Genomic DNA, 57,671 nt, shown 5'->3' with positions numbered 1-57,671 from the left:
GCACCGGACCCGTAGGTGTCCAGCACCATGTCGAAGGTCCCGGGCTGCAGGCTGAAGGTGTCGACCAGGACGTGCAGCTCGGTCCCCTGGGGGTTCACCGAGAGCGGCCACATGAGCGGCTGGGCGCTGTCCCAGGTGCCGCTGCGGACCAGCTTCAGCTTGGTCGCCAGGGTGAGGCCGCTGCCGCGGACCACGGCCTGGACCTGCGTCCCGGCCGCACCGGTGGCGGGCGCGATCGAGCGCAGCCACAGGGCCGGGCCGGGCTGGACGGAGCAGCTGCCGCACGTCCCGCGGAGGCTGTACTCGACCGGTGTCGCCACCTTGGCCGCGCTGAACAGCAGCAGGGCCTGCCCGGCGGTGGCCGTGGCGGTCGCCTGGCAGCGGGAACCGGTCAGACCGTCGCTGCTGGGGCTGTTGTAGTTGACGTTGTAGTAGCCGGAGCAGTAGTAGTCGGCGGAGTCGGAGCCGCCCCACTTGACCGGGTCGAGCAGGCGCAGGGCCGGCTGTTCGAGGGAGGAGGTGCTGCTGGTGACGCCCTGGACGTTGAGGGCCTGCGACGGCTTCATGTCCACCACCGCGCAGAAGCCGGCGGCGGACTCCGTGAGCAGCCCGTTGCGCAGGGGGAAGCCCTCCACCGAGACGGGGTTGGCGGTGCACTCCGGCGCCCAGCCGTTCGCCGTGCCGACCTTCCAGGTGTCCAGGGCGGCGTGGATGTCCTTGCCCTGGTACCCGGACGCGATCGCGAGCACGGTGTAGGAGGTGCTGCCGGTGACGCGGCACTCGTAGGTGCAGAGGGCCTTGCCGCCCGCGTCCAGGATCTGCGTGTACACGCTGGCCTCGTACCGGTTGGCGGTCGACCGGATGCCCAGCAGGAACTTGTCGGTGGCGGCGGCGTCCACGCGGAAGCAGCGCGCGTCCAGCGAGGAGGTCAGGTCCACCGGGGTGGAGCGGCCGCCGACCGTGGTCGCGTTGGGGACGATGCAGTCCGCGCTCGACGAGATGTCCCGGCGGACCAGCTTGTAGCTGTCGCCCCAGCGGTTGTCGGTCAGCAGCGCGGTGTACGGGACACCGGCCTCCAGGCGGCAGGTGATGAACGAGTTCAGGAAGGTCTCACAGGCCACGTCGCCCTTCGGGTCGACGACCTTCAGATTGCCGTAGAACTGGTTCTGGCTGCTGCTGTAGTCGGCCATCTCGTAGGTGGAGTGCTGATCGGCCGGGAGGCTGAAGCAGGCCTGGTCGACAGCCGCGGTCAGCGTCGTCTCCGCACCCCAGCTGCCGTCGAAGCCGGTCCGCGCCCACGGGGCGCAGCCGGCCAGCGCTCCGGTCCGGTGGACCACCAGCTGGAACGCCTGGTTCGAGGTGCCGCTCACCAGGGCGCGGAACGGCGCGGTACCGGTCAGCTTGCAGACGGTGAAGGAGGATTCGCCGCCGCACTGCCTGGCTCCGGCGGCGTCGTAGACGGTGACGCCGAGGCCGTACCCGTCCGCGGGCTTCCGGTCGAGGAAGTAGAGGCCGTTGCCGGTGGCCGTCGGGAGGGTGAGGCAGCGCGCCTCGCCGGGCGCACCGAAGGTGCCGGTGACCGGACCGGACACCAGCCCGGTGTCGCCGGTCGCGGTGCAGCCGCGGCCCTCCTTGTCCGAGCGGAGCACCAGGCCGAAGGCGCCGACGGCCGGGGTACTCGCCCCGACCACCCAGGTGTAGTCACCGGGGGCCAGCACGCAGCCGGTGCCCTTCCAGCAGTCGCCGAAGAGCTGGACCGTGTCGGGGCCGAAGAGCTGGCCGCCGACGTAGGTGCCGTCGGCCTTGACCGAGAAGAAGGAGTAGGGCCCCGACTCGGTCACCCGCAGCGTGCGGCAGCGCGCGACCGGGCTCAGGTCCGGAGCGGTGTCGAACGCCTGGGGCTGCACCACCGCGCAGCCCTCCGGGCGGGAGAGCCGGGCGAGGGAGAGGTCGTACTCGGGTGCCGGCTGGTAGCCCCGTCGGACGCTGACCCGGTAGGGAGCCTGCCCGGTGAGCTTGCAGTCGGCCTCGGACGACGGGGTGCAGACCGCGGCACCGGCCGCGTCGAGGACGGTCAGGCCGACCTGGTACTTCTGGTCGTAGGCCCGCAGCACGTCTCCGGCGGCCAGGCCGACCGGCGCGTAGCAGTCGCCCACGGCGCCGGCCGGCAGCGAACCGTGCAGCGTCGCCGGGGCGGCCAGCGTGAGGTCGGCGGCGGCCACCGTCCTGCAGGTGCCCGGCGAGAGCAGCGGCTGGTAGGCGATGGAGAAGGCCTGGGCCGAGCCGCCGTTCTCCTTCGCCCGGAGCGTGTACGTGCCCGCCTGGGTGGTGTCGCAGCGGTACAGCTCGGATCCCGAGTACCCGCCCATCGGCTTGTCGCACACCTGGGCGGTGCCGTCCGGCGCGAGCAGGGTCAGGCCGACCCAGCTCGTCGTGACGGTCTGGAGGAAGAGCACGTCCCGCGGCTGCGTCAGCGTGAACGAGAACGTGGCGGTCTCACCCGAGCCGAGCGCGCACGCGGTCACGGCGTTCGCGGTCAGCGTCGCCGGGCAGGGGCCGGTCGGGTCGGCCTGCCGGAGCTCGCCGACGGCGGCCTCCGACGCGGCCTTCGGATCCGCCGCGGACGGGACCGCGGGCGCGGCCGTCGGCTCAGCGCTGGGCGCCGCGGACGGCGCGGCGGCCGTCGGCCCGGCTGCGGGCGCGGCGGACGGGTTCGTGCCCGGGTTCGTGCCCGGGTTCGTGCCCGGGTTCGTGCCCGCGCCCGGCTGCGGCGAGGCGGTCGCCGCGGGCGGCGCCTCCACGGCGGCGGCGGAGCCGGTCTGGCCGACCAGCGTGGCCAGGACGGCGAGCAACAGGACGCCCGGAGCGGCCGTACCCGCTCTTCTCCGCCCCCGTCGCGTGCGGCTGCCCGATGGCAGCGGCTTCATGGTTCCCCCTCTTCTGTGCCCGGCTCCCATGACGATCACCGGAGTTCGTGGGCAGGCGGATTCTAGCCACCAGCACCGACGGACCGTCACGCGGATGGGGGCGGGCAAACGAACAGAGCGTCACTTCGCACGTGATCCCGGCCACAGCGCGAAGCGCCGCTCCCGTCGCCCCCTGCGGAATGCCGACGCGGCGACTCCGGCAGCGGGGCTCCGGGACGGGGTCGACCGGGGCCTCCCCCACCCGGTCCAGGTGACGGTCCAGGGCTCCGGGCGCGCGTCGACAGCCGGGCGCAGGCACCGGCCGGCGATCGGCCCGGCCCGGTGGCGACGGTCCAAGGTCGGCGGTCGGCGGGTGGCGGTTCGCGGTCCCAGGAACCGGCCGGAAGCCCGGCGGGCTGTCGTGGACCTCCGGTGAAGCGGTCAGCTGTTCCCGGCGCTGCGGTCCTCCACGAACTGCTTGAAGCGGCGCAGGTCGCCCCGGACCTGCCGGTCGAGCACCCCCAGCTTGTCGGCGGCCTTCTCGGCCAGGCCGGTGGGCTCGAAGGCCATGGTCATCGTGACCCGTGTCCGGTCGGCGCCGAGCGGCTCGAAGTCGACCGCGCCGCTGTGCTTCGCGGTCTCGCCAGTGCTGCGCCAGGCGACCCGCTCGTCGGGCACCCGCTCGACGATCTCGGTGTCGAACTCCCGGAACAGCCCGGCGATCCTCACCTGCCAGTGGGCGTGGAGGTCGTCCAGCTGTCTGACCTCCTCCACGGCCTCCATGAACTGCGGGAACTCCTCGAAGGTCGCCCACTGGTCATAGACGACGCGGATCGGCACGTCCACGTCGATCGACTCCGCCACCCTGCTCATCGCCACACCTCTCCGCGCTGTCCCGAGCACGCCGCCGGACCGGGGATCCGCAGCCGGCACCACCTTCCATCTTGGCCCTCCACAGGGCAGCGGCAACCGCCCGACCCGCGGGCGGGCGGGGTGGGCTCCCGGGGCCGGGTCCGGCGCCGGGGGTCCGGCCCCGGTCAGGCGTGCGCGGCCAGGCCTGCGCGGCGGTCCCGGGCGGACCGGACCGGCGGACCGGACCCGACAGGCGCGTGCCGACGTGTTCGCGCCCCGTGGCCGCCCTCGCGCCCCCGCGATCGCCGGTCCGAGGACGGCACGGCGCCGGGGAACGCCGACGGTCAGGCTCCCGAGCCGGACCCGGGCACCGGGCACCGGGCACCGGGCACCGGGCACCGGGCACCGGGCACCGGGCACCGGGCACCGGGCACCGGGAAGCACAAGCAGCAGTGACCGACCGTGCCGCCCTTACCGCCCGAGTCGCGCGCAAGCAGCCGCAACACGACGCCGGACGGCGCTCCGGCAGCCACGGGTCGCGCGCACGAACCCCGCCCGGAAGACGGGAGCCCAGGCTCGCCCGGCGGTCGGCCGCCGGGGTTCGACAGGACCGACGCCAAGCAGCGGCTCTCAGGCCGAGGTCAGATGCCGTCTTCGCGCAGGGCAGCACGGACCAGAGCAACGTCCGTAGCGGGTACGGCGAGTTCCCGGTAGCGATCGGCGGCTCGCACGGACAGCAGACGGAACACTCCGCCGTCGACCCGTCCGCTTCCGGGGCCGGTGACCGGCCCCGCCCCGTGAACGTGGAACGGGGCAACCAGGGCGACGGCTCCACCGGATCTGCCGAGGAGACGTGCGGTGGGGCCGGGCGTGCGACGGGACCGGGCGTGCGGTGGACCGGGCGCGGTCCCCGCCGGCGGTCAGGCCAGCTCGGCTGCCAGCAGCGAAGCCGCAGCGGCGACCAGTGGTTCGTCCGGCGGTGCGGCGCTGTCGTGCTTGGTCGACAGCACGGCCATCACGATCGCTCCCCGGCCCGGAGGCCAGGCGATGCCCACGTCGTCGGTGGTGCCGTAGCCGCCCGTCCCGGTCTTGTCCGCGACGGTCCAGTCCCCGGGCAGCCCCGCTCGGAAGCGGTTCCCACCGGTCGTGTTGGCCAGCAGCCAACCGGTCAGGATCTCGCTGTCCCGTGCTTCGAGCGCGTCGCCCAGGACGAGCCCGGCGAAGGTCCGGCCGATCGCGCGGGGGCTCGACGTGTCGGTCACGCGTCCCGGCTCCGCCGAGTTCAGCCCGGGCTCCCACCGGTCGAGCCGGGTCACCTCGTCGCCGACGGAACGGCAGAAGCGGGTGACCGCGTCCGGGCCTCCGAGTTCGCGCAGGAGGAGGTTCGCCGCCCCGTTGTCGCTGTACTCGACGGCTGCCGCGCACAGGTCCGCGACGGTCATGCCGCGCGCGAGGTTCTCGGGCCGGGCCGTGATCGGCGCGTAGCCCGAGCCCGTGACCTCCTCCGCCGTGTACCGGATGCGCTCGGCGAGGAACTCACCGTCCCGGTCGAGGTCCCTCAGGACCGCGGCCACGGCGATCGTCTTGAACGTCGAGCACACCGGGAACAGTTCGTCCGCGCGGTGGCGGACGGTCCTGCCGGTGGCCGTGTCGCAGGCGAAGACTCCCAGTCGTGCGGCATGCGCCTGTTCGAGGGCACGCAGCCGTCCGGAGATCCCTCCGCCGCCGCCCGTGCCCTGTGCGAAGGCCCCGGGGCCGGCGGGGAGAACCGTGGCAACGGCCGTCCCGGCGGCCCCGGTGAGAACGCCTCGCCGACTCGGACGCGGTTCCATGGTCGTTCCTCCCTCTGCTCGTGCCGGCCGTGTTGCTCATGCGGCCGCCGGCCCGTTCGGGGCCCCGGACCTCGGGCCTCAGGGCCCCGGGATACCGAACTCTGCCACGAGGGACGGGGATCGGCGCGAAGGCCGTGCCCCCGGGTGTGTTGCGAACGGGCACGGTGGTCGTCAACTCCCGTACTCCGGGCCGGAATCGGACCGCCGCCCGGAGCTACGGCGCCGCCGGGACGGACACCGGCGAGGAACCTCCGGGTAGCAGCAGGTTCGGCGCCCCGCCGCCGTCCGCCGGAACGGTCCAGACGTCGCTGCCCTTCCCGTCCCGGCCCGGCAGCGCGTAGCCGAGGGTGCCCCCGTCGAGCCAGGCCGCCTGGTCGTCCACGCTGCGCGACTCGGCCAGCGGGTACTCGCGCATCCCGGCCAGCTCCAGGACGTGGAGCCGCCAGGGCGCGGCCGGGTCGGCCGAGACCTTCTTCTTGAAGGCGATCCGGGTGCCGTCCGGCGAGAGCGAGGGGCACTCGACGTTCTCCCGCAGCGTCCGGGCCGACCACGCCCGGAGGTCGCCCTCGACCAGGTGGGTCCGGCCGCCGGTCGAGACGGTGGCGTAGAAGCGGTTGTCGTCGGCGGCGAAGTTGACGCCCCAGTAGTTGACGTCGGCGGCGTGGTAGCGGGTGCCGCCGACGGTCAGCGGGATGGACTCGACCGACTTGACCAGGTACCCGGTGCGCAGGTCCAGGATCGACGTCCGGGTGGAGAAGCTCCCGGACGCGTACGAGTCCCCCACGGCGAAGGTGGTCCAGGAGAGCAGCTGTCCGGAGGCCGACACCCGGGCCCGGTTCGGGATGCCGGGCACCGTCACCGTCTGGATCTCGGTGAACCGCCGGTCGTACACCACCGCCTGGGTGCGGGCCGGGACGCCGGGCAGCGCCCGCAGGCACAGGGCCCGGTCGCCCGCGGCGTAGAACCGGGCGCAGGACGGCCCGTCCGGCGCCCCTTCACCGCGGGCGACCCGCCCGGTGGCGGTGTCCCGGTAGTAGATTCCGGACTCGTTCAGGGTGAACGAGCTCTCCGCCGCGACGAGTCGAGGTCCGCCGCCGCGCTGCCGGGCGTGCAGCACGTACCCGAGCGAACCGCCCAGCAGGACCAGGACGGCGATCACCAGCACCGTCGAACGCGCCTTCACGCGGCCTCCCTTCCCGGCAGGATCCGCCATGCGGCGGCGAGGGCGGCGGCCAGCGCGAGGGCGGCCACCGCGAGGGCGGGGCGCAGCCCCCACCACGTCCAGGCGGCGCCGAACCCGGCCGCGCCGACCAGCCGGGCCAGTGCCTGGCCGGTCTGGAGCACGGCGAGCCCGCCCGCCCGGCCGTCCGGCGGCAGTACCGGTCCGGCGAGCGCCATCAGCACGCCGTCCGTGGCGGCGTAGAAGACGCCCAGGAGCACCAGGGTGAGCACGGCGGTCGGCCACCCCAGCGGGGCCATCAGGACGAGGTAGGCCGTGAGCAGTGCGCCGTGCCCGCAGAGGAAGGGGGTGCGCCGGCCGGTCCGGTCCGCGAGCCGGCCGGCCGGTACGGCCAGCAGCAGGTAGCAGGCCGCCGCGCCGAGCGGCAGCAGCGGGAAGAGCAGGGGCGGCAGGTCCAGGCCGCGCTGGAGCAGGAGGTAGAGGAAGGAGTCGCCGATCGTCGCGGCTCCCAGCAGCGCGGCGGCCGTGACCACCCGCCGGAACACCGGGTCGCCGAGCGCCCCGGTCCTCCTCCTGGCCGGCTTCGGCACAGCGGCCGGCCGGGACGCGACGCCCGGCTGGGACGCGACGCCCGGTCGGGAGGCAAGGCCCGGCCGGGGCCCGGCGGTCTGCTTCGGCAGGACCGGAGGCTTCGGCAGGCCCGCCGGGGCCGCCGTCCCGGCCGGGACGAACAGCACCAGCACCAGTACCCCGAGCAGCCCGGTGGCGAAGCTGACCACGAACACCGCGTCGTACGCGTCCGCCGTCGCCCACAGCACCGCGAACGCGACCAGCGGGCCGAGCAGTGCCCCCGTGGTGTCCATCGCCCGGTGCACGCCGAACGCCCGGCCGAGCGCCTCCGGCGGTGCGCTGAGCGAGATCAGCGCGTCCCGGGGCGCGGTCCGCACGCCCTTCCCGAGCCGGTCGGCGGCCAGTGCGGCGGCGATCCCGCCGGCCGCCCCGCCGGCGAGCAGCAGCCCGAGCCGGGAGAGCGCCGAGAGCAGGTAGCCGGCCCCGGCGACCGTCCGGTGCCGGCCGCCGCCCCGGTCGGCGAGCCTGCCGCCGAGGAGTCGGACCAGTGCCGTGGCGCCGTTGAACAACCCGTCGAAGAAACCGAACTGGAGTGGTGAGAGGCCGAGCCCCAGCACCAGGTAGAGCGGCAGCACGGCGGTGACCATCTCCGAGGAGACGTCGGTGACCAGGCTGACCGCACCGAGCGCGATGACCGTGCCGGGGACGCGCCGCCCCACCCCGGCGGGGCGGAGCGGCGCGTCCGAACGGCGGCCGGTGGTGGCCAGGTACATCATCAGTGGCAGCTGTACTTCGGGGAGGCGTCCTTGACCTGGCCGTCCGTTCCGACGTAGCTCCAGCCGTACCCGGAGTCGGTGAAGTCCAGCTTCAGCACGCCGTACTCACCGCTGATCCGCTTCTGGCTGTTCGGCTGCACCTGCTCGATCGGGTAGGGCTCGGCGCCGCCCATCCCGCCGACGACCTCGACGATCCCGTCCGCGGTGGCCTTCCCGTCCGGGTCCTGCGGGGCGAACCGCTCGTAGTGGTGGTCGTGCCCGTTCAGCACCAGGTCGGCCCTGGCGCCGTAGAGGATCTTCCACACCGGCCGGGAGACCGGGTCGTTGCCGTGCCCGCCGGAGGAGTACAGCGGGTGGTGCCAGTAGGCGGCGACGCACTTCTTCGCGTTGGCCGCCAGGTCGGCCTTCAGCCAGTCGATCTGGGCGCTCTGGTCGAAGGCGTTGGAGTCCAGCGCGACGAAGTGCCAGTTGCCCTCGTCGAAGCTGTACCAGCTCTTGCCCTGCGGGTAGGCGACGGCGCCGAAGTACGACTTGTACCCGGCGAGCGACCCGGCCGGGTCGTAGGTCTCGTGGTTGCCCGGCACGGGATGGGTCTTCGCCTTGAACGCACCCCAGCTCTTGTCGTAGTAGTTCCGGAAGTCCGACAGCCGGGCGTCGTCGTACTGGTTGTCACCCATCGTCAGGTAGAACTTCGGGCCGATCTGCTGGGCCAGCGCGGCGGTCTTCGGGTGCGCGCAGCCGCTGTCCGAGGCGGTGCACTGCGCGGCGATGTCACCCGCCGCGACCACCGTGAACGCCCCGCCCGGCGACGGCCCGCCGTCCGGCACCCCGTACACCTCCATCTCGAACAGCGAGTAGCCGTACGACGTTCCGCGCGCCGTGCCGTACATCCGGACGTAGCGGCCCTTCCCGGCCAGCCCCGTCCAGTCGTCGGTCGCGCCGTTGCCGGCCTTCTCCTCCGCCAACGGCGTCCAGGTCACCCCGTCCGCCGACACCTCCAGGCGGTAGGCCTTCGCGTACGCGGCCTCCCAGCTCAGCTTCACCCGCGAGACACGGGCACTCCCTCCGAGGTCGACCCGCAGCCACTGCGGGTCCTTCCCCTCCGCACTCGCCCACCGCGAGGTGGCGCTCCCGTCGAACGCCTTCCCCGCCTCGTACGACGACCCCTCCGTGGACGAGGCCGTCGCGGCCTTCCCCTGCGAGATCAGCGGATCGGCCGCCGCTCCCGCCTGCCCGGACCAGCCGAGCAGCAAGCCGCCGAGCAACGCGAGGACGGCGACGAACACACCGACATGGACAGGCCTTACCGAGACACCCAGACGCATCACTGGACTCCCTGACCTTGAGAAACGGCGAGAGCTGGACACCGGTGCACGCCGCACGCGCGCCACCGGGCAAGCGGCGACCGCACCACCGCAGCGGCCGGGTCAGAGCTCTCACTGAGCGCGTCACGCCCCGTCCGGAGCAGGCGCCGCGCCAAGCCGCCAGCCGACAGCGTAGTAGAAAGTAAAGTTTCCTACCAATAGTCGAGCAGTGCCGAACTTCCGTCCGAATCAAGGTTCGTGGGCATCTCGGCCGCCCGGCCACACCCCGGTCACGCCCCGGCCACCCCGGCTACACCGGTCGGACGCGCGGGGCGGCGAAGACCCCGTCGGGGCCGAAGACCAGCCGGCCGAAGTTGTCCGCGATGCGGCGGTGGCCGGCGGGGTCGGGGTGGATCTCGTCGGGCAGCGGCAGCTCGTCGTAGTCGGCCAGGCCGTAGAGGGCGCGGCCGTCCAGGTGGTGCAGGTGCGGATCGTCGGCGGCGCGCTCGGCGACGATCCGTGCCAGCTCCTCGCGGATGACGGTGAGGGTCAGCCGCCCGGCCGCGCGTTCGGCGGGGTCGCCGGTGGCCCTGAACCGCAGGGTGCCGGCCGAGAAGTCCGGCGCCAGCGGGCCGGGGGTGTCCTCCTGGACCGGGCACAGGACGGCGGAGACGACCAGCAGCGGGGTGGTCGGGTGCCCCTCCCGGATCGTGTCGAGGAACCCGTGGACGGCCGGGCCGAAGGCGCGCAGGCGCATCGTGTCCGCGTTGACGATGTTGATGCCGATCTTGAGGCTGATCAGGTCGGCCGGGGTGTCGCGGATCGCGCGGGCGGTGAAGGGGTCCAGCAGGGCGCTGCCGCCGAAGCCGAGGTTGACCAGGTCGACACCCGCCTCGCGAGCCGCCAGGACGGGCCAGACCACGGTGGGGCGGCCGGCGTTCGAGCCGTGGCTGATGGAGCTGCCGTGGTGGACCCAGGTCCGGCGCCCGGTCGGCGGCGCGGGCTCGACCGGGGCGTCGGTGCGCAGGGCGATCAGCTCGGTGATCTCGTTGTGCGGCAGCCAGATCTCGACGGTCTTGTCGTGGTCCGGCAGGCCGGTGAACCGCGCCGTCCCGGGCGGGCCCTCGACCAGCTCGGCGGCACCGGTGGCCAGGTCGGTCACCCTGGTGTTGCCCCCGGCGACGGCGGTCCGCCCGGCGGGCCGGCCGTCGACGAGGAGCTCGTAGACGCCGTCGGGCACGGCCGGCATGCCGGGGTAGGCGCGCTTGGTGGGCAGCGTGTCCAGCTCGACGGTGGTCGCGCGGGTGCGGAACACCAGGTGCACGCCGGAGGGCTGGGCCTGGGCCATGGCGAGCTGCTCGTCGGGGATCTGACGGCGCGCCCGGGCGGGCAGCCGATGCGGCAGCAGTCCGCGGGCGGTCCGTTCGGCGTCGAGGTGCCCGCGGAGCAGGTCCGCGGTGACGGGGGTGGTGATCGGGGCGGCCATCGGGCTGGTGTCGGTGCTCATGGTTCCTGTGGTTCCTGTGGTTCCGGTGGTTCCTGCGGTTCCGGTTCGGTGGGTCGGGGTGGCCGGGGCATCCGGCTCGGCGGCCTGCTCGGCGACCGCCCCGGCCTTGGAGGGGCAAAGCTCAGCGGGCCGTCCAGGTCCGCAGCAGGGTGTCGAGGGAGTCGACGACCCAGTCCCAGGAGTCCTGCGGATCGACGGCGGTGTGGCTGAAGCCGCCTGCCGCCTCCAGGCTGACGTAGCCGTGGAAGACGCTGCCGAGCAGGCGGACCGCGTGCGTCTGGTCCGGCTCGGCCAGGTCGTACCCGCGCAGGATCGCCCGGGTCATCCGGGCGTGCCGGACCCCGGCGCCGGCGGCGGCCGTCGGCGGATCGAGCCTGTACCGCGCGGCGTCGTACCGCCCGGGGTGCTGCCGGGCGTAGTCCCGGTAGGCGTCGGCGAAGGCGGCCAGGGCGTCCTTGCCGGCGCGCCCGGCGATCGCGTCGGCCGCGCGGTCGGCCAGCTCCTCCAGCGCGAGGAGGGCGATCCGCGTCTTGAGGTCGTGCGAGCTGCGGACGTGCGAGTACAGGCTCGCGACCTTGACGTCGAAGCGGCGGGCGAGCTCGGAGACGGTGACCTGCTCGAAGCCGACTTCGTCGGCCAGCTCCGCGCCGGCGCGGGTCAGTCGCTCGGCGGTCAGTCCCACCCGGGCCATGGATCTCACTCCGTCCACCTGCAGCATGATGCCGTCTTCCTAAAGGCTTTAGGTTTTCACCATACATGTGCAGGCTGTGGCGCGCAGGCGGCTCAGGGCAGGCGGCACCGGCGAGGCGGTTCCGGCGAGGTGACTCAGGGCAGGTGACACAGGGCGGGCGGCTCAGGGCAGGCGGGCGGGTGCCGGGCGGCGCGCTCAGCCCTCCGGCTCGCGCTCCTCCAGCGAGGCGGCCGTCTCCAGCGACCGCCGCAGGGCGGCCCCGAACATGCCGGGGGCGGCCTCGGCGAGGGCGCGGCGGAGGGCGACGGACTCCTCGGCGGCGGCCAGGCCCTCCGCCCGCCGCCCCTCCTCCCCCAGCCGGACGGCGAGGTTGTTGAGCGCCATGGCGAGGTCCGGCAGGAACGCGTCGGGGAACTCCCCGGCGAGGCCGCGGAAGTGGGCCACGGACTCCTCGGCGGCCGCCAGCCCCTCCGCCGGCCGCGCCTCCTCCCCCAGCCGGACGGCGAAGCTGTTGAGGGCGTTGGCGAGGTAGGGGAGGTAGGCGTCGGGGTACGTCCCGGTGAGCGTGCGGTAGTGGGTCACGGCCTCCTCGACGGCCGTCAGCGCCTGGGCGGGCCGCCCCACCTCGCCCAGCAGCACGGACAGGTTGTTGAGGCCCTCGGCGAGATCGGCGAGGTGGGCCTCGGGCGCCGCCTCGGCGAGCGCGCGGCGGGTGGTGACGGACTCCTCCAGGAGGACCAGCCCCTCCTCCGGCCGCCCCACCCGTCGGAACCGGACGGCGAGGGTGTTGAGCGCCATGGCGAGGTCCGGCAGGTGGGCCTCGGGCGCCGCCCCGGCGAGGGCGCGGAAGTGGCCCACGGCCTCCTCTGCGGCCGCCAGCCCCTCCGCCTCCCGCCCCACCCCGCCCAGCAGCACGGACAGGTTGTTGAGGGCCTGCGCGAGGTCGGGCAGACGGGCGTCGGGGTCCGCCTCGGCGAGGGCCCGGCAGACGGCCACGGCCTCCTCCGCCGAGGGCACGCCCTCCGCCGCCCGTCCCGTCGCGTTCAGCAGCAGGGACACGTTGCCCAGGATCCGGGCCAGCGCGGGCGCGTAGGTGTCGGGATCCGTCCCGGCGAGGGTCCGGTAGCGCTCGACCGCGTCCCGGCCGGTTGCCAGCGCCTCCGCCCGGAGTCCCACCGCGTCCTGCCAGCCGGCGAGGTTGGCGAGGGCCTGCGCGAGGGCCGGCAGGTGGGTGTCGGGGTCCGCCTCGGCGAGGGCGCGTCGGATGGCGACGGACTCTTCGACCGCGGACAGGGCGTCCGCCGGCCGCCCCGCCTTCCCGACATCGACGGAGAGGTTGCCGAGGACCTGCGCGAGCGCGGGCAGGTGGGTGTCGGGGTCCGCCTCGACGAGGATCCGGTAGTGCGCGACGGCTTCCTGGCTCGCCACCAGGGCCTCCGCCCATCGCCCCGTGTCACCGAGCCGGACGGAGAGGTCGTTCAGGGCCGTGGCGAAGCCGGGAAGGTTCGCGACCGGGTCGGACTCCGCGAGGCCCCGGTGGCGGTCGGCGCGGACTCCGGCGAGCCTGGCGGCCGTGGCGGCGAGGCGCCTGGTGGCGGCGGGGAGCAGCGCGTATAGCTCGTCCAGCCGGAGGAGGGGGACGGCGGGGTCCGCGACGATGGTGTCGAGGGCGTCGGTGAGTGGCCGGGGGTGGTCGGTGCGGGTGGCCGTGGTGACGATGTGGGCGGCCAGCTCCCCGTGGTGGCGCAGGCAGAGGTCGGTGAGCCGGGTGTCGAGGCGGTGCCGGAAGACGGGGTGGGCGGCGGCGCGGCTGTAGACGGTGAGCAGTTGCTCCGCCTGACCCGGGTCGGCGCCCGCGAGGAGGTGGGAGGCGAGGCCGGGGTCGGCCTCCAGGGTTCGGCCGATGTGGCGTTCGGCGAGGCGGTCGGGCTGGAGGGCGCCCCAGGGAGCCCCGGGGGCCGGGGCGGGGTAGAGGGCGGCGAGCCATGCGGTGACCTGGTCGCGGCGGTCGCGGGTCTGGTCGGCGAGGGCGGGCAGGCGCCGCCACAGCCGGTCGGCCTGTTCGTCGTCGGCCGCGCCCGCCAAGTGGGCGGCGGCGAGTGCGGTCTCCAGGGTGGCGGTGTTCAGCGCGGGGCTCAGGCCGCGGGCGGTGGCGCCGTTCCGCCAGTAGCGGTGCTCGTGTCCGAGCAGCCGGTCCTCCACCGCCTGGGCCTCGTCGTGCGCGGCGCCGCTGCCGCCCGCCCCGTCGGGGTCACCGGGCTCCGGGCCGTCGGGCCCCGGGCCGTCGGACGGGGGGAGCGTGATGTCGAGGAGGTCCGCGAGGGCGGTCATGTGGAGGGTGAGGGCGTTGCCGTAGGCGCCCTGGTCCAGCCTCCTCGGCGGCAGGCCGGCCGCGGCCGCGGCCCAGTCGTGGCCGGCGAGGCCGTCGACCAGCGGAAGGGCGGCGGCCAGCGCGCGGGCGGCGTCGTGGTAGAGGCGGACCCGCAGCTCCGGATCGTCCTCCAGCGGGGCGAGGCGGTGGGTACGGGCGTGGGTGAGGTGGTCCTCGGCGAGGCGCGTCGCGATGCGGGCGTGGCGCCACCAGTCGCCGTCGGTGCGGGCCGGCAGCAGGAGTTTGAGCGGCGTGCCTCCGGGGTGCTCGGCGGCGGCCTCGACGAGCGCGGTGAGCTGGTCGGCGCGGGTTTCGGCGTAGTCGAGGACGACCAGCAACGGCCGTGCGGCGTACCGCAGTTCGCGCAGTTGCTGTGGGGCGGCGGTCGCGCGCGGCCACAGGACCGCCCAGCCCTCGGCGGCCAGCAGGGCGCCGAGCCGGTGGGCGAGTCGGGTCTTGCCCTGTCCGCCGGGCCCGTGCAGGAGCCACGCGCCGAACCCGGCCGTCCTGCACCAGGCCGCCAGGTCCGCGAGGAGGTCGGCACGGCCGTGGAAGGGGACGACCTGCCGCCCGGCCTCCAGCAGCGCCGCCGGGGTGGCGGGCGGGCGGCGGCCCGCGGCGTCGTGGGCGGGATCGGCGAGGTCCTGGAACTCCACCGCCTCCAGGCCCCCCGCCGCGGTGGCGCCGTGCTCGGCGAGAGCGCTGCGGAACGCGGGGTCGCGGTGGAGGACGTAGCCGGGCACGAGGTTGAGCCGACCGTGGCCGGAGCCGGCGCGGTCGGAGGCGACGACCCCGAGCAGCAGACGGCCGGAGTACACGGCGCCACCGGACAGGCCGCCCCACGGCGAGCCGCCGGCGGTCTCCCGAGGAGGGTGCCCGGCGAGGTCCATCACGTACTGGTTGCCGACGAACCCGGTGCCCGGGTTCACCTCCCCGCGCAGTTGCACGGCTTCGGCGGGCCTGCCGGGGCGCTGGGCCTCGTCCGGCAGGCCCCACGTCTCGCACGCGGTGCCGGGCAGGTCGGTGACCAGGCGGCCCCAGCGCACCGGTGCGGCCGGCGGCCGCCAGTGCGGGGACTCGTCGACGAGGACGAGCGCCGCGTCGTCGCGTCCGCCCGGCGTGCCGGACCACACCACCACCGCACCGGCCTGCTCGCCACCGCCGGGGTGGAAGACCTTCACCCTCGTCCCGGCGGATCCGGTGACGTGGGCGGAGGTCAGCACCAGCCGGCCTCCCACCGCGTACCCCGCCCCGGGCCCGCCCGGACCGGCCACTCCGGCAAGGCGATCCCTCTCCACTCCTGCCCCCCTGCTGCACGGTCGAGTACCACGGGTCCGGCGGCCGGGGAGACGGTCGGTGTCTCCGGCCGACTGCGCCGCCGGGCCCGGCCCGGCGGCGCACCGGGCGATGGGCCCGGCCCGGGCCGCGCGCTCCGGCCCGGAATCCGCCGACCCGCCCACCGTAGGGCCGGCTCACCGCCGCCCGCAGCCGAAGCCCGGATCCGCTGCGTCCCGCCGGGCGGGCGAGGCGGGGGTCCGCCCCGCCGGACCCTTCCGGGCGGCGGGGCGGGGCTCAGGCGGGGCGGGGGTTCAGGCCGGACGGGGCTTCAGGCCGGACGGGGCTTCAGGCCGGACGGACGGTGACGGTGTGCTGCGAGCGGACCAGTTGCAGCATCGGGCAGCGCGCGTCGGCGGCGGCCAGCAGCTCCGCCAATGCCTCCGCCGGGGCCGAACTGCTCAGCTCCACCGCCGCCGTCAGGTCGTACGGCACGGCGGGTGCCTCGGTCGGCACACCGAAGAACCGCGCGTCGTTGTTGCGGGCGCTCACCCGGACCTCGGCCCGGTCCAGCGGGACGTCCTCCAGCGCCGCGATGCACAGGATGGTGTGCGTCAGGCAGGTGCTGATCACGGCGCACAGCAGTTCCGGCGAGGACGGGCCGAGACCGAAACCGCCGATGTCGGGCCCGCCGTCGCCGACGAACGACCACTCCCCCACCCGGACCTTGCGGACCCCAGTGGCGTCGTCGGCGACGCAGACCGCGCCGATCTCCTCGTCCCAGTCCGAACTCTCGGGCCGTCGGCGGGCCGCGTCGCGCATCGCTGCGCCCTTGTCGCGCAGGTGCTCGGCCAGACCCGGCCGGCGCACCGCAGGTATGTGCGTCATGGCCGGTAGCGTACGGGCCGCGCGTGCCGATCCGGTCAAGGGTCCCCCGGCGGAGGGAAGTTGCGGCCGGTCGGGGTCCACCGGAGCCGGCCCCGCCCGCCGGTCGCGAGGTTTCCCCGGATCGCGCGCAACGTTTCGCCCCGCTCGCGGCATCTAACTGATGTCAGGTCACGGGACGGGAAGGGTGCCATACGCGGGGCCAGGGATGTGCGGGCGCGAAGCGGGTGCAGGTGCGCACCCGACGGCGGGCGGGGGTTTTCTCCGGCAGGATTCATCCGGGTCCGCCGTGGTCAGGGATTTCCCGAACGGGTTCCAGGCGGCCCGTATTTCCGCCATGTCCATTCGACCGGCGGACGGGTCGAGTTCCGACGGACGCCTTCATTCCTGTTGCACGGTTGTGACAGTCGCACACGACAAAACGTTCGATCCCCAAGGATCCGCGGCTAGCATTCCGACATGTCATCGAACCTCCCCCCGATATGGAATTCATCCGACAGCGCACCCCTCCGGCCGCCGCGCAATTCGGCGCTCCGATTCGCCCGTTACGGTGCGACCTTCCTGGGTGTGAGCGTGGTGTGCGGCGCACTGCTGGCCGGTGTGGCGCTGCCCGCCGCCGGAGCGCTCGGACTGGCCGCGAAGGACACGGCGGAGGGCTTCGACGACATCTCCGACGACTTCAAGACCCCGCCGCTGACCCAGGCCACCCAGATCTTCGACGCCAACGGCGGGCTGATCGCCAAGGTCTACGAGCGCGACCGCACCGTCATCGCCGCGGACCAGATGTCGCCGTACATGCGGCAGGCCCAGGTCGACATCGAGGACGCCCGCTTCTACGAGCACGGCGCCGTCGACCTCAAGGGCGTACTCCGCGCGATCAGCAAGAACGCCGAGAGCGGCACCGCCTCCCAGGGCGCCTCGACGCTGACCCAGCAGTACGTGAAGAACGTCAACGTCGAGAAGGCCGGCGACGATCCGGCCGCGGTCCGCGAGGCCCAGCGCAAGACCCTCGGCCGCAAGATCCAGGAGCTGAAGGTCTCCATCAAGCTGGAAGAGGACCTGACGAAGGACCAGATCCTCACCAACTACCTCAACATCACGTACTACGGGAACGGCGCCTACGGCGTGGAGGCCGCCTCCCAGCGGTACTTCGGCAAGAACAACAAGGACCTGACCATCGCCGAGGCCGCCACCCTGGCCGGGCTGGTGCAGAACCCGACGGCCTACGACCCGAAGCTGCACCCGCAGGCCGCGCAGAACCGCCGCGACGTGGTGATCGACAAGATGCTGGAGAACAAGCACATCACCGCGGACCAGGCCAAGGAGGCCAAGGCCGCACCGCTGGGCCTGAACTTCAGGGCGCCGCGGAACGGCTGCATCACCGCCCAGGCGGGCATGGGCTTCTTCTGCGACTACGTCCGGCAGGTGGTGAAGCACGACCCGGTCTTCGGCAAGAACGCCGCCGACCGGAAGAACTTCTGGGACCAGGGCGGCCTGAACATCCACACCACCCTCGACCCGGCCAAGCAGGCCGCCGCGCAGAACGCGGTGAGCACCAACGTGCGGGTCACCGACAGCGTCTCGGCCGCCGCCACCATGGTCGAGCCGGGCACCGGCAGGATCCTGGCGATGGCCCAGACCCGCCCGTACGGCGTGGAGACCGACAAGAACCAGACCGTCGTCAACCTCAACGTCGACGCGGCGATGGGCGGCGGCAACGGCTTCCAGCCCGGCTCGACGTTCAAGCCGATCGTCGCGGCCGCGGCGCTGGAGGCGGGCCTGCCGCCGACCCAGGAGTACTCGTCACCGAACAGGCTCGAGTACCCGACGATGAAGACCTGCGAGGGCACCTGGAAGAACGACGCCCGCCCCAGGACGGTGGTGCCCAACGAGTCCGCGAGCGAGAAGGGCCCCTACCAGCTGAAGCAGGCGATGGCGCTCTCGGTCAACACCTACTTCATCCAGATGGAGCAGCAGATCGGGCTCTGCGCGGTCAAGCAGATGGCCAACAAGCTCGGCATCGACAGCAAGGCCAGCGGGAAGCCGTTGGAGGAGGTCCCCGCGATGGGCCTGGGCGTCGAGGAGGTGAGCCCGCTGACCATGGCCAACGTCTACGCGACCTTCGCCGCCCAGGGCAAGCACTGCGCCCCGGTCGCGATCAGCAGGATCACCACCTTGGACGGCAAGGACGTCCCCGCCCCGGCCGGCCACTGCGAGCAGGTGTTCTCCGAGACGACGGCACAGGCCCTGAACACCATCCTGAACGGGGTCACCGAGAACAACGGCACGGGCGCGGCGCTCAGCCTGGAGGGCGACCGGCAGATCGCCGGCAAGACCGGCACCTCGGACCACAAGAAGGCCGCCTGGTTCAGCGGCTACACCCCGCAACTCGCCACCGCGGTCTGGCTCGGCGGCCCGGCCGGCGGCGTCGAGATGCGGAACATCACGATCAACGGGAAGTACCGCGCCGAGGTGTTCGGCGCCGACGGCCCCGGGCCGATCTGGCGGGACGCCATGAACCAGGCGCTGCGGGGCACGCCCAAGCGGTCCCTGCCGATGGCCGACATCCCCGACCCGGCGCCGAAGCCCGACCCGAGCCCCACCGGGTCGACCAGCGCGAGCCCTCCGGCTTCCGCACCGGCCTCCGCACCGGCCTCCGCACCGCCCGCCACCCCGCCCGCCGCTCAGCGCTGACGGCCGCGACGGACCACGAGCGAGGGGGCGGACCACGAGCAAGGGGTCGGACGGCGGGGGACGGCGCGGCGGGGTGCGCCCGGGCGGCACCGGCGAGTATCGGCCAGCCGGACCGGATCGTTGTCCAATTACCTTGCATTGACACTGACTTGACCATCATTTTAATGTCGCCATGGCGGCATCGAACCGTGCCGCCGGCTATCCCGACGTGACTCGGAGGTCAGAATGGAACAGCTCATCAAGAAGATGACCCAGGACGACAAGTGGAAGGGCTGGGTCGCCGCCAACTCCACGCAGAGCGCCAAGGACGGCTGCATCAGCGTGGCCAAGTCCGGCTGCATCAGCGTCGCGAAGTCCGGCTGTATCTCCTGACGAACCACCCGCACGGGGCGGGCCGGGCCGGGCGCGGTGCGCCCGCCCGGCCCGGCCTCCGCCGCGCGCCCGCCCGCGTGACGCCGCAGCGGGCCTCCCTTGCTCCCCACACCGACCGGGGGTGACAGTGAACGGCCAGCCGACCGCCGAAGTGGTCGACCGGATCAGGGACATCCCGATCTACCGGGCCTCGATCGAACAGGGCCACTTCCCCGTCCTGGAGAAACCCGAGATAGCCCGCGGATTCCCGGACAACTGGATGACGCCGGCCCTCGGCGCGGCACTGGAATCCGGCGAGGCGGAATTCGTCCTCTCCACCGGAACCAATCACGCCAGAATGCAGATCATCCGCCCGCCGTACTTCCTGCTGAATTCCTACTACCGGTTGTGGAGCGAGCACCCCGACATCGCCGCGACCTGGGAGCAGGGCTGCCGGCGGGTCTCCCTCACCACCGTCCTGGCCACCGAGCACGTCGCCCGGGTCAACGCCGGGAAGCGGGGCGAGGAGCCGGCCGCCGAACCGGCGCTGGGCGACCGGTGGCTCGACGACCGCACCGTCTACCTCAACCTACGCCTCGACCCCGCCCGGTGGCGGCGGACGGACGTCGAGCGGATGCTCGGCGAGATCGAGGAGGCCCGCCTCGCCCACCCGAAGGGCTGGTACCACCTCGACTGCTCCGCCTACCACCTCGCCCACCTGGTGCGGAAGGCCGTCGAGTGGGGCCTGTGGGAGGAGTTCCCGCGGCCCGCCAGCATCGTCCACGCCTACGAGTACACGCCGGTGAACGTCGCCCGGTACCTGCGCGAACACTTCGACTGCCCGATCGTGGACCTGTTCGGCAGCACCGAACTCGGCTACCTCTACTACAGCGACCGGACCGGCCGATACCGCCCGTACCTCGACGGGATGAGCGTCGAACTCATCCCGGTCGCCCCGGGCAGCGGGATCCACAGCCTCATCGTCACGAGCGTGCGGAACCCGTACATGCCGCTGGTCCGCTACCGTTCGGGGGACTGCGTCCGCACCCTGGACGGCAGCGCGGACCCGGAGCGCATCGCCCGGTTCTGCGGCCGGGAGAAGGAACTCCTCCCGACCCCGCACGGGCCGGTCGCACAGGGCGACCTCGACGACCTCGTCGGCGGCGCCACGCCCCGGGTGTTCCTCCACCGGCTGCACGTGTCGGGCGACGGGGACGAGGCCGTGCTGCGCTGCACCACCTTCGACGGCGCCCCGCTCGGCCCGGACGAGACCGGGGCCCTGGCCGACGGCGTCGGGCGGCTCACCGGGCGGCGGTGCCGGGTCGAGCACCACGAGCACCTGCCCATCGGCAAGTCGGGCAAGTACGCCTGGCTCGCGACGGACGACCGACCAGCAGCGGACGGAGAAGCATGACCACCCAGGCCAACGTCTCGGCCGACGACCTCAAGGCCCTGCTCGGCGACGTCCTCCACGCCGAGGCGGTCGCGTACGCGGCCGGCCGGACCGGTGCGTCCCCGGCCGAGGCGGAGCGGCAGGTCACCGAGTGCCTGCGCTACCTCTACCTCGTCTCCCGCTACCGCGAGGAGCTCGCCGGCCTCTTCCTCCCCGTCGAACAGGACATCGACGAGGTCTGGCACTACCTCATCCTGCAGACCCGCGAGTACCGCGCCCTGTGCGAGGAGCGCCTTCCCGGCGGGTTCTTCGTCAACCACCGCAGCATCGCCTACGAGGCGTACCAGGAGGAACCCGGCCGGGAGCGCGCCGCCGAGGAGGCGCTGCGCTGGATCCCGCTGTACTGCCGGGAGTTCGGCCCCTTCGACGAGGGCGCGCCGGCCCACTGGACCATCGTGCGCTACCTGCACGAGGAGATGGACATGACCCTGGAGGAGATCTCGGCGCTGCGCCCGCTGGCGACCGCATGACGTCCTCCGCCGCGCCCTCCCCGCCGACCGCCGCGGAGCCCCGCCGGCCGCCCGAACACCCGGCGCAGCGAAGGGTCCTGACCGTCCTGGTGGTCTCCCAGGTGGTCAGCGGCGCGGGGCTCACCGCGGGCATCGTGGTGGGCGCGCTGCTCGCCGAGGAGATGCTCGGGTCGACGGGGCTCGCCGGCATCCCGAGCGCCCTGTTCACCGGCGGTTCGATGCTCGGGGCGCTGGGCATCGGCCGCCTCTGCCAGCGCTGGGGCAGGCGGCCGGGGCTCGGCCTCGGCTACGCGGTCGGTGCCCTGGGCAGCGTCGGCGTGGTGGCGGCGGTCGCCGCCGACAGCGTGCCGCTGCTGCTCGTCTCGCTCCTGGTGTACGGCGCCGGCACCGCCACCAACCTGCTGGCCCGGTACGCGGGCGCCGACCTCGCCCCGCCCGACCGTCGCGGCCGGGCCCTGAGCCGGGTCCTGCTCGCCGCGACGCTCGGCGCGGTCGCGGGCCCCAACCTGGTGACCGTCACCGGCGACGTGGCGCAGTCCTGGGGGATCCCCCGCCTGGCCGGCCCGTTCCTGCTCGCCGCCTTCGGGTACGCGGCGGCGGCCGCCGTCCTGGGCACCCTGCTGCGGCCCGACCCGCTCCACCTGGCCCGCGCCCTGGCGGCGGGGCCGCAGCCGCCGGCCGGGACGCCGGACCCGAAGCCGGCCGGGACGCCGCCCCAGGAGCAGGGCCAGAACGGGGAACACGACGGGGAGCCGAACGGGCCCCGTCCGGCAGCCGCCGGGGACCGCACCGCGCGCGGCCCCGGGGTCGCGGTCGGTCTGTGGATCATGCTGCTCGGCCAGCTGGTCAAGGTCGCCGTCATGACGATGACCCCCGTCCACCTGGCCGCCCACGGACACGGCACCGGTGCGACCGGGCTCGTCATCTCGCTGCACATCGGCGCGATGTTCCTGCCGTCCCCGCTCAGCGGCATGCTGGTCGACCGCCTGGGCCCGCTGCCGGTCGCCGGCGCCTCCGGCGTCGCCCTCTGCGCGGCCGCCGTCCTCGCGGGCGTGGCGCCCACGGACTCGGTGGCCGTCCTGGCGGCGGCACTGGTGCTGGCCGGGGTGGCCTGGAACCTCGGGCTGGTCAGCGGCACGGCCATCGTCACCGCGGCCGTGCCGCCGGACAGGAGCGCCTCCACCCAGGGGCTGGTCGACGTCGGCCTGGCGGTCGCGGGCAGCACCGGCGGGCTCCTCTCCGGCCTGGTCATGACGGCCGGCGGCTACAGCACACTGGCCCTGGGCGGCGCCGTCGTGTCCCTCCTGGTCCTCCCCGTCGCGGCGCGGGCCGCCCGGGCCGCCCGCCCGGCCCGCGCGCCGCTGCACCCCGCCGCGCACCACCGGCGGGCCTGACCGGCGGGCCCGGAGGCCGCCGGGGCCCCGGGACCCCGGGACCCCGGCGGCCTCCGGGAGGCGTGAGCGGACGGGCGTCAGCCCCCGTGCCGGTGAGCACCGGTGCGGGGGCCGGCGAGGGGAGCGGGCGGGATCAGCAGGTCCCGGCCGGGCGGTTGCGCGCCACCAGGTCGTCGCGGCCCGGGGTGGCGTCCAGCCAGACCACCCGGGTGCCGTGGTCGGCGGCGGGGTGGAGCTGGCTGCCCCGGTTGCAGGAGACCCGAACGGGCGTGCCGCCGGTGACCGGGAGCTGGTAGAGCTTGGGGAGCGCGGCGTTCGACCAGCCGCTGCTCGGCCGGGGGCTGCGGTGCTGGAAGGTGACGACCTGGTCGGAGGCGGTGAGCTCCAGGTCCGCCGGGGTGTACGGCGCGCCGCCGGGCAGCAGCTCGTTCACGCCGGAGCCGTCCGGGGCACCGGACTCGATGGCGAACCCGCCGGTGCGGTCGGCCGGGGCCTGCAGCCAGAGCAGCCGGCCGCCGGCGAGCAGCGGGGTCGCGACGTACGGCGCCTTGTCGCCGTTCGGGGTGCTGACCGGGTACTGCGCGGTGACCCGGCCGGTGGCGACCGAGAAGACCGTCGGTGCCTGGACCGTCGCGTCCGGGGTGGTCCAGGTCTCGATCCAGCCGAGCAGGCCGTCCTTGAAGGTGAGGGAGGAGGCGGTGAACGGCGAGAGGTCGTGGCCCTCGGGCAGCGGGAGCTCCACCGGCGCGGCGCCGGCGCGGGAGAGGTTGACCCGGCTGCGGCCGGTCTCGCCGTCGGTCACCACGAAGGCGATGTCCCCGCCGGATATCTGCACGCTGACCGGGGACTGGGTCGAGGACCGGAAGACGCTGCGGACCGGACCGCCGGACAGCGTGCGGGTCAGCACCTCGGTCGCCCAGGTGCCGGTGGCGTCGGGCCCGATCGCCAGCCAGACGGCGGACTTCCCGTCGGTGGCGGACCAGCCGTGGATCCGCTCGTCCGCGGGGCTGAGCCGGGTCGGCGTGCCGGGGGCGGTGGTGGAGCCGGTGTACAGGGCGACTCCGCCCCCGCCGGTCGGGTCGTCGGCGTTGCCCATCACCCAGTGGCCCCCGCCTGCGGACGGTCCGACCGGGGTGGAGGCGCCGCGCAGCAGCGGGCGGCTGTCCGTGTCGATCCGGCTCTGCCAGCCGGCCCGGATCCCGTGGGCGTCGAACGCCGCCGCCACCGAACGGAGTTCGGCCCGGCTGAGGCCGAGCGAGCGGCCCGCGGCGAGTACCGCGTTGCGCCCGTCGACGAAGTCGTCCAGCGGGGTGAGGTACTCGGCGAGCGCCCGGTAGACGAGCCGGTCCGCGGCGAGCGGGTCGAGGGTGCGCCGGATGTCCCACAGCGCCCCGCTGAAGATGGTGGAGTTGAGGTGCACGCCGCCGTTGTCGAGGTCGAGCCCGGTGCCGAGGTAGTCGTCGACGGTGGTGCGGCGGTCGTCAAGCCTGCGGTTCGCGCACGCCTCGGGGGTGCCGGTGCGGCACAGGCTCTCACCGAGCAGGGCGGCCTTCGGGTCGGTCATCGACAGCCCGCGGGCGGTCACCTCGACGGCGTTGCCGAAGTAGTCGGCCAGCGCCTCGTTCATCGCGCCGGACTGCCCGGCGTACTCCAGGTCGGCGGTGTGCTGGATGACGCCGTGGGTCATCTCGTGGCCGGCCACGTCGAGTGCCGCGGAGAACTGGCGGTACTTGTCGTCCCCGTTGCCGTAGATCATCTTCCGCCCGTCCCAGGAGGCGTTCGGGAAGGGGGCGCCGCCGTTGCTCACGTTCACCACGGAGGTGATCGGGCTGCCCTTGCCGTCCAGTCCGTCCCGGCCGAGCCGGGTGCGGTAGAAGTCGTACACGGCCGCGGCGTTGACGTGGGCGTCGGTGGCGCCGCTGGTGCCGGTCGAGGCGGGGAAGTCCGGCCCCGGGGAGCCGACCGGGAGGAGGCCCTCGGGCAGGCTCCCGAACGCCGTGTAGCTCCGCCCCTCCCCGTCGTAGGTGGCTATGCCGCCCGCCCGGGTGAGGTCGACGAGCCGGTGGCTCCCGTCCGGTTGGCGGGCGGTGTGCACCGGCACGGTACGGCCGAGGAGGTCCGGCGCGGTGCCGGTCGCGGGCTCGGCGGCGGATCCCGCGGGCACCGCGGTCGCAGCGGGCGCAGCGGCGGCGGCGCGGGCGCCGACGGCACCGGAACCAGCACCAGCACCAGCACCGGAACCTGCGCCGTCGGCCTGGTAGGGGGACCGGGCGTCGTGGGCGAGGGCGACCACGCCCAGCCTGGCGTCCACGTAGACCTCGCGGACCAGCGGGCCGCCGGCCGCCGGGTCGGCGGCGCGCACGGTGAAGTGCCGGGCGAGCCGCCCGGCACCGCCGGGCAGGACGACCGGGCCGAGGTCCTCGACGGTGGCGCCGTCCCGGGCGCGCGGGTCCTTGACCGCGCCGAGCGCGGCGCCGCGCAGCGCCGCGACCGGAGCGACGGCGGTGGTCGGCACCGTCAGCCCGGTGAAGTACTTGCCGCCGACCGACTCCACCCGCCGGTCGGCACCCTCGCCGACGAGGCGGACCAGGTACTGCCCGCCGAGCACCGGCACACCGCCGTGGTACTGCTGGAACCTGACGGTGTGCCGCCCCTCGGCCGTGCGCTCGACGGCGAGTACGGCCAGCTGCCCCGGGTCGATCCGGTACCGGTCCGGGTGGGCCGCGAGGTGCGCCAGGGCCGCCTCCCCCGGTCCGCCGGGCACCGCCGCCTCGGACAGCCCGGTCACCAGCTGCGGGGCGGCGGTTCCCTCCCCGGCCACCAGGCCGGGGACGGGATCGGGGTCGGTGCCCGGGCCCGGCGGTGCGGCCAGGGCGGGCGACGCGGTCAGGGTGAGCGCCAGCGCCAGGCTCAGGGCGGCGCCTGCGCCCGCGCCGAGCGCCTTCACGGCGGGACGGGAACGGTGGTGCACGAGGGTCCTCCACGGGATCGACAACGGTGGAAGTGCCGCGAGAGCGGCGATGTGACGAAGAGTCAACCGATGCTCGATCGTGGACGGCCGACCCGTCCAGGTCGTCGGGCGAAAGTGCAGCGGGGAACCCGAACCCCTGCGCACGGGCACAGCCGACTCCTGCCCGAACGGGCACGAACCGGCTCCCGCCGCCGCGAACCGCTCCCCCGGTCCCGCCGAACCACCGAGTCGACGAACCGACGAACCGACGAACCGCCGTCCCGGACCCGCCGACCGGGGCCGGAACGACCGGGCGACCGCGTCGCGGCTGGGCCGGGCGGGTGGGGTCGGGGGTCTACCGGTGTGGTGCCAGGGCGTGCCGACGAGGGTCGGCGGGAGGCTGGCGCCCTGGAGTCAGGAGAGCGTGTGAGCGAGCACAGCCGTCGGGGTGTCCGTGTCCCATCGACCACGGCCGGGGAGCGCACGGCCGGTGACGCCGGTGTGCTGGGGACCGCGCTCGCCGTGGTGCTGGCGTTCTCGCTCGCACAGGGTTCCTGGCAGTGGTTCTCGACGTATCTCGGTGTGACGCTCCTGACGGTGGTCCTGTCGTTCGGGCGCGTGCCGGTGCGGGAACCGGGCCGTGGGGCCTCCTACACGTGGACGCTGGCGGCGTACTCGCTGGTCGTGGGCCTGTGCGTGGCCCTGGCGCTGGCTCCGGCCCTGCAGCGCTGGGACTGGCTGTTCCCCATGCCGGGCACGCGGCAGGAGTGCGTGCAGGCGGGCCGGTACGAGAGCCTGCGGACGCAGGCCGCCCTCGGGGACCTCGCCGGTCGTGACGCGGACGCGCTGGCGTTCGCCCAGCAGGAGCAGAGCCGCGAGGCCGTCGACGCCTGTCTGGCGGCCACGACGACGCGGTGGCTGCCGGTGTACGCGCTGGGCGCGGCTCTGCTGGTGGCGGCGGGTTCGTCGGTGCGGGGGCGGGCCTGGACCCGCGGGACGGCCGCCGGGCCGGACTGACCGGCCCGGGCGGGGTGGGTGTGGGGGTGCGGGGGTGTGGGGGTGTCGGGTCAGGGGCGCCCACCGGGCGGCGTCGGCTGCGGGGCGGTGGCGGTTCCGGCGGCGACGTCGGTGACGACGTCAGCGGCGACCTCGGCGGCGAGGCCGGTGGCCGGCTCGGCCGCAAGGTCGACGAACAGGGCGGCGGACCAGCCGAAGCCGGAGGTCGCGCGCCCGGCGCGGGCGCCGGTCAGGGGGTTCCAGTACTCGTAGAGGCCGCCGGCGTCCCGGACCATGGCCAGGGTCCGCCGGTGGAGCTCGTCGGCGGTGGCGGCGAAGCCCGAACGGCGCAGGCCTTCGACGAGCAGGTAGTTGATGTTGAGCCAGACGGGGCCGCGCCACATCGCGTCCGGGTCGAAGGCGGGGTCGTCGAACGCCACGGTCGGCACGGGGTGCCGCCCCCAGTAGGCGTCGGAGCGCAGGGTCTCCTCCAGCCGCGCGGCGATCCCGGCCGGGAGGCGGCCGGTGAACAGCGGCATCAGGTCGAGTGCGGTCCGGACGGGCACGTCCGTGCTGTCCGCGAGGGTGCGGAAGCGGGTGCCGTCCCAGCGGCGGGCGACCAGGCGGTCGGTGTGGGCGGCGGCCCGCGAGCGCCACCTGGCGGCGTCCTCGGTCAGGCCGAGGTCGTCGGCGATGTCGGCCAGGCAGTCGGCCTGGTGGATCAGGTAGGAGTTGAGGTCGGGGGGTTCGGCGCGGGGGCCGTAGTCCCAGATCGGGCTGTCGTCGAGGCCGGAGGAGTAGGGGTGGAGGTAGGCGGGCAGGCCGTCGCCGTCGGGGTCGGAGGCGGTGAACCACCACTCGTGGGCGCGGACGAGCCGGGGGTAGACGGCGGCCAGGAACGGCAGGTCCGGGTCGGTCTCGTGGATCTTCCGGACGGCCCACGCGGCCAGCGGCGGCTTGGTGACCGGCACCGGTCCCGGGGAGGGTGCGGTGCCGTTGGCCCGGCCGACGTGTTCGCTGAGGCGGGCGTGGTCGGCGCGGGGGAGGTCGGTGGTCTCGGCGAGCACGCCGTGGTCGTGGACGACGTCCGGCAGCCGGCCGTCGGGCAGCTGGTGGTCGAGGATCAACAGGATCTGGTCGCGGGCCAGCGCGGGCGAGACGTGGCGCAGGGCGACGGCGTGGAAGAGGGCGTCCCAGTTCCAGACCCCCACGTAGCCGTACTTGGACGGGACGAGCCCTTCCCGGCCGGCGATCGGCAGCAGGTTGACGGCCAGGGTCCACCAGGCCATCCGGGCGCGTTCGGCGAGGTCCGGCCGCACGGGCGGCAGGCGGGCGAACCAGTCGTCCCAGCGGGCCTCGGCCGCGGCCCGGACGGCCGGACCGGACCAGTCGCCGGGCGGGCCGGCCAGGACGTGGCAGCCGGTCAGGTCGAGGGTGCGCGCCGTGCCGTCGGCCGGCAGCCAGGAGGCCTGCGCGTCGCGTCCGGCGATCACCAGGGTGGCCGGGTCGGCGAACAGCAGGGACACCCCGCCGGCGAACTCCACCCCGGTGGGGGTCGCGGAGACGACGGGGAGGTCGTGTCCGGCCCGGTCGCGGACGGTCAGCGCGGTGAGTTCGGTGGTCCGTGCGAGCGGGGTCTCGTACTCGGCGCGGGCGACGCGCAGCCCGTCCGGGTGGGCGGTGACGAGCAGGCGCGAGCCGCGTTCGGTGAACGGCCGCTCGACGAGGTCGAGGGTGAGCATCAGCGTCCTCCCAGGCCCGAGGAGGCCATGCTGTTGAGGATCTTGCGCTGCCCGACGAGGAAGGCGATGAGCATCGGCACCACCGTCATCGCCGACAGCGCGGCGGTCAGCCCGTAGTCGACGCCGCCCCGCTGGGAGTGGAAGGAGTCGAGCAGCAGGGGGATGGTGAACAGGTCCGGGGTGTTCAGGAACACCAGCGGGAAGAAGTAGCTGTTCCAGCTGGCCAGGAAGACGATGATGCCCAGCGTCCACAGGCCCGGCCGGATGTTGGGCAGGATGATCCGCCAGAAGATCGTCCAGCGGCTCGCCCCGTCGATCCGCGCCGCGTCCTCCAGTTCGACCGGGACGGCCCGGATGAACTGGCGCAGCAGGAACACCGCGAAGGGGTTGGCGACGGCCGGCAGGATCAGGGCCAGGTGCGAGTCGATGAGCTGGAGCTTGGCGAGCATGATGTACAGCGGCACGATCGTGACCTGGGCCGGGACCATCTGGGTCGCCAGGAAGAGGCCGAACAGCGGCCCCGAGCCGCGGAACGGGATCCGGGCGAAGGCGTAGGCCGCCATGGCGCCGGTCAGCAGGGTCGCCGCGACGGTGACGGCCGCGATGTACATGCTGTTCCAGTAGGCGCGCCCGAGCGGCACCTCGGCCAGGACGTCCGGGTAGTTCTGCGGCCGCCACGGCCCCGGCAGCCAGGCGAGCGGGTCGTTGATCATCTGGGTGGCGCCCTTGAACGAGGTCAGCATCATCCAGATGAACGGGAACAGCATGAGCAGGCCGCCGGCGGTGAGGCCGGTGTGCAGCAGGAGGGTCCGTCTGCGGTTGGTCATGGCGCCCTCACGACTCGTAGTGGACGAAGCGCTTCTGCGCCTTGAACTGGACCGCCGTGACGAGGAGCGTCAGGAGCAGCAGGATCAGGGCGGCGGCGCTGGAGAGGCCGAAGTGGAACTCGCGGAAGCCCTGTTGGTAGACCTTGTAGACGATGGTCTGGGCGCCCTCGTTGTGGTCGGGGTTGACGAGGACGTAGATCAGGTCGAAGGCCTGGAAGGAGCTGATCACCGAGACCACGACGGTGAAGAAGACGGTGGGCGAGAGCATCGGGAGGGTGATCGAGCGCAGGGTCTGCCACGGGCCGGCGCCGTCGATGCGGGCGGCCTCCAGCAGGTTCGTCGGGATGGTGGCGAGGCCGGCGAGGAAGATCACGACGTTGAGGCCGAGGGAGGACCAGATCGTGACGACCGCGATGGCGGGCACCACCCAGGTCGGATCGGCGAGCCAGTCCGGGAGGGTGATCCCGAAGAGGTCCTGCACGGTGCCGTTGAGGATGCCGTCGGCGCCGCCGCCGAGGATCATCTGCCAGATCACCGACACCGCGACCGAACTGGTCACCACCGGCAGGAAGTAGACGACCCGGTAGGCGGTGCGGCCGCGGACGCCGTGCAGGGCCAGGGCGAGCAGGAGGGCCAGGACGAGGCCGCCCGGCACGGTGATCAGACCGATCTTGACGGTGTTCCACACCGCGCGCCCGAAGTACGGGTCGGTCAGCTGCGCCCGGAAGTTGTCGAGTCCGACCCAGGTGGCGTCGCCGATGCCGTCCCACTCCATGAAGGACAGCACGACCGCGAACCCGAGCGGGCCGACGAGGAACACCAGCAGGGCGAGGAGCTGGGGGGCGAGGAAGACCACGGCCCACCGGCGGTCCCGCCGGCGCCAGAGCGGCTCGCGGCCGCTCCGTGCGGGGCGGGACCGCCGGCGTGCCACGGCCTGGGAGACGGCGCTCAACCCTTCGGGCCCTTCATGCCGTCGACCAGGGTCTGGAGCTGGGTCATCCCCTCGTCGAACCCGACCTTGCCCTCCCAGATCTTCATCAGGTGGTCGTTGATCGCCTTGGTCAGGCCGGGGACGGCGACCTCGTCGGGGTAGTTGGCGAAGCCCTTGTCGCGGACGTCCAGGAAGGTCTGGGCGTGCGCCGGGTAGTTGCCCTCGGTCACCAGGCTCTCGGCGCCCTTGATCGACGGCACCGCGCTGCCGCCCTTGAGGCGCAGCTGCTGGCCCTCCTTGCTGACGAACTCGCTCAGGAAGGCGAAGGCCTCCTTCATGTGCTTGGTGTCCTTGTTGACGGTCAGGTAGGAGGCCGCGACCGCGCCCGGGATCGGCTGGCCGGACTGGGAGGGGAACGGCACGACGTCGTAGCTGGAGCGGTCGCCGCCCTTGTCGATGCCCTCGATGACCCAGCGGCCCCCGGCGTAGAAGCCGGCCTTGTGCTTGACGAACTGGGTGGCCGCGCTGTTGCCCTCGGGCAGCAGGTCGGCGGAGGCGAAGGTCTTGTCCTTGTAGCCGTCGGCGAGGGTCTTGAACGCCTGCCGGGCCTTGGGGTCGGAGGGCGCGACGAACGCGCCGTTGTCCCACACCTTGCCGCCGAAGCCGTTGACAACGCTGTAGTTCGCGCCGTACCAGTTCCAGAATATGGAGCCGTACCGGCCCGAGTCCTTGAGCTTGGCGTTCATCTCCAGGTACTTGGCCATGGTCCACTGGCCGGCCTCGTTCAGCGCGGCCGGGTCCTCGGTGATCCCGGCGGCGGCCAGGGCCTTCTTGTCGAACCAGAGGACCTCGGGGTTGGTGTCGTTCGGGACGCCGAAGGTGACACCGCCCTTCTTCGCCCCGCCGTAGATGCCCTCGAAGAAGTCCGAGGGCTTGCTCCTGCTCTGGGGCCCGGCGAGCTGCTCGTCGAGCGGGGCGAGCACGCCGTCGGCGACGAGCTTGCCGATGTAGTCGTCGCCGACGTAGAAGACGTCGGGGGCGGTCTTGGAGGTCAGCTGGGTGAGCAGCTTGGGGTGGTAGTCCTCGTAGGAGGCGACGGGCTCCAGCTTCAGCGTGATGTTCGGGTGCTTCTTGGTGAACTCGTCGGTGAACGTCTTGAAGACCGCCATGTCCTCGGCCGAGCCCCACGTCGACCAGCGCAGGGTGACCTTGCCGTCCTTCGCGTCGCCGGCGGAGCCCGCGCCGCCGCTCCCGCTGCACGCGGAGAGGGACAGCGCGACGGATGCGGCGACGGCGACCAGGACTGTTCTTCTCGTGAAAGCGGACATCGGATGCCTCCTGGGGCTTTCATGACAGGGGGGTGGGTGGAGCGGGTGGGTGGGGCGGGGTGCTGCACGCGGGTGGCGCGGGGTGGAGCGGGGTGGAGCGGGGGTCAGGCGAGGCCGCCGCCGTCGACGACGAGGGCGGAGCCGGTGATGTAGCTGCTCGCGTCGCCCGCGAGGAACAGCACGGCGCTCGCGATCTCCTCCGGCGAGCCGGCCCGGCCCATCGGCCGGTCGGCGGCGTCCTTCTCGAAGGCCGACCACTCCACCTGGAGCTGGCGCGCCTCGTCGCGGAGCATGGACGTCATGGTGTCGCCGGGGTTGACCGAGTTGACCCGGATCCCGGCCGCCGCGTGGTCGATGGCGAGGGCGCGCGTCATGTTGACGACCGCGGCCTTGGAGGCGCAGTAGGACAGCGCGTTGCCGCCGCCCTTCAGGCCCCATCCGGAGCCGGTGTTGACGATCGAGCCGCCCTGGGTCATCGCCGGGATCGCGAAGCGGCACATCAGGTACACCGACCTGACGTTGACCGCCATCACCCGGTCCCAGTCGTCCACGGAGATCTCCAGCGCCGTCTGGCGGCGGATGATCCCCGCGTTGTTGAACAGGACGTGCAGTCCGCCGAACCGCTGGACGGCGACGTTCACGACCTGCTCGCAGTCCACCTCGGACGAGACGTCGGCCCGCACCGACACGGCGCGTCCGCCGGCCGCCTCGATCTCGCGGACCACGTCGGAGGCGTCCGCCACGTCGGCGACGACCACGGCCGCCCCCTCGGCGGCGAACAGCCGCGCGGTGGCACGGCCGATGCCCGACGCGCCACCGGTGACGACGGCGACCTTGTTCTGCAACGTGTTCATAGATCCTCACTCGCTGACTGGATGCGGTACATCACTGACTCGCGGTACCCGGTGACCACCCGGGCGTGCCCGCCGAACGCCGCGTCGGCCGCGGCGTCCCCGCTGTCCACGAGCAGCGGCCGCCCGCCGAGGGCGGCGAGCTTCTGCTGGGTGGCCAGCACGACGATCCCGGCGAGCGCGTCCAGCACCCGCGGGCTGAACTGCTGGTTGCCACGGCCGATCACGAAGCCCTGCCCGCCGATGACGGACAGCACACCATGTGTGACCTGTGACATGGCAAGGGCATGAAGAGTCCGCTCGGTGACGTCGGAGGCGAGCAGGACGCCGTCCCGGACCACGTCGACCCCCAGCGGGGTCAGCTCCAGGCCCAGCGCCCGGCCCACCGCGAGCGTCGTCGCACCGGGTCCCAGCGCGTAGGCCGCGCCGGGCACCATCGACGCCACGACCTCCCGCGCGATCGACTCCGCCGACCCCGGCGCCGCGCCCGACGAGCCGCTCTTGCGGCCGCTGAGCCGCGCCCTGGCCGCCGGCACCCGCAGCGTCCCGTACAGCCGGGCCCCGACCCGCCCCGACCGGTACGCGTCCTCGTCCAGGTCGACGACCTCCGCGTCGAGCGTCGTCCCGTCGAAGGCCGAGGCCGTCGCGCCCGCCGCGGACGGGCTGACCGCGAAGCAGCCGGAGTACACCTTCACCCCGGCCGGGACTCCGAGCACCGGCCCCCGGGGCCCGGCGTCCAGCACGTCCCGCGCCGTGCCGTCCCCACCCGCGAACAGCAGCAGGTCCACGCCGGCGAGCGCCGCCACCGCCGCACGGGTGTCCGCCGCCCCGGTGGTGGCGGCCCCGGCGCCCGCGGCCGGCCGGGGCCGGTGGGCGACCTCGTACGGGACCCCCGCCGCGACGGCGCTGTCCTCGCCCATCGCCCCCGCCACGGTGCGCACCAGGACACCCGGGCGCCGCCGGCGCAGCGCCGTCAGCGCGACCGCCGCCCGCTCCCCCGCCCGCGGGACCGAACCCAGGGCGAGCGCCCTGGCCTGGACCTCCGGGCCGTCGCTGCCCTTGAGGGCCACCGGACCGCCGAGGCCCGCCACCGGGTTCACCACCAGGCCGACGATCACCGGCGGTGCTTGCGGCAGTAGGCCCGCCAGCTCGGCGACCACTGGGCCGGGTCGTCCAGCGAGGTCGCGTCGATCCGGTGGACGGTCTGGTTGTAGGGCGCGTTCCTCACGAACTCCGGGTCCTCCCGGGCCTCGGAGGCCACGTGGGCGAGGATCGCGGCGTACTCGTCCAGGTCCTCGCGGGAGTAGGACTCCGTCGGCTCCAGGGTGAAGGGCTCGGGGACGACGTAGGGGTGGTGGCTGGTCCAGTAGTGGACGCCGAAGTCGGAGGCGCGGACCCCGATCTCCTCCGAGTGCACCCCGGTCTCCTCCGCGAGGTCCTGCCAGGAGTAGCGGACCTGCTCCACCCGCCGCCGGTCCGCCCACGGGACGGAGGCGCCGGGGATCCGCAGGACCTTGTGCATCAGGTAGTTGTTGTTGAGGACGGCCGTCTCCGCGACCTCCCGCAGCCCCTCCGCGCCGAGCGCCATCACCCACGCGTAGGCGCGGACCACGTTCGGGGTGACCCCGAGGAACGGCCGGATCTTGCCCACCGACCGCTCCGGCGTGGCCAGCGTGTAGGCCGCGCCGTCCCGGTCGACGACCGGGCCGGGCAGGAACGGCACCAGCGCCTCGGAGACCCCGCACGCCCCCGCCGCCGGACCGCCGCAGGCGTGCGGCGTCGAGAAGGTCTTGTGCAGGTTGAAGTGGCACAGGTCGAACCCGGCGTCACGGGCCCGGGTGATCCCCAGGATCCCGTTGGCGTTCGCCTGGTCGTAGCAGGCCAGACCGCCCGCCCCGTGGACCAGGTCGACGAACTCGCGGATCCTCGGGTTGAAGATCCCGGTGTCCTCCGGGTTGGTGATCATCAGCGCCGCGGTCCGCGGACCGACGGCCGCCCGCAGCGCCTCGATGTCCGGGAGGCCCTCGGCGTCCGGCATCAGCGTGACGACCTCGTAGCCGGCGACCTTCGCGCACGCCGCGTTCGAGGGGTGCGAGAACATCGTGGTGATGACCTGGTCGCGCTGCCCGCCCTCCCCCCGGGAGGCGTGGTACGCGCGGATCATCGCGATGTTCGCGTAGATCGCCGCCGAGCCCGCGCCGGGCTGCAGCGAGACCCTCGCCATGCCGGAGATCTCCTTGAGGATCTGCTCCAGCCGCCAGTAGATCTCCAGCACGCCCTGCACGGAGTCCTCGGGCTGCAGCGGGTGCAGCTCGGCGATCTTCGCGTCGCGCACGAAGGTGTCGTTGACCTTCGGGCTGTACTTCATCGTGCAGGTGCCCTGGCCGACGTCGATGTTCAGGTCGGCGCCGAGCGTCTCCTGCGAGAGCCGCAGGTAGTGGCGGACCACCTGGTTCTGCGACAGCTCCGGCAGCGCGGGCGGCGTACGGCGCCCGACCCCCTCGGGCAGGACGACCGGCGGCGCGTCCGGAGCCGGCACGCCCACCCCGCGCCGCCCCGGCCGGGACAGCTCGAAGATGACCTCCTCGTCCCAGCGGGCCTGGTGGAAGCGGCGCAGGGCGGGCTTGGGAGCGACCGGCAGGGTGGCGAACGATTCTCCGTGCGAACTCACTTGGTGCCTCCGAGGGCTGACAGGGCGTCCTTGACGGCCGCCGCGAGGGTGTCGATGTCGGCGATCGAGTGCCGCTCGGTGACGCACACCAGGACCTCCCCGGGGCCCAGGCGCACCCCGCCGAAGATGCCCCGGCTCCGCAGCGCCGCGAGCAGCCCGTCGGCGTCCGGCACCTCGACGGCGAACTCGCGGAAGTGGAAGGCCTCGCGGTGCCGGACCGCGGCGCCGGCCGAGGCGAGGGCCTCCATGGCGTACCTGGTCCGGGCGAGGACCGTCTCGCCGAGCTCCCGCATCCCCTGCGGGCCCATGAGCGCGAGGTAGACGCCGGCCGTGATGCCCCACAGGGCGGCGGCCGTGCCCACCCACTCCTTGCCCTCCTCGCGCAGCGCGAAGGACGTCCGGTCGTAGTAGACGTCGCCGAAGCCGTACTCGCCCTCGACGGCGGTCGGCGCGATGCCGAACAGGCGGGAGGGGAACTCCGCGACCAGGCGCTCCTCGTCGCGGCTCGCGATGAACCCGGCCTGGCCGCCGCCGTACTGCTGGTGCATGCCCAGCGACTGGATGTCCCCGCACACCAGGTCGGCCCCGTAGGTCGCGGGCGGCGCGAGCACGCCGAGCGAGACCGGGTCCGTCCCCACCACCAGGAGGGCGCCGACGCCGTGCGCCAGGTCGGCCAGCTCGCGCCCGCGCGTCTCGATCACGCCGTAGACGTTGGGCGTCTCCAGGTAGAGCGCGGCGAAGGTGTCGTCCAGGCGGACCTCCCCCGTCTCCCCCGAGCCGGCCACCGGGGCGAGCACCACCTCGACGTCCGGGGCCAGGTAGTCGCGGATCTTGGCGAGCTTGTCGGCGGCGACCGCGCCACTGACCAGCACCCGGCCGCGCCCCGTGTAGCGCGCGGCCATCCGCAGCGCCGTCCCCGCGGCCTGGAAGCCGTCGTAGGTCGGCACGTTGACGACGTCCATCTCCAGCAGCTCGGCCATCATCGAGACGTACTCGAAGAGCGCCTGGAAGCGGCCGTGGTCCTCGTACGGCTCCCCCGCGTAGGCGGTCAGGAACTCGCTGCGCCCGTTCACCTCGTCGCACACCGCCGGGACGTGGTGCGGGTAGCAGCCGTGCCCGAGGAAGCTCAGCGCCTCGGTGGTGTCGGTGTTGCGGGCGAGCAGGCCGCGCATGTGCCGCACCAGGCCCTGCTCGTCCGCGAACGGGGCGGGCAGGTCGAGGGGGCGGTCCAGTCGGAGGTCGGCGGGGATGTCGCCGTAGAACTCGTCGACGGCGCCGGCCCCGATCTCGGCGAGCATCGCCGCCCGGGCCTCGGGCCCCGCGTTGGGGATGTAGGGATGGGTCACGGACAACACTCCTCGGGCTTCAGGACCACGGCGTCGCGGGGCGCGAGCAGCACGTGGCCGTGCAGGGGACGACCGGTCAGCAGGTCGGTACCGGCGGTGGGCAGGGGCACGGTGGCCGCGGCGGCCCCGTGGTTGAGCAGGAACAGGAAGTCGCCGCGGCGGCAGGCCTCGACGCCTTCCGGGAGGTCGGTCCCGACGACGCCGGCGGCGGCGAGCACCTCGTCCAGCAGCGGCGCCGGGTCGTCGGGCAGGCAGCCGAGGTAGGTGACGGCGCCCCGCCGGGTGACCGCGGCGCGCCCGTCCAGCGGGCCGCCCTCGTAGCGCGCCACGACCTGTGCGTCGTCGACGGCCAGCCACTCGCTCCAGGTCCGGACCGTCAGCCGGGTGCCGTCCCGCGTCACCACGTCCTGGGTCCGGCCGTCGGGGACCGGCCAGAACTCCTCGACGCGCACGCCCAGCAGCTCCCGCAGCGGCCCGGGCGCACCGCCCTCGTGGACCTGGTCGGCGGCGTCGACGACCCCGCTGAACGGGCCGACGACCAGCCGGCCCGGGAAGGCGGCGAGGTTCGCGGCCTGCTCCGCGGTGCACAGGTAGAGGTTCGGGACGACGACGACCTTGTACGAGGAGAGGTCGCGGTCCGGGGGCGCGAGGTCGACGGCGATGCCGCGGGCGTGCAGCGGCGCGTACCAGGAGAGGAGGAGCGCGTGCAGCCGGAGCCGGTTCGACGGCAGCGACTCCGGTGCCTCCAGGCCCCACCAGCTGTCCCAGTCCAGCACCAGCGCCACCTCGGCCCGCGTCGTGCTGCCCGCGACCTCGGCCAGCCGCCGCACGTCGGCTCCCAGCGCGAGGGTCTCGCGCCACTGCCGGGTGTCCGTCCCGCCGTGCGGGAGCATCGCCGAGTGGAACTTCTCCGGCCCGTAGGCGGCCTGGCGCCACTGGAAGAACATGACCCCGTCCGAGCCGTGGGCCACCGCCTGCAGACTGTGCAGGCGCATCACGCCCGGTTCCTTGGGGACGTTCACCTCCCGCCAGCTCACCGCGCTCGGCGCCGACTCCAGGAGCAGCCACGGCTGCTGCTTCAGCGACCGCATCAGGTCGTAGCTGAGCGCGGCCTTCACGTGCGCCGCCGGGTCGGCCGGGTCGGGGTAGGCGTCGTCGCTGACGACGTCCTCGGCCGCGGCCCACTTCCAGTAGTCGAGGTGGTGCAGGATGCTCATGAAGTTCGTCGTCACGGGGACGTCCGGGGTGATCTCCTTGAGCACCCGGCGCTCGGCCTCGAAGCAGGCGAGCAACGCGTCGCTGGAGAACCGCCGCCAGTCCAGGACCTGGGCCGGGTTGACCGGGCCGGGCGCCTTCCGGGGCGGTTCGACCTGGGCCCACGCCGTGTAGTGCTGGCCCCAGCAGGACGTCCCCCAGGCGGCGTTGAGCGCCTCCGGGCTCCCGTAGCGGGCGGTGAGCCAGCGGCGGAAGTCGCGCGCCGACTCCTCGCAGAAGCACTCCACGGTGTGGTCGCCGTACTCGTTGCCGACGTGCCACATCACCAGCGCCGGGTGCTGCCCGTAGCGCTCCGCCATCGCACGGGCCAGGCGCTCGGTGCCCTCCCGGTACACCGGGGAGGAGGGGCAGTAGCCCTGGCGGGAGCCGAACTCCAGCCTGGTCCCGCCCGCGTCGACGGGCTGCACCTCGGGGTGCTCCCGCACCAGCCACGGCGGCGGTGTCGCCGTGGCGGTGGCGAGGTCCACCGCGATCCCGTGGGCGTGGAGCAGGTCCAGGACCCGGTCCAGCCAGCCGAAGTCGAAGACCCCGGGCGCGGACTCCAGGCGCGACCAGGAGAACACCGCGACGGTCACGACGTTCACGCCGGCCTCGGCCATCAGCCGGACGTCCTGCTCCCACACCTCCTCGGGCCACTGCTCGGGGTTGTAGTCGCCGCCGTACAACAGCCCGGGCACCCGCGTCAGACCCATGCCGCACCTCTCGTCGCCCCTGACCGCATTTTGTATTCAGAATGCATAGTGCAGTACTCTGCACTCGGTCAAGGGCTACGATGAGATCCGGAGATTGGGGACCCCGATGGCGATCGAGCGCCGCCCGCTGCGCGAACAGATCCGCGACGAGCTGATGGAACGTCTCACCCGCGGCGAGTTCGCCCCCGGCACCGACGTCAACGAAGCCGTCCTGGCGGCCGAACTCGGCGTCAGCCGGACGCCCCTGCGCGAGGCGCTGATCACCCTGGCCGGCGAGGGGGTCCTGGAGAGCAGCCAGGGCCGGGGCTTCCGCTTCGCCCCCGTCAGCCGCACCGAGTTCCGCGAACTCGTCGCGATCGTCGCCGCGCTGGAGTCCCTCGCACTGGAGTCGTCCGACCCCGATCACCTACGGGCCATAGCTCCCCGACTCCTGGAAATGGCCCAGGAGTTCCCCGACCCCGTCGCGGAACACGCCACCGTCGACCGGCGCGACGACGAGTGGCACGGCCTCCTGCTCAGCGGCTGCCCCAACGAACGGCTGCTCGACCTCCTCACCCGCATCAAGGCCGGCATGCGCCGCTACGAGAACCTCGTCGTCGCCGAGGACCAGCCGGTCGCCCGCGAATCCGAGGAGCACTGCGAGATCGCCCGAAGACTCCTCGACGAGGACCTCCCCGGCGCCATCCAGGCCCTCCGGGCCAACTGGGTGGGCGGCATGGAGCGCATGCTCACCCACATCCCGCCGGACCGGCAGGAGAGCGCGGTGTGACGTCCCGTCATCTGATGTCCCGTCACCTGACGGTGCGTCATATGGCGCGGGACGCCGTGGAAAAGGGCGGGGGGAAGCGCACCGGCCACGGCCTCACGCTCGATGCGGCTGAACCGCGCTGACCTCCCCCGGCCTGCCCGCGCCGCCGGAGGGAGTCGAGCCGCAGGACGCGGGTCCACCGGTCAACGGCTCCAAGCGTCAACGGGTCAACGGGCGACGGGGTTCACGAGGGGGTCCACGGGCGGCAGGTTCCACGGGCAACGGTTCGGAGCCCCGGCGGGCTCTCAGGGGGCAGGAAGGGCCGGACCAGCAGGGACGGCCGCCCGGACACCTCGCGAGGCCGGCCTCGCCCCGACCGCACGGAGCCCCCCCTTTGACCAGTTCACGCCTTCGCACCGCGCTCGCCCTGTCGGCCGTCGCGCTGCTGCTGGCCCTGACCGCCGCCGTCTCGCTGTTCGTCGTGCGGATCGCCCAGGCCGCCGCGGCGTCCGCCGCACCGGCCTGCCTCACCCGGACCGTCGACGACCACGGGCCCGAACCGGTGTGACGGCCCCTCGGGCCGTTCCCGGGCCGCCCCGGTACTCGGGGAAAGGGGCGCCGGTACTCGGGGAAAGGGGCGCCGTCGACGCGCCGGCCCCGTAGCAGGGCCCGGCGCCGACGGCGCCCCTCCCTCACCAGCCGGGGTTCTCCAGGACCTCGACCACCGCGCACGCCAGCGAGATCCCGGCGCCGTTCCCCATCATCAGGACGTGGTCGCCCGGGGACACCGCCCCGGTCTCCACGAGGCGGGCGAGGGAGAGGAACTGGTCGCTCGCGCCCAGGTGGCCGTGGACGCGGCCGAGGTCGAGCATGCCGCGTTCGGTGGCGATCCCCAGCGGCTCCAGCAGGGTCTCCACGTAACGGGGGTGGCCGGAGAACACGTGGGTGACCCGGGTGACGTCCGCCGGGCCGATGCCCGCCTCCTCCAGTACCTGCCGGGCCAGTGCCGTACGTGCCCGCACGAGGTCACGGGCGACGGCCCGCCGCACGCCCCCGTCGGCGTCGTGGAGGCCGTCCCGGTCCGCGCGGTCGGCGTGGGCCGCCATCCGCCGCCCCATCGACCCCGCGGCGCCGAGGGCCACCGCGGGCGGGAACATCGGTTCCTCCCCCCGGTAGAGGTTCTCCCACTTGGAGAGGGAGGACAGCGCCAGCGAACGGATCCGCAGCGGCCCGCCCTCCGTGGTGAGCACCGCCGCGGTGCCGGCGTCGCCGAGGACCGAGCCCCGGCCAGCGGCCCACCCGTCGGCGTAGTTCCAACGGTCGGCCAGCGGGAGCCCGAAGTTGTCGGCCGCCGTCACCAGGACCGCCCCCGCGCCGGAGTCCACCGCCAGGTGGCCGTGGGCGAGGTGGAGCGCGTCCAGCATCCCCGTGCAGCCCTGGTCCAGGCCGATCGACGGCACGGCCGTGCCGACCACCTTGTCCTGCACGTGGTTCGCGGCGTACCAGCCGTCGGGCCCCTGGTGGAAGGTGCCGACGTGGAGGACCAGCGAGATCCGGTCGGCGTCGAGGCCCGAGCGCTTGAGGGCCTCGACGCCGGCCCCGGCAGCGAGTTCGGGCGCCGACACGTCCCCGGCGACCGCCACGCTCGTCCAGCCCTCGGCCCGTGCCCGCTCCGCGTCGTACCAGCCGCGCCGGACGGCCTCCGCCACCGGCACGAACCCCGGGATCCAGGAGCCCAGCCCCGCGATGAACAGGTTCTCCGTCCTCACGACGTGACCCCCATGCCGATCAGTAGGTAACAGGTGAAGGCGGCCGGCAGGTAGCCGACCACGGCGCGCAGCGGCCAGCGCGGAGCCCCGCCCCGGACGAAGCTCCAGGCCGCCCGGGCGACCACCAGCACCGGGAGGAGCACCAGCCACCCCCAGGCCCCGGATCCCGCCGTCCACGGGCGCAGCACGGCCAGCGCCACCACCGTGGACGCCGCGGCGAACCCCACCGTCAGCGCGGTGGCGGCGCGGAGCCCGAAGGCGTGGACGTAGGTGCGTTCCTGGGCGGCGGGGGCCCGGACGAGCTTGCGGGCCAGCTCGTGGTGGGTGGCCGCGAGCATCACGACGGCCAGCACCGCCACCGCGTGCCGGTCCGCGCCCAGGCCGGTGTCACCGAGGAACACCGCGTACAGGTACAGGTTGAGCAGGATCTGGACCGGCGCGCTCAGCAGCACGCTGAGCACCACCGCGTCCCCGGGCGGCCAGCCGAACCGCAGCTCCGCCCCCACCAGGACGGCGAGGTACGCGAACTGCGCGGCGAGCAGCAGTTGCGCGGGCCGGTTCCCGGTGTTGAGGAGCAGCAGGGCGACCGCGCCCGCGCCCAGGAGCACGGCCAGGTCCCGGGGCAGCACCGCGCCGCGCGCCAGCGGGCGGCCCGGGTTGTGCCGCCGGTCGTACGGCAGGTCGCGCAGGTCGTCGGCGGCCCGCAGCAGCAGCAGGTCGACGACGACGGTGACCGCCGCGAGGACGGTGCCCCACCCGGGCCGCCAGTGGTGGGCGCGGGGGTCGGCGGCGGCGTACAGCCCCGTCACACCCACCGCCCACGCGACGCCGAACACCAGGGACAGCGGCAGCGGGAAGCTGCCCCGGACGAAGAGGCCGAGACGACGGATCACGCCGGCTGCCCCGTCCGCGGCGGCCGGGCCGGGCTGAGCGACCAGCGGACGGGCAGCTCCCAGACTCCGTTGATGAACATCGTGCGGCGCCAGTCCAGCTCGCTCTCCGGGACGGCCGGTTCCAGCACCTCGAACCGGCGCAGCAGCGCGGCCATGCCGATCTGCAGTTCGGCGCGGGCGAGTTCGGCTCCCGGGCACAGGTGCCGGCCGTGGCCGAACGCCAGGTGGCCGGCGACGTCCGGGCGGTCCGGGTCGAAGGTGTCGGGGTCCTTGAACACCGCCGGGTCCCGGTTGGCGGCGGCCGTGACCGGCACCACGATCTCGCCGGCCCGGACCGGGCAGCCGCCGAGTTCGGTGTCCTCGGTGACCAGGTGGGGCGCGCCGCCGGTGTTGTTGAGCGAGCTCCAGCGGAGCATCTCCTCGATCGCGGCGGGTATGCGTCCGGGCTCCGCTCGCAGCCGCTCGGCGAGGCCGGGGTGCCCGAGGAGCAGCAGGACGCACATCGCGAACGAGTTGCCGGTGGTCTCGTAGCCCGCCATCAGCATTCCGGAGCCGAGGGCGAGGACCTCCTTCGGCGAGAGCCTCAGGTCGGGGTCCTCGTCGGGCCGGGTGACCATCCTGGTGAGCAGGTCCCCGGCCGGCTCGCCGCGTTCCGCGGCGCGCTGCTTCTCGGCGATGAGCGCCGCGAAGTAGTCGTCCATCCGGGCCTGCGCCGCGGCGACCTCCTCCGGGGAGTGGCCGGAGGTGGACATCAGGATGTCGACCTCGCGGCGCAGCAGGGCGCTGTCGCCGAACGGGATGCCGAGGATCTCGCAGATCACCTGCATCGCGAACGGCACGGTGTAGCCGTTGACCAGGTCCGACACGCCGTGGTCGGCGCCTGCGGTCAGGTCGTCCAGCAGCCGGTCGGCGAGTTCCTCCAGCCGGGGCCGCAGCTGCCGGACGCGCCGCGCGGTGAAGTCGGGCAGGATCGAGCGCCGCCGGCGGGTGTGGTCCGGCGGGTCGGCGGTGGCCAGCAGGAGGGACTCGGCCTTGCGGGCCAGCAGCGGTCGGGCGAGCGCCCCGTAGCGGGCCCGGCTGAAGCGGTCGTCGTTGAGGACGGCGGCCACGTCGTCGTGCCGGGTGATCACCAGGGCCGGGCGGCCGCTGGAGAGCCGGACCGGGTGGGGCACGCCGGCGGCCAGCAGCTCGTGGTACTCGGTTGCCGGGCAGACTCCTGCGTCGGCGGGGAAGGGGAAGCGGGCGGGGTCAGTCATCCTTCTCGGCTCCCTCGGGCTTCTCGGCCCCTGCGGCCTTCTCGGGGTGCGCGGGCTCCGCGGGCTCCGCGGGGTGCGAGGGCTCCGCGGGGTGCGAGGGCTCCGCGGGGTGCGAGGCCTTCGCGGGTGTGTCCGCGCCGGCACTCGGCTCGGCCCCGGCGGTCGGCTCGGCCCCGGCGGTCGCATCGGCCCCGGCGGCCGGCTCGCTCGGCTGCGCCGGCTGCGGCGGTTCCGGAAGCAGCCGGACCGTTCCGGCGCTCCCGTCGATCTCGATCCAGGCCCCGTCGGGGATCGCCTTGGTGGCCTCCGGGACGGCGACCACCGTCGGGACGCCGAGCAGGCGGCCGGTGATCGCGGTGTGCGACAGCAGCGTGCCGCGTTCGACCACCAGGCCCTTGGCGGACATCATCAGGAACAGCCAGCCCGGGTCGGTCTCCCGGGCGACCAGGATCTGTCCGTCGGCGACGTCGGCGCCGTCGCCGGGGTCGAGCACCACCCTGGCGCGGCCGCGGACCACACCGCCGCTGGAACCGATCCCCCGCAGCACCTGGCCGTCCCGCTCGGCGCCGCCCCCGACGGGCACGGCGTACGGGAGCGCCCGGACGAGCGGCACGTCGCCGGGCACGCCCAGGAGACTGGGGCGCTGCTCGGACTGCGCCCAGCGCAGGCGCTCGGCCCGGCGCAGCGCGGCGAGGGCGCGCAGGTCGGAGACGGTCCCGGTGCCGTCGAAGGCGCCGATGACCTCCTCCACGGTCAGGTCCGCCACGTCCAGCTGGTCGTCCAGTACGCCGGTGCGGGCGAGTTCCGCCCCCAGGCGCCACATCACGTCCCGTGAGATCCCGAAGAGCTGGGTGCGGCAGAACCGGGTGTCCTCGCGGATCCGCACCAGGTCCCGGGCCAGTGCCGCGTGTGCGAGGAGCACGGCGCGGCGCACCGGATGGGGGCAGGCCTCCCGCAGGCTCGCGCGGGCCCGCTCGGCGGCGGCCCGCTCCTCCGCCCGGTTCGCCTCGACGGTCGCGCCCTGGCGGACCAGCGGCCGGATCAGCGGCACGACGGTCCACGGCCGCTGACGGGGCGTGGGTTCCTCCAGCTTCAGGTCGTGCAGGGCGCGGTCGCCGTAGCGGGTGACGTACGCCCGGGCGGCGTCCGCGACGGGCTGCCCGTAGCGGCCGGCGGTCAGGTCCGCCCACACCTGCCGCGGATCGTCGTCCTCGACGACGGCGCGGCGCAGTTCGGGGATCGTGCCGACCAGTTCGCCCAGGGCCATGGCCGCGCGGACGGCCTCCAGTGACCGGTTCTCCTTGCCGCCGACGAGCAGGGCCACGAAGGACTGCGGGCCCAGGCCGGTCCACCGGCGCAGCAGTGTGGTGCCGGAGCGCAGGACGAGCAGCGCGATCAGGGCGTTGACCAGGGTGACGCCCCACTTCCGCTCGGCGCGTTCCCAGATCCGCCGGTGGAGCGCGATCAGCTCGTCGGGGGTGTCGCCTACGGCGTTCGCCTCTTCCATCTGCCGGTCCCACCAGTGGAGGAAGCGGTTCACCCCCCGGGGGTGGACGGCGGTGCGCCACAGCAGCCCCGGCACCGACGCCGCCATCCGGGCCCGGGACCAGCGCCGGGTGCCGCGGGCCGGGCCCGTGATCCCCATGCCCTGCTCCCAGAGGCCGCGCACGATCTCGAACATCGGCATCTGGCCGTGCAGTTCGTGCCAGTCGTCGAGCCGGTAGTAGACCTGGCCCTCCAGGTAGCCGACCATCCGGGTGAGCCGGTGCGCGTTCTCCCGCAGACGGCGAGCGGGGACGCCCATCCGCCGGTAGAGGTCGCCGAAGGAGCGGCGGTAGAACTCGCGGGACTGCGAGTAGGTGAGCGCGCCGGACACCCCGGGGAAGCTCTCGGTGATGTTGTGGTTGCCCCAGTACACGGTGGGCCGGGTGCCGTCCGGCGCGGCGGCCGGGTGCGGCACGGGGGCGGTAACCAGCGGGCGGGCCTGGACGAGGTGAATGACGCCGTCGGGGGTGATGGTGCCCTCGATGTCCTGCGGGGCGCCGAACAACTCCTCCACCCGGGCGGCGAGTTCGGCCACCGTACGGGCCTCCTCGTCGTCCAGGACCGGCGGGTCGGCGAGGTCGGCCGGCACGGCCAGCAGGACCGGCGCGCCGGCGACGGCGTCCTCCGGAAGGCCCATCGACCAGCGCTTGCGCACGGTCTGCGCGGTCACCCGGCCGGTGGCGGGGTCGTGGAAGAAGTGGTCGACGTCGGCCTTCTCCTGGACGACGCCCTCGCCGATGCCGTGCGCGGCCGCGATCAGGTGGCGGCGGGAGCCGTCCCGGGGGTCGCGGGTGAACGCGACGAAGGAACGGGTGCCGAGCACCATGCGCTGGATGCCGACCGCGACGCGGGCCCGGGTCGGGTCGAGGCCCCGGAAGGCGCGGTAGCGCACGGCCTGCGGGTTGAAGGCGGACGCCCAGCACCGCAGGACGGCGTCCGCGAGCCCGGCCCGGTCGACGTACAGGAAGCTGTCGCTCATCCCGGCGAACGGGTCGACGGCGCTGTCCTCGCCGATGGCGTCGGGCCCGGAGCCGTCGGCGGTGGCGCTGCCCGCGTCGGGCCCGGAGCCGTCGGCGGTGGCGCTGCCCGCGTCGGGCCCGGAGCCGTCGGCGGTGGCGGGGACCACGCAGGCGCGCACCGCGACCAGGCCGTCCGCCCCGACCAGGGAGGTGAACTCCGCCCCGATCCGCTCGGCGAGGCCGGTCGGCAGGACCGAGTCGGTCAGGGTCTTGTGGGCGGCGGCGCACCAGTCGACGACCGCCGACTCGTCGTCGGTGTCCTGCGGGAGGTCCGGCAGGAGCGGCCGGACCTCGTCCAGGGCTCGGTCGAACGCGGCCGCGGTCAGGCAGAAGAACTCCGGCACGCGGAAGCCCGCGCGGCGCAGCAGTTCCTGACGCGCGAACTTGTTGCCCACCGAGGCGGCGTCGGCGAGCACGTCGCCGTCCGCCGCCGCGGTGACCACGAGGTCAGTCATCCGACCCACCGTCCCGTCCTCGGCCCGCCCAGCCGTCCAGGTGGAGCACGCTCTCCACGGCCCGGCGCGGCGCCGGGCGGAAGCCCTCTCCCAGGACGTGCGCGGTCGGGATCAGGGCTCCCTGGCGCACGTCCGCGGGGAGGCCGAGGAGGTCCGCGACCTCCTGCTCGGCGTCCAGGTGCGCGGTGGTCCAGGCGGTGCCCAGTCCACGGGCGCGGGCGGCGAGCATGTAGCTCCAGGCCGCCGGCAGCAGTGATCCCCACAGGCCGGCCTGGCTGCCGGCCGGGAACCGGCTGTCCCGCAGCCGCAGGCACGGGATCACCAGCACCGGCACCTCGTGCAGGTGCCTGGCCAGGTGGCGGCCGCTGGCCACCATCCGGGCGGTCGCCTCCTCCTCCGGTGTGGTGGCGGGGGCTCCGCCGGCCGGGTAGCGGGCCTCGAAGACCCGGCGGTAGACGGCGGCGATCCGGGCGCGCAGCTCCGGGTCGGTGACGACGAGCCAGTGCCAGTGCTGGGTGTTGCCGCCGTTCGGCGCCTGCAGGGCGACCTCGACGCACTCCTTGACGACCGCGAGGTCGAGCGGGCGCGTGAGGTCCAGCCGCCGGCGGACCGTGCGGGTGGTGGTGAGCAGTTCGTCGGGCGACAGCAGCAGCCTGCCCTCTCGCAGGTCCGTGGGCGCGGTCACCAGAGCCCCGGGACCAGTCGGGCGTGGCCGGCCGCGTACGCGCCGTAGCCGGGGATGTTCATGAGCATCCGTTCCTCGGTGCGGATCCGCCAGGTGATCGCGGCGGCGAGCAGGAGCAGCAGCACGGCGCTGACGGGGTTCAGGAAGTAGCCGACGAACCCGACGTGCGCCAGCAGCATCCCCGCGTAGGCGGGGTGCCGGATGAACCGGTAGAGGCCGTAGGTGACGATCTGGTGGTCCTGCTGGCGCATCACGTGGTGCGAGTAGAACCGGCCCAGCGTGTGGATCGCCACCTGGCGCAGGACGACCCCGCCGACGAAGACCACGGCCGGCACGAGCAGTGCCCACGACCAGCCGTCCCACGGCACCGGGCCCAGTACGGCGACGGAGGCGGTCGCGATCCGGGCGGCGGCGTAGAGCAGCAGGGTCGCCGACTCGCTGGGCGGGGCCGTGGACTTGCGGAAGGTGACGGGGATCTCGACCGCGAGCCAGGCCAGGTAGCAGGCGGCGAGGACGGCGGCGACCAGGTCCACCGTGTCGTCGAGGTGGCGCAGGTGGACCACCATTCCGGTGGTGACCGCGGCCACCGCGCAGACGAAGAGCAGTCGGGGTGCCTGGACGGCCAGCGAGGGGCCGTGTCCGGCAAGGGGCTTCATGGTGCTCACTTGGCGGCCCTCCGCCTCTCGTAGCGGGCGCGGTCCAGGGAGTGGACCACGATCTCGATCCGGCCGTGGGGCTCGCCGCTCCCGGCGTCCACCAGGACCATCGGGTAGGCGGCCCGCGCACCGCGGGCGGGGCCGAACTCCCACTGCAGCGCGAGCGGGACGGACGTCGGCAGGTCGGTCGGGATGTCGGCGTCGAGGCTGAGCCACAGCATCTGGGCGTCCGGGTCGCGCCCGTGCGCGGTGTGCCCGAGCAGGGTGGCCATCTGGCGCGCGGACTCGATCAGCGCGTCGGGGGTGTGCAGGCCTTCCGTCTCGCCCTGCAGCCGGTGCCCGGCGGGCGGCACGAGGACGGCGGCCCGCTCGGTGCGCACGACGGCGCCCAGCAGGATGTTCTCGGGGAGGCTCCGGTGCACCAGGTCGGCGTCGGCGGGAAGGTCGGCGGGAAGGGGGCGGCCCTGCCGGGCCGGCCCGCCGCCGGTGGGCCGCCCGGCGGGGGCGGCGGCGCGGACGAGACCGACGACCGCCTGGCAGACGGTGCCGCCGTCCTGTTCGGCCCGCAGCCGCCAGGCCGGTCCGTCATCGGCGGGAACCGGATCGCAGTGCAGCAGGACCGGCTTTCCCCGCTCGCATATCCGGTCGAAGGTCAGCGAGATCCGGAGCCGCCCGAAACCCTCGTCCACCTGCTCCCGGGCCTGCACCCGGACCAGGTCTAGCAGTGCCGCCACCAGCAGCATGCCGGGTACGTGGTCGAGCGGGTGGTCGAAGAAGCAGCGGTCGTCCTCGTCCACGTGCAACGGGACGACGGCCCCGCTCGCGCCGAAGACCGGCATGGCGAGGCGCTCCGCTGTTTCGGCAGTTACCGGTGAGGCGCTTGGTGCTAACGATTTCACGGAGGTTGACGCTAGCCATCGTACAGTTGCCCGATCAAGGGACTATCGGAAATTCCTACGGCATTCGGCAGGTACAAGCCGGTAAATGTCCGATACTGACACAATTCTGAGGATCCGTCAGGGCTCGTCGGGTACGTACTCGCACGGCTTTCCGCAGTCGCGAAATGCCCGCGCGGCCACACCCCTGACGTGCGCACAGAAAATGGAAGTCCCTTATTCCGAATAAGCCGCGGCTGGTTGTCATTTCAACGATTCGGTCGGCGCGATCCGCCGTGATCCGGTGTGATCCGTCCCAATCCGCCGCGATCCGCCGCGATCCGGTGTGAGTCCGCCCGGACCGGCTCCGTCACCGTTGCGGAGCGGACGCCTTGTGCTTCGGCCTCTGCCGCCACAGCCAGGGCAGGACCAGCGCCGCCGCGACCGCGAGCAGACCCGACAGACCGATCGCCCGGCCGGTGCCGACCGCCTGGACGTCGCGGAACGCGGCGGTGATCGCCTGCGCGGTGGCCTGGTCGACCGAGGCGAGGATCTGGGAGGCGAGCTTGGAGTCCGTGACGGCGTTGCCCAGTTGCTCGGCATCGGCCTCGGAGAGCCCGGCCGCCCGCGCCCGGCTGATCGCCTGGTTGGTCTCCACGGCCTGCTGGACCGCCACCGTCGCCGCCACACCGAAGGCACCGCCCAGCATGCTGGTGACCTTGAACATCCCCGAGGCCGTCCCGGCCAGTTCCTCGGGCGGGCCGGCCACCGCGGTGTCGGACAGCGGGACCGACATCAGCCCCAGGCCCGCACCGAGCACCAGCAGCCCGGCGGCCAGGATCGCGTAGTGGTACGTGTGGCCGAGCACCGCCGCCACCAGCGTGCCGGCCCCCAGCAGGTACAGGCCGAGGACCACCGGAAGCCGTGGCCCGCGCCGCGCCGCCACGCGTCCTCCGAACGGATTGAACAGCAGGATCGTCACCGTGGAGGGCAGCAGCAACAGGCCCGCCGTGACGGGGCCGTACCCGCGGACCTCCTGGAGGTAGAGGGTGAGCAGGAAGCTGACACCGGCGAAGACGATGTTCATCACGGAGTTGGCCACCAGCGCCCCGCAGAACGGCCGCGAGGAGAACAGCCGGAGGTCGAGCAGCGGATCCGCGACCCGCCGCTCGATCAGCACGAACAGCACGGCCAGGACGACCGACCCGACCAGCAGACCGATGATCACCGGGTCGTCGAACCCGTCCTCCTGCCCGGCCGTGCACCCGTAGAGCAGGCAGAACGCGGCCGCGGCGCTGACCACCAGGCCCACCAGGTCGATGTGCCGGCCGGCGTTCGGGTCGGTCGACTCCACGGCCGCCCGGCGCACCAGCCACCAACCGACCACCGCCAGCGGCGCGTTGATCCAGAACGTCGAGCGCCAGCCGAGCAGGCCCGTCAGCACCCCGCCGACGGCCGGCCCCGCGGCCTGGCCGACCCAGGCCACCGCCATCCAGGCCCCGAACGCGCGCGCCTGCTCGCTCACGGGGAACATCGGCGGGATCAGCGCCAGCGTGGCGGGCAGGATCAGCGCCGCACCGACGCCCATCGCGGCCCGGCCGGCGATCATCCCCTCCACCCCCGGCGTGAACGCGGTCAGCAGCGAGAACGCGCCCATCACGACCAGGCCGATCTCCAGCATGCGCTTGCGCCCGAACACGTCGCCCAGCTTCCCGGCCGCGAGCACCAGGGCACCGGTGGCGAGGCTGAAGGCGTTGTTGGCCCACTGCAGCGCGGGGAGCGAGACCGAAAGCTCGTCCGAGATCGTCGGGACGGCGACCCCGAAATCCGCGAACGACAGCCAGACCATGCCGGCGGCGACGCACATGCCGGTCATGGCGGTCCACCGCTGCGGGGCGTGCCCGCCGTTCGATCCCCCGGGCGTCTCGGACGTCTCGGACGTCTCGGCCATGCGTCCGCTCCCCTCCTCTGCCCGGCCCCGTGCCGGACGGACCAAGCCACTATCCGGGCCCGGCCGACACCGGCCCCGGCACCACGCGCCGCGCATCCCCTGAACGGCCCACAGGTGGCGCGCGGGGAGGGCGGGCTCAGCGGGGGCCGGGGACGGGGGCGGGTCGGGCCGGTTCGGGGCCGGGTCGGGAGGTCGGGGCCGGGGCCGGGTCGGGAGGTCAGGGCCGGGGCCGGGGCCGGGGCCTGGTCGGGGCCGGGGGCGGCCAGGGGCCGGCTACGGGAGCTGGCCGAGCCGCGGCTCAGGCGCGGGCGAGGAGCTCCAGCGAGTCGACGACGCGGTTGGAGAAGCCCCACTCGTTGTCGTACCAGGCGACGACCTTGACGTGCCTGCCGTCGACCCGGGTGAGTGCCGCGTCGAAGATCGCGGACGCGGGCTCGCCCGTGATGTCCCCCGAGACCAGCGGCTCGTCGGCGTAGTCGAGGATCCCCTTGAGCCTGCCGTCGGCGGCGTCCCGGTAGGCGGCCAGCACCTCGTCGAGGGTGACCTCCCGGGAGACCGTGGTGTTCAGCTCCACGATCGAGCCGACCGGGACCGGCACGCGGATCGAGTCGCCCGAGAGCTTGCCGTCGAGGTTCGGCAGGACGAGGCCGATGGCCTTGGCCGCCCCGGTGGTGGTGGGCACGATGTTCACGCCGGCGGCGCGGGCGCGCCGCAGGTCGCGGTGCGGGCCGTCCTGGAGGTTCTGCTCCTGGGTGTAGGCGTGCACGGTCGTCATGAAGCCGTGCTCGATGCCGGCCAGCTCGTCCAGCACCTGCGCCAGCGGGGCGAGGGCGTTGGTGGTGCACGAGGCGTTCGAGACGATCACGTGCTCGGCCGGGTCGTAGTCGTCGGTGTTGACGCCGTAGGCGAGCGTGACGTCGGCCCCGTCGGACGGGGCGCTCACCAGGACCCGCCGGGCGCCGGCCTCGATGTGCGCACGGGCGGCGTCCGCCGCGGTGAACCGGCCGGTGGCCTCCAGCACGATGTCCACGCCGAGCTCGGCCCACGGCAGGGCGGCGGGGTCGCGCTCCGCGAGCACCTTGATGCGGTGGCCGTCGACCACGAGGTCGTTCCCGTCGACCGCGACCGAGCGGTCGAAGCGGCCGAGCGCGCTGTCGTACTTGAGCAGGTGGGCGAGCGAGGCGGGCGCGGTGAGGTCGTTGACGGCGACCACTTCGAGGTCGCTGCCGCGCCCCAGCAGCGCACGGAGGGTGTTGCGTCCGATGCGGCCGAAACCGTTGATGGCGATGCGGGTCATTGCGGCTCCCTTTCGTTCCGTTGCCCCTCCATGATCGGAGCCGGGGAGCGGGCCGGACAGGGGCCTGATCGACACCGTGCGCAAGTATCCCGCCACGATCCTCGCCAGCGCCCGCAAGGATCCCGCCATCCCGTGCCAGGGCGCAGCTGGCCCCGGCTCCGGGGGCGCCGGTGCGGCGCGGCGCGGCGCGGTGTCGGGCCAGGTGTCAGGCCCGGTGTCAGGGCGCGGTGTCAGGGCGCGTCAGGGCGTTCGGGCCGCGAAGGTGTGGCGGTACTCCGTGGGCGAGGTGCCGAGGACGCGGTGGAAGTGCAGCCGCAGGTTCGCCCCCGTGCCGAGCCCGACCCGGTCCGCGATCTGCTCCACCCCCAGGTCCGTGCGTTCGAGCAGCTCGCGGGCCGTGTCCAGGCGGGCCCGCAGCACCCACTGCATCGGCGTGTAGCCGGTGTCCTCCACGAAGCGCCGCGAGAACGTGCGCGCCGACACCCGAGCGTTGCGGGCGAGCGCGTCCAGGGTCAGCGGTTCGGCGAGGTGGGCCAGCGCCCACTCCCGGGTGCTCGCGAAGAGGTCGCCCAGCGGCTCGGGCACGCTGCGCGGCACGTACTGCGCCTGCCCGCCGCTGCGGTACGGCGCCGCCACCAGACGCCTCGCCACGTGGTTGGAGAGCCCGACACCGTGGTCGCGCCGCACCAGGTGCAGGCAGAGGTCGATACCGGACGCCGCGCCGGCCGACGTCAGCACGTCGCCCTCGTCCACGAACAGCACGTTCTCGTCGACCCGGACGCGCGGATGCCGTTCGGCGAGGGCCTTCGTGTAGTGCCAGTGGGTCGTCGCCTTCTTGCCGTCGAGCAGGCCCGTGGCCGCCAGCGCGAACGCCCCGGTCGAGATGGCCGCCAGCCGGGCCCCGCGCTCGTGGGCGGTCACCAGCGCCTCGACGACGGCCCGCGGCGGCTCCGTGGTCGCCGGGTCCCGGTAGCCGGGGACGAAGACGGTGTCGGCGTCCGCCACGGCCTCCAGACCGTCGGCCACGTGGTACGAGAGGCCGTCGCCACCGGTCACGAGCCCGGGGGCGGCACCGCAGACCCGCACCGTGTACGGCATGCTCGGCCGGCTGGAGAAGACCTGCGCGGGGATTCCCACGTCCAGGGGCTTCGCCCCCTCCAACACGAGGACGGCGACGTGGTGGCTCCTGCGGCCCATGGGGCCTCCTTCGCTTCCCGGGGGTCGGCCGTGCGTACCGCGCGCTGCCGTGACCCGGACGACAGCGGACGCAAGCATCCTGCCACCGCCGCCCGGCACTCCGGGGTCCGGGAGGGGTACCGCGTCCGCCCTCCGCGCCGGGCCCAGGTGGTCCGCGCCCCGCCCCGGGCGGACGCACCACGACGTACGCCCGGGCCGGCCGAGCATCGGGGAGCCAGGGAGCTGGGGGCGCCGGGGGCCTGCGCGCCGCAGGCTCGCCGCCGCGCCCGAAGGTGGGCAGGATGGAAAGGGACGGGGTCGCCCGCAGTCGATGCGAGGTGCAGACAACCGATGCCCGAGAACGCCCCTCCTCCCCGCGGCCCGGTCCAGGCGGTGCGCGAGGCCGCCGACGGGCTGCGCGGCGGCAGCGGGACGGCGGCCACCACCGGGCGGCGGGCACTGCGGATCACCCTGGCCGGGTCCGCCGGGTTCCTCGTCTGCCTCTACGGCCTCGATCAGCCGGTCGCGGCGCTCTACGCCCTGTTCTCCTCGGTGGCGATGGCCGCGCTGTCCCGCATCCCCGGGACCGGCCGCCAGCGGGCCGCCGTACTGGCGCGGGTCCTGCCCGCCGCCTGGGTGCTGGTGGCCGCCGGCACCGCGCTCGCGGTCCGAACCTGGTCCGCCGTCGCGGGCATGCTGGCCGTCGGCTTCGTCCTCGCCTTCGCCGCCGTGGCCGGCCCCCGCCTCGCCGGCGCCGCCCCGGGACTCCAGCTGATGTACATCCTCCCGTGCTTCCCCCCGTACGCGCCGGACGAGTTGCCGGCCCGGCTCGCCGGGACGGCGGTCGGGTTCGGGCTGCTCATCGCCGCCGAGGCCCTGCTGCTGCCCGACCCGCGGGCCCGGCCCTACCGGCTGCTCACCGCGGACGCCGCCACGGTCGCGGCCGGGACCGCGACCGCGCTGGCCCGGAGCCCGGCCCCGCTCTCCGGGGCGTCGGCCCGTGCCGCGGCCGACGCCGGGGAGTCGCTGCGCTCCCGGCACGTCCCCGCCGCCGAACGCCCGGCCGGCCCCGGTCTGCGCGACCGCGCACAGGCCCACGCGGGGTGGGCGGCCCGTGCCCTGCTCTCCCGGCTGACGGCCGTCCCCAGGCCGCCGGCCGACGCCGCGTCCGTACCGGCGTCCGAGGCCGGACTGCTGACGGAGGTCGCACACAGCGCCGGACGGACGGCCCGGCTCCTGACCACCGGTGAGGAGCCGGGCCCGCCCCGTCTGGAACGGCTGCTACGGGAGTTCCGGAGCGCATCACCGGACGCGGTGGACCAGGCGGACCAGGCGGACCAGGCGGACCGGACGCGCGGGGCGGACGAAGCAGACGGGGCGGGCGAGGCGGACGAGGTGGGCAGCGCGAGTGAGACGGACCCGACCGCCAGCTCAGGCGGCACCGCCGGGACGGCCGGGACGGCCGGGTCGAGAAAGTCGGGAAAGTCGGACGGGGCGCCGGCTTCGAACCGGGCGGACGACGCAGGCGACACGGCCCGGACGGCCAGGCCAGGTGGCACCGCCGAGACGGGTAGCGCGGCCGAGACAGCCGGGACAGCCAGGACAAACAGAGGCGGCAAGCCGGACGGCACCGCCGAGACGACCAGCCCGGGCAGGCCGGACGGGGCGCCGGCTTCGAACCGGGCGGACGACGCAGGCGGCGACGTGGCCGGTGCGGTCGGCGCCGGGGGTGCGGACCGGGCCGGCGGCCCCGGCGGGCGGGCGAAGGCGGGCGTGACAGCCGCGCTGCGCCGCCGGGCCGCACTCGCGGAGACCGCCGAGGCCGCGGTGGTCCTCTCGGCCGCGGCCCGGCTGGCCGTGTGCGGCCGGGCCGCCGTGGCCGCCGGCTGGGTCGGCGGGCCGGCGTTCGACTACGCCGGGCAGAGCACCGGGAGGCTGTACTGGCGGCGGATCGTCGGCCATGTGAGTCCCCGGTCGGTGTACTTCCAGAACGCGCTGCGGATCAGCCTGGCCCTCGCGGTGGCCCGCGCGGTCGCGGGTGCGGTCTCGCTCCCGCACGGCTTCTGGGCGATGCTGGCCGCGCTCAGCCTGACCCGCACCACCTTCGTCCAGACCGGCCGGACCATCCGCCTGGCACTCACCGGCACCGTGGTCGGGGCGACCGCCGCCGCGACGATGCTGGCGGTGGTCGGCCACCACGGCGACGTCTACGCGGTGCTGCTGCCGCCGCTGATGGCCGTCACGTTCTTCCTGGGGCCGCTGCTCGGGGTCGGCTGGGCCCAGGCGCTTTTCACCGTCGTCGTCGCCGCGATCTTCGGCCAGCTCGCCCCCGCCACCTGGCAGCTCGCGGAGATCCGCCTGCTCGACGTCCTCACCGGCAGCCTCGTCGGTCTGCTGTGCGGCTTGCTCGCCTGGCCGCACGGCGCGCGGACGGTCCTGCCGCGGGACGCGGCCGTGCTGCTCGGCGCGGTGGCGGGGGCGGTGTCGGCCACCACCGGGGCCCTCGCGGCCGCCCCGTCGACGGACCCGCGCCCCGCCCGGTACCCGACGGCGGCGCTCACCCACGCCCTGCCGGTCGTGGAGTCGGCCTACGCGCAGTTCCAGGACGAGCCTCGGCCGGCCGCCGACCTGCCGGGACCGGACTGGCAGGCCGTGCTGATCGCCGGCCACCACGCCCGGCGCGGCAGCACCCGTCTGCTGGAGCGACAGCCCCGGCCCCGGCTGGACGCGGCCGAGCGGGAGTGGCTGCTGCGGTCCGGCGACCGCGTCGCCGACGCGTACACGGCCGCGGCGGCCCGGCTGGTGGGCGGGCACCGGCGGCGCGGGCCGGTGCCGGTGACGGGGGCGGTGACGGGGCCGGGGGCATCCGCATCGCCCGCCGCCCGGTCCGCACCGCCCCCGCCGCCCGGCCGCCGCCCCTTCCTGTACGAGGTGGCGGCCTGGCTCGACGGCCTGGTCCACGACCTCGCGCACCTGGACCCACCGGCGGACCCGGCGGAGTCGGACCCACCGGCGGACCCACCGGCGGCGACGGGGCGCCGCACGCCCTGACCGGCGCGGGCCCGGAGTCCGTGACCACGGCTGCGCCCACGTGCCGGTCACGTCGGCGTCCGGGGGCCTGACCCGAGCCGAGCCGGGCTGGCCTGGGTCAGGCCGCCCCGGGCCGGGCCGCCGGTCGGCCGCATGGATGACTTCCCCACCACCCGGACGCGGCGCAGCCCCGCCCCCGGGGGCGGCCCGGGCAAGGTCGGTGGCCGGGGGCGGCCCCCGAGCACGGACAGGCCCGCGCACCGGCACGCCCGCGCAGCGGTCCGCGCCGGTGCGCTCCGGCGAGCACCGGCGAGCACCGAAGACGGAAGGACGGCACGGATGGGAAGCCAGCGGCCTGTGGGGAGCCAGCGGCCCGACCCCGCCCCGGAGGGTCCCGCGCCTGCGGCGACCAGTCGGCGGCTCGCGCTCGCAGCCATGCTGTTCGCGGTCTCGATGACCTTCATCGACCAGACGATCGTCTCGATCGCCGCCCCCGACATCATCCGTGAACTGGGCCTGTCGGCCGTCGGCATGCAGTGGGTGGTCAACGCCTACCTGCTGTCGCTCGCCGCGTTCTTCGCCCTGGGCGGCCGGCTGGCCGACGTCCTCGGCCACAAGCGGATGATGCTGATCGGCACGCTGACCTTCGTGATCGCCTCCGCGCTGTGCGGCGCGGTGCCGTCCGGTGGCGCCGCGGAGTCCTGGCTGATCTGCTTCCGCGCGGTGCAGGGGCTCGGCGCGGCACTGATGTTCCCGGCGGCGCTCGCGGTGGTCGTCGAGGTGTTCCCGGTGGAGCGGCGCGGCCGGGCGCTGGCGCTGTTCTTCGGCGTGGCGGGGGGTCTGACGGCGCTCGGCCCGCTCCTCGGCGGCTGGCTGACCTCCTGGACCTGGCGGGCGATCTTCTGGGTGAACGTGCCGGTGGCCGTCGTCGCGGTCGTGCTGACCGTGCTGGCCCGCATCCGCAACACCCCGCGCCGCGAACCGGTCGACTGGACGGGCGCCCTCCTGGTCGCCGTCGGCATGGGCCTGAGCGTGCTCGGGCTCCAGCAGGCCGCGGCCTGGGGCTGGGGCAGCTGGGCGACCTGGCTGTGCATCGTCGGCGGACTGGCGGTGCTGGCCGTGTTCGTCGTGGTCGAGCTCCGCACCGAGCACCCGCTGATCAAGCTGCGGGTCTTCACCGACCGGGCCTTCGCTGCGGACAACGCCGTGCTGTTCTTCGCCATGATCGCGTTCGTCCCGGTGTTCTTCTTCGCCTCCGTCTACGCGCAGGTGGCGCTGGACCAGTCCCCCAACGAGGCCGGCCTCTACCTGCTCGTCTTCTTCGCCGGCTTCGCCCCCGGCTCCCAGATCGGCGGCCGGATGCTCGACCGGCGCGGCGCGCGCCCGCCGATGCTGCTGGGCACGGCGGTGTCGGCGGTCGGCTTCGCGCTGTGGGCCTCGAAGATCACCGACCTGTCGCTCAACGCGCAGTGGCCGTACATCGTGCTGGCGGGCGCGGGCATCGGACTGCTGCTGACGCCAGCCTCGACGGACGCCGTCAACCGCTCGATCGACGCCTCGTACGGCGAGGTCACCGGGATCACCCAGACCGTGCGCAACTACTCGGCGAGTCTGGGCCTGGCCGTGCTCGGCACCGTCCTGCTCCACAGCACCAGCAGGAACGTGCAGCACACCCTGGAGGCCAACGGCGTCCCGGTGGACACCGCGAAGGACGTCGCCCGCACGGTGACCGACGGCGTCACCGGCCACGGCTCCGGCGGGCAGGGCCCCACCGGGGTCGGGAGCGCGCTGGTGGACGCGATCCGGCACGACTACGCGGAGGCGAACGGGCCGGTGCTGTACGGCATGGCGGCCGCCCTCGCCGTCGGGTTCGTGTGCGCGCTGCTGCACCCCGGGACCCGGGTCACCGCGGGCTCCGCCCCGCCCGACCGCACGGCCGCCCGCGGGGGCGCGGACCCGCGCTGACCCCGCCGGCCCAGGGCCGGTGCGAGGAAGGGCGAGGAAGGCGGCGAAGAGCGGGCCGGGGGTGCTCCCGGCCCGCTCGTCCGTGCGGTCGGCGTCTCGGGTCCGGTCCGTCCCCCGGGTCCGCCGTCCGGCTGCCGGCGCCGGCAGCCGGACGGCGGCCCCGGGGGGGGGGGGGGCGGGCGCGTGCGGGGGGGGGGTGGGTTTTTGACACGGTGGGAATACAGTGACAAG

The 57,671-nt window shown here is 74.2% G+C and carries 40 protein-coding genes (1 of these 40 running past the window's edge); 10 read left to right on the top strand and 30 right to left on the bottom strand.

Going from position 1 to position 57,671, the window contains the following annotated elements; genetic code table 11:
• The 10 genes from AC067J_RS23740 to AC067J_RS23695 form a co-directional block, all read right to left on the bottom strand.
• Window positions 1-2,927, bottom strand: the 5' portion of a protein-coding gene (locus tag AC067J_RS23740) for a hypothetical protein (protein WP_478302263.1). It extends 1,171 nt beyond the left edge of the window; only the first 2,927 of its 4,098 coding nucleotides appear in the window; its start codon is at window positions 2,925-2,927; its stop codon lies off the left edge, out of view.
• Window positions 2,928-3,347: 420 nt separating this feature from the next.
• On the bottom strand, window positions 3,348-3,779 hold the full coding sequence (locus tag AC067J_RS23735) for an SRPBCC family protein (RefSeq protein WP_478302261.1): 432 nt from the start codon (window positions 3,777-3,779) through the stop codon (window positions 3,348-3,350).
• An 899-nt stretch (window positions 3,780-4,678) separates the two neighbouring features.
• Window positions 4,679-5,590 carry a class A beta-lactamase gene (bla, locus tag AC067J_RS23730; RefSeq protein ID WP_478302259.1) on the bottom strand — a complete coding sequence of 304 codons (912 nt, stop codon included), beginning with the start codon at window positions 5,588-5,590 and terminating at the stop codon, window positions 4,679-4,681.
• 214 nt (window positions 5,591-5,804) lie between these two features.
• A complete protein-coding gene (locus tag AC067J_RS23725) occupies window positions 5,805-6,773 on the bottom strand; it encodes a TolB family protein (RefSeq protein ID WP_478302257.1) in 969 nt (322 codons plus the stop codon).
• Complete coding sequence (locus tag AC067J_RS23720; protein ID WP_478302523.1) at window positions 6,770-8,113, bottom strand: MFS transporter; 1,344 nt, start codon at window positions 8,111-8,113, stop codon at window positions 6,770-6,772. The genes AC067J_RS23725 and AC067J_RS23720 overlap by 4 nt, the downstream gene beginning before the upstream one ends.
• A 2-nt stretch (window positions 8,114-8,115) precedes the next feature.
• Complete coding sequence (locus tag AC067J_RS23715) at window positions 8,116-9,402, bottom strand: discoidin domain-containing protein (RefSeq protein WP_478302255.1); 1,287 nt, start codon at window positions 9,400-9,402, stop codon at window positions 8,116-8,118.
• A gap of 328 nt (window positions 9,403-9,730) precedes the next feature.
• Window positions 9,731-10,927 carry an SGNH/GDSL hydrolase family protein gene (locus tag AC067J_RS23710; RefSeq protein WP_478302253.1) on the bottom strand — a complete coding sequence of 399 codons (1,197 nt, stop codon included), beginning with the start codon at window positions 10,925-10,927 and terminating at the stop codon, window positions 9,731-9,733.
• A 121-nt stretch (window positions 10,928-11,048) separates the two neighbouring features.
• Entirely contained in the window at window positions 11,049-11,618 is a 570-nt protein-coding gene (locus tag AC067J_RS23705; RefSeq protein ID WP_478302521.1) for a TetR/AcrR family transcriptional regulator, read from the bottom strand.
• 195 nt (window positions 11,619-11,813) lie between these two features.
• On the bottom strand, window positions 11,814-15,212 hold the full coding sequence (locus AC067J_RS23700; protein ID WP_478302251.1) for a tetratricopeptide repeat protein: 3,399 nt from the start codon (window positions 15,210-15,212) through the stop codon (window positions 11,814-11,816).
• A gap of 400 nt (window positions 15,213-15,612) precedes the next feature.
• A complete protein-coding gene (locus AC067J_RS23695) occupies window positions 15,613-16,152 on the bottom strand; it encodes an OsmC family protein (RefSeq protein WP_478302249.1) in 540 nt (179 codons plus the stop codon).
• Between the two features lie 564 nt (window positions 16,153-16,716).
• Between AC067J_RS23695 and AC067J_RS23690 the strand changes: the two genes are divergently transcribed.
• The 5 genes from AC067J_RS23690 (at window position 16,717) to AC067J_RS23670 (ending at window position 22,511) form a co-directional block, all read left to right on the top strand.
• Window positions 16,717-18,843: a transglycosylase domain-containing protein gene (locus AC067J_RS23690; protein ID WP_478302247.1), complete on the top strand. Its 2,127-nt coding sequence runs from the start codon at window positions 16,717-16,719 to the stop codon at window positions 18,841-18,843.
• Window positions 18,844-19,068: 225 nt separating this feature from the next.
• Window positions 19,069-19,215 carry a hypothetical protein gene (locus AC067J_RS23685; protein WP_478302245.1) on the top strand — a complete coding sequence of 49 codons (147 nt, stop codon included), beginning with the start codon at window positions 19,069-19,071 and terminating at the stop codon, window positions 19,213-19,215.
• A 127-nt stretch (window positions 19,216-19,342) separates the two neighbouring features.
• Window positions 19,343-20,608, top strand: a complete 1,266-nt coding sequence (locus tag AC067J_RS23680; protein WP_478302520.1) for a phenylacetate--CoA ligase family protein — start codon at window positions 19,343-19,345, stop codon at window positions 20,606-20,608.
• Window positions 20,605-21,117 carry a glycine-rich domain-containing protein gene (locus AC067J_RS23675; RefSeq protein WP_478302243.1) on the top strand — a complete coding sequence of 171 codons (513 nt, stop codon included), beginning with the start codon at window positions 20,605-20,607 and terminating at the stop codon, window positions 21,115-21,117. Before AC067J_RS23680 ends, AC067J_RS23675 begins: the two co-directional genes overlap by 4 nt.
• Window positions 21,114-22,511, top strand: a complete 1,398-nt coding sequence (locus AC067J_RS23670) for an MFS transporter (RefSeq protein WP_478302242.1) — start codon at window positions 21,114-21,116, stop codon at window positions 22,509-22,511. Before AC067J_RS23675 ends, AC067J_RS23670 begins: the two co-directional genes overlap by 4 nt.
• 133 nt (window positions 22,512-22,644) lie before the next feature.
• On the opposite strand, the gene AC067J_RS23665 is transcribed toward AC067J_RS23670, so the two are convergent.
• Window positions 22,645-25,482, bottom strand: a complete 2,838-nt coding sequence (locus tag AC067J_RS23665) for a M4 family metallopeptidase (protein WP_478302240.1) — start codon at window positions 25,480-25,482, stop codon at window positions 22,645-22,647.
• A 405-nt stretch (window positions 25,483-25,887) separates the two neighbouring features.
• On the opposite strand from AC067J_RS23665, the gene AC067J_RS23660 reads away from it, so the two are divergent.
• Complete coding sequence (locus AC067J_RS23660) at window positions 25,888-26,478, top strand: hypothetical protein (protein WP_478302238.1); 591 nt, start codon at window positions 25,888-25,890, stop codon at window positions 26,476-26,478.
• A gap of 50 nt (window positions 26,479-26,528) precedes the next feature.
• On the opposite strand, the gene AC067J_RS23655 is transcribed toward AC067J_RS23660, so the two are convergent.
• The 9 genes from AC067J_RS23655 to AC067J_RS23615 form a co-directional block, all read right to left on the bottom strand.
• Window positions 26,529-28,199 carry an amylo-alpha-1,6-glucosidase gene (locus AC067J_RS23655; RefSeq protein ID WP_478302236.1) on the bottom strand — a complete coding sequence of 557 codons (1,671 nt, stop codon included), beginning with the start codon at window positions 28,197-28,199 and terminating at the stop codon, window positions 26,529-26,531.
• Window positions 28,199-29,026 carry a carbohydrate ABC transporter permease gene (locus AC067J_RS23650; protein ID WP_478302234.1) on the bottom strand — a complete coding sequence of 276 codons (828 nt, stop codon included), beginning with the start codon at window positions 29,024-29,026 and terminating at the stop codon, window positions 28,199-28,201. Before AC067J_RS23650 ends, AC067J_RS23655 begins: the two co-directional genes overlap by 1 nt.
• A 7-nt stretch (window positions 29,027-29,033) precedes the next feature.
• A complete protein-coding gene (locus AC067J_RS23645; RefSeq protein WP_478302233.1) occupies window positions 29,034-29,978 on the bottom strand; it encodes a carbohydrate ABC transporter permease in 945 nt (314 codons plus the stop codon).
• Window positions 29,975-31,285, bottom strand: coding sequence for an ABC transporter substrate-binding protein (locus AC067J_RS23640; RefSeq protein WP_478302231.1), 1,311 nt, complete (start codon window positions 31,283-31,285; stop codon window positions 29,975-29,977). Before AC067J_RS23640 ends, AC067J_RS23645 begins: the two co-directional genes overlap by 4 nt.
• Window positions 31,286-31,389: 104 nt before the next feature.
• Complete coding sequence (locus AC067J_RS23635) at window positions 31,390-32,139, bottom strand: SDR family NAD(P)-dependent oxidoreductase (protein ID WP_478302230.1); 750 nt, start codon at window positions 32,137-32,139, stop codon at window positions 31,390-31,392.
• Complete coding sequence (locus AC067J_RS23630) at window positions 32,136-33,254, bottom strand: ATP-NAD kinase family protein (protein ID WP_478302228.1); 1,119 nt, start codon at window positions 33,252-33,254, stop codon at window positions 32,136-32,138. Before AC067J_RS23630 ends, AC067J_RS23635 begins: the two co-directional genes overlap by 4 nt.
• Complete coding sequence (gene gcvPB / locus AC067J_RS23625; protein ID WP_478302226.1) at window positions 33,251-34,807, bottom strand: aminomethyl-transferring glycine dehydrogenase subunit GcvPB; 1,557 nt, start codon at window positions 34,805-34,807, stop codon at window positions 33,251-33,253. Before gcvPB ends, AC067J_RS23630 begins: the two co-directional genes overlap by 4 nt.
• On the bottom strand, window positions 34,804-36,153 hold the full coding sequence (gene gcvPA / locus AC067J_RS23620; RefSeq protein ID WP_478302224.1) for an aminomethyl-transferring glycine dehydrogenase subunit GcvPA: 1,350 nt from the start codon (window positions 36,151-36,153) through the stop codon (window positions 34,804-34,806). The genes gcvPB and gcvPA overlap by 4 nt, the downstream gene beginning before the upstream one ends.
• On the bottom strand, window positions 36,150-38,120 hold the full coding sequence (locus tag AC067J_RS23615; RefSeq protein WP_478302222.1) for a beta-galactosidase: 1,971 nt from the start codon (window positions 38,118-38,120) through the stop codon (window positions 36,150-36,152). The genes gcvPA and AC067J_RS23615 overlap by 4 nt, the downstream gene beginning before the upstream one ends.
• Before the next feature lie 106 nt (window positions 38,121-38,226).
• Here AC067J_RS23615 and AC067J_RS23610 point away from each other — a divergent pair, with 106 nt between their 5' ends.
• Both AC067J_RS23610 and AC067J_RS23605 read left to right on the top strand, forming a co-directional pair.
• A complete protein-coding gene (locus AC067J_RS23610; RefSeq protein WP_478302220.1) occupies window positions 38,227-38,889 on the top strand; it encodes a GntR family transcriptional regulator in 663 nt (220 codons plus the stop codon).
• A 373-nt stretch (window positions 38,890-39,262) separates the two neighbouring features.
• Window positions 39,263-39,436 (top strand): hypothetical protein, encoded by a 174-nt coding sequence (locus tag AC067J_RS23605; protein WP_478302218.1) that lies wholly within the window; start codon window positions 39,263-39,265, stop codon window positions 39,434-39,436.
• A gap of 124 nt (window positions 39,437-39,560) precedes the next feature.
• On the opposite strand, the gene AC067J_RS23600 is transcribed toward AC067J_RS23605, so the two are convergent.
• The 10 genes from AC067J_RS23600 to AC067J_RS23555 all read right to left on the bottom strand — a co-directional run bounded on the left by AC067J_RS23600 (window position 39,561) and on the right by AC067J_RS23555 (window position 52,466).
• Window positions 39,561-40,637, bottom strand: coding sequence for a ketoacyl-ACP synthase III family protein (locus AC067J_RS23600; RefSeq protein WP_478302216.1), 1,077 nt, complete (start codon window positions 40,635-40,637; stop codon window positions 39,561-39,563).
• The gene (locus tag AC067J_RS23595; RefSeq protein ID WP_478302214.1) at window positions 40,634-41,530 is read right to left on the bottom strand and encodes a hypothetical protein; all 897 of its coding nucleotides are present in this window, start codon (window positions 41,528-41,530) and stop codon (window positions 40,634-40,636) included. Before AC067J_RS23595 ends, AC067J_RS23600 begins: the two co-directional genes overlap by 4 nt.
• The gene (locus AC067J_RS23590; protein WP_478302212.1) at window positions 41,527-42,786 is read right to left on the bottom strand and encodes a cytochrome P450; all 1,260 of its coding nucleotides are present in this window, start codon (window positions 42,784-42,786) and stop codon (window positions 41,527-41,529) included. Before AC067J_RS23590 ends, AC067J_RS23595 begins: the two co-directional genes overlap by 4 nt.
• Complete coding sequence (locus tag AC067J_RS23585; RefSeq protein ID WP_478302210.1) at window positions 42,779-45,805, bottom strand: PEP/pyruvate-binding domain-containing protein; 3,027 nt, start codon at window positions 45,803-45,805, stop codon at window positions 42,779-42,781. The genes AC067J_RS23590 and AC067J_RS23585 overlap by 8 nt, the downstream gene beginning before the upstream one ends.
• Window positions 45,798-46,490 carry a nitroreductase family protein gene (locus tag AC067J_RS23580; RefSeq protein WP_478302208.1) on the bottom strand — a complete coding sequence of 231 codons (693 nt, stop codon included), beginning with the start codon at window positions 46,488-46,490 and terminating at the stop codon, window positions 45,798-45,800. Before AC067J_RS23580 ends, AC067J_RS23585 begins: the two co-directional genes overlap by 8 nt.
• Window positions 46,487-47,146: a methyltransferase family protein gene (locus AC067J_RS23575; RefSeq protein ID WP_478302518.1), complete on the bottom strand. Its 660-nt coding sequence runs from the start codon at window positions 47,144-47,146 to the stop codon at window positions 46,487-46,489. Before AC067J_RS23575 ends, AC067J_RS23580 begins: the two co-directional genes overlap by 4 nt.
• 5 nt (window positions 47,147-47,151) lie before the next feature.
• The gene (locus AC067J_RS23570; RefSeq protein WP_478302206.1) at window positions 47,152-47,985 is read right to left on the bottom strand and encodes an AfsA-related hotdog domain-containing protein; all 834 of its coding nucleotides are present in this window, start codon (window positions 47,983-47,985) and stop codon (window positions 47,152-47,154) included.
• Window positions 47,986-48,391: 406 nt separating this feature from the next.
• Window positions 48,392-49,972, bottom strand: coding sequence for an MFS transporter (locus AC067J_RS23565; RefSeq protein ID WP_478302204.1), 1,581 nt, complete (start codon window positions 49,970-49,972; stop codon window positions 48,392-48,394).
• Between the two features lie 298 nt (window positions 49,973-50,270).
• Window positions 50,271-51,269 (bottom strand): type I glyceraldehyde-3-phosphate dehydrogenase, encoded by a 999-nt coding sequence (gene gap, locus AC067J_RS23560; RefSeq protein ID WP_478302202.1) that lies wholly within the window; start codon window positions 51,267-51,269, stop codon window positions 50,271-50,273.
• Window positions 51,270-51,509: 240 nt separating this feature from the next.
• Entirely contained in the window at window positions 51,510-52,466 is a 957-nt protein-coding gene (locus tag AC067J_RS23555; protein ID WP_478302201.1) for a GlxA family transcriptional regulator, read from the bottom strand.
• 330 nt (window positions 52,467-52,796) lie between these two features.
• On the opposite strand from AC067J_RS23555, the gene AC067J_RS23550 reads away from it, so the two are divergent.
• Window positions 52,797-55,496, top strand: coding sequence for an FUSC family protein (locus tag AC067J_RS23550; RefSeq protein WP_478302199.1), 2,700 nt, complete (start codon window positions 52,797-52,799; stop codon window positions 55,494-55,496).
• A 318-nt stretch (window positions 55,497-55,814) separates the two neighbouring features.
• Window positions 55,815-57,440, top strand: coding sequence for an MFS transporter (locus tag AC067J_RS23545; protein WP_478302198.1), 1,626 nt, complete (start codon window positions 55,815-55,817; stop codon window positions 57,438-57,440).
• Window positions 57,441-57,671: the final 231 nt, after the last annotated feature.

It is taken from the genome of Kitasatospora sp. NPDC042419 (assembly GCF_056437345.1).
Note: the sequence above shows the minus strand (reverse complement) of the source record. Positions and strands in the feature narration are given on the sequence as shown.

Coding starts and splice junctions, on each gene's coding strand:
- AC067J_RS23650 (WP_478302234.1), bottom strand. CDS start 29,026: ATGACCAACCGCAGACGGACCCTCCTGCTGCACACCGGCCTCACCGCC.
- AC067J_RS23550 (WP_478302199.1), top strand. CDS start 52,797: ATGCCCGAGAACGCCCCTCCTCCCCGCGGCCCGGTCCAGGCGGTGCGC.
- AC067J_RS23565 (WP_478302204.1), bottom strand. CDS start 49,972: ATGGCCGAGACGTCCGAGACGTCCGAGACGCCCGGGGGATCGAACGGC.
- AC067J_RS23720 (WP_478302523.1), bottom strand. CDS start 8,113: ATGTACCTGGCCACCACCGGCCGCCGTTCGGACGCGCCGCTCCGCCCC.
- AC067J_RS23575 (WP_478302518.1), bottom strand. CDS start 47,146: ATGAAGCCCCTTGCCGGACACGGCCCCTCGCTGGCCGTCCAGGCACCC.
- AC067J_RS23670 (WP_478302242.1), top strand. CDS start 21,114: ATGACGTCCTCCGCCGCGCCCTCCCCGCCGACCGCCGCGGAGCCCCGC.
- bla (WP_478302259.1), bottom strand. CDS start 5,590: ATGGAACCGCGTCCGAGTCGGCGAGGCGTTCTCACCGGGGCCGCCGGG.
- AC067J_RS23615 (WP_478302222.1), bottom strand. CDS start 38,120: ATGGGTCTGACGCGGGTGCCCGGGCTGTTGTACGGCGGCGACTACAAC.
- gap (WP_478302202.1), bottom strand. CDS start 51,269: ATGACCCGCATCGCCATCAACGGTTTCGGCCGCATCGGACGCAACACC.
- AC067J_RS23705 (WP_478302521.1), bottom strand. CDS start 11,618: ATGGCCCGGGTGGGACTGACCGCCGAGCGACTGACCCGCGCCGGCGCG.
- AC067J_RS23710 (WP_478302253.1), bottom strand. CDS start 10,927: ATGAGCACCGACACCAGCCCGATGGCCGCCCCGATCACCACCCCCGTC.
- AC067J_RS23545 (WP_478302198.1), top strand. CDS start 55,815: ATGGGAAGCCAGCGGCCTGTGGGGAGCCAGCGGCCCGACCCCGCCCCG.
- AC067J_RS23675 (WP_478302243.1), top strand. CDS start 20,605: ATGACCACCCAGGCCAACGTCTCGGCCGACGACCTCAAGGCCCTGCTC.
- AC067J_RS23610 (WP_478302220.1), top strand. CDS start 38,227: ATGGCGATCGAGCGCCGCCCGCTGCGCGAACAGATCCGCGACGAGCTG.
- AC067J_RS23555 (WP_478302201.1), bottom strand. CDS start 52,466: ATGGGCCGCAGGAGCCACCACGTCGCCGTCCTCGTGTTGGAGGGGGCG.
- AC067J_RS23585 (WP_478302210.1), bottom strand. CDS start 45,805: ATGACTGACCTCGTGGTCACCGCGGCGGCGGACGGCGACGTGCTCGCC.
- AC067J_RS23655 (WP_478302236.1), bottom strand. CDS start 28,199: ATGCTCACCCTCGACCTCGTCGAGCGGCCGTTCACCGAACGCGGCTCG.
- AC067J_RS23640 (WP_478302231.1), bottom strand. CDS start 31,285: ATGTCCGCTTTCACGAGAAGAACAGTCCTGGTCGCCGTCGCCGCATCC.
- AC067J_RS23590 (WP_478302212.1), bottom strand. CDS start 42,786: ATGACTGACCCCGCCCGCTTCCCCTTCCCCGCCGACGCAGGAGTCTGC.
- AC067J_RS23570 (WP_478302206.1), bottom strand. CDS start 47,985: ATGCCGGTCTTCGGCGCGAGCGGGGCCGTCGTCCCGTTGCACGTGGAC.
- AC067J_RS23685 (WP_478302245.1), top strand. CDS start 19,069: ATGGAACAGCTCATCAAGAAGATGACCCAGGACGACAAGTGGAAGGGC.
- AC067J_RS23735 (WP_478302261.1), bottom strand. CDS start 3,779: ATGAGCAGGGTGGCGGAGTCGATCGACGTGGACGTGCCGATCCGCGTC.
- AC067J_RS23635 (WP_478302230.1), bottom strand. CDS start 32,139: ATGAACACGTTGCAGAACAAGGTCGCCGTCGTCACCGGTGGCGCGTCG.
- AC067J_RS23695 (WP_478302249.1), bottom strand. CDS start 16,152: ATGACGCACATACCTGCGGTGCGCCGGCCGGGTCTGGCCGAGCACCTG.